Source organism: Sphingomonas sp. DC5200-1, from assembly GCF_049897245.1.
Lineage (GTDB): Bacteria > Pseudomonadota > Alphaproteobacteria > Sphingomonadales > Sphingomonadaceae > Sphingomonas > Sphingomonas aquatilis.
Map to the genome: position 1 here is coordinate 1 of NZ_JAFCVW010000017.1, position 40,810 is coordinate 40,810.

Consider the following 40,810-nt stretch of genomic DNA (forward strand, 5'->3'; position numbering starts at 1 on the left):
ATGCACTGAACCCTCGACATGACACTGGGCGTTTCCATTTTATTGCCCCGACCCGATCGATAATGGGACAATATCCTTATCCCGTCAAAGGGAATGGATCGTCTCAATGGCGACATAATTCTTCTGCGGCAGCATCAAGGCCGACGAGGTGATGGAACTCGCCATCCCGGAACTGCGGATCATCGTTCTCATGGAAGCGCGGGCGAAGCCCCGGCTGCGCAATGTCGACGGGCTCTGGCGGCGTCCCGTGCTCGGTCGTCGTGGAGCAACGCCGCGCCCCGGCAGCATCACCGAGTTCATTCGTGAGCGCGGCTTGCTGCCGCCCGACGAGATCGACCGGATCATTGGCGAAGCACCGACGGACCTCATCGCCTTTCAAGAAGCGCAGGCCGCCCTCCCCGTCGACGAGCGTGTCCCGATCGGCAATTGGCTTGAGGACTTCAATCGTGCCGCCGACGCGCTCCGCGAGCGCTCGCCTCAAGGCGGTTGTCCTGTCCCTAGGAGAGCAACTGGGGCGATCGGGGACGCATCGTGTCTCACTTATGCCGTCGGCCAAGGGTGAGCACTCCCATCAGCCAGGTCGCTTGCGCCGCGCCCTGCGCTGACCGTTACGCATTCATCGGGCGCTCGACCTCGCCTGCGGCATGGCGGATCGTCGCGCTCCAGCCATCGATGATGGACCCCATTGCCGGGTCCTCTACCGCTGACACATCGCCGAACAGCGCGAGCAACCGGCCGAATTCGTCGAGTGCGACGATATCGTTGCGTGCCAATAGGGTGCCGACAATCGTCAAGGCACCGCCCATCGCACGGCGCAGCGCGGATTCACCCGGCATGATCGCTGCGGCAACGGCGATCTGCGTGGGGTCATCCGCTACGTCGACATCGATGCACGCCATCGCGCGCTCAAGATAGACGCTTGCGGATCTCGCTCCGGCTTCGAGCAGAAGCGACTGTGCTTCTTGAAGCAGGTGCTGCACCCTGGCGCGCCGCAGCGCTGTATCGTCCTGTCCGGCCTCGTGACCGTTGGTGTCGTCCAACACACTCTCCGCGTCCCAGCGTTGAGCGCGAGATCGGCGTGTCCGTGAAGCGCGCCAATTCGGCCCAAATACAGGGTCGGGGAAATATCGCGTGCCTGGCAGGCAGACGCACGGCGAGGTCGACGCTCACGCGCCGCCCTGCATGGTCAGCAGACCCTCACTCACGAGGTTTCCACGCCCCGACCTGCGTCTCCACAAGTTACATCAGGCTAAGGGAGATCGTCCGGTAATGCCAGCAGCCGCTACTCCAGCCTCGGGACGTCGGTCGCCGTGCATCTATCGCACGATCCGCAGTGAGGCAGCATCGTTGCGCCCCTGCGACGTTCAGGTAAGCCTTGTGCCCGCCATCGGCCCCGTGGTTCACCGCCGTACCTGCGAGCCGACTTGCAGTGACGGCTCGATCGACGCGCCCAAGTCTTTTCGCTCATTCGCCTCCGCGTCCCAGCGTTCGAACGGACCGCCCTTGGTGCCGCCCGGATCGGGGTTGCGCGCGGTCGCGTAGCGGCCCGATTTGGGAGAGATCACGAGGTCCGCGTAAGCACGAACGGCGCGGGCAACAGGGCTGATCGTCGGCGCACTAGCGGGGCTGTGCCGCGCGCGCCGGCATGCGTCTGCTCTTTTGTCGCGGCTCGCCCTTACGGTCGAAGGGATCTCCCACCGTCGCCACTCGCTGTCGGGTCGGGAGCACGCCGACCGAGGATCTGGCGGGGCGGACCCCGCAGTGATGTGTAGTTCTATCCGCAGCCACTCTCGCTGACGCAGCAGGAGCAAGAGGGCCCAGGCGGCCAGTCACCTCGCTAGGTCGCGACGATGCCGGGGAGATGCTCCTACCGGACGCGACATGGCGCGGCATCGCTGGCCAGTCGTGGCGATGACGTCGAAGGGGATCGTGACGAGCATCCTTTCGCGGACCTTCCGCGTGCGCCCTTTTCGCCGGAGGGATGCGGCACATAGGCCCCCGCGATCCCCCCGCAACCCGCGAAAGCCGGGCCGTGTTGCCGCGTACCGCGGCTGCCCGCGCCACCCCGACTTTCGCGGGTTCCCCGCCGCGAAGCGGCGGTGCGTCGGGCTCTGCTGCGGCGTCCCAGGAGGTGCGCATCCGGCGGAAAAGGCCGCCGGCCTCTGCAATGAAAGGCTGTCGCCATGACTACTTCCCTCGCCGCGGCGCTCGCCGCTCTCGAACTGGGCCACCTCGAGCCGCGCTCCGACGAACTGCCCGGGATGGCACCGCCCCCGAGCGAGGCCCTCGATCAGACCACGACAGCGATCTGGAGCGACCTCTTCGCGACCCTCTTCAACACGTCCCTGGAGCGCGACATCGAGGAATTGGGCTGGGGCCTGGTGAACCTGTTCCACCGCGCGGCCGCGAAGAAGCACGCCACCATCGATCGTCTTACCGACGAGATCAGACTGCTGATCGCCGAGCAGGACGGCTCCGAGATCAACAGCACGAACCTTGAGGAGAAGGTCGAGCTCGCGAAGAAGATCGAGGAGGCGGCCGGCTGCTACGAGCAGATGCGCGACACTGCCGCGGCGCATTACATGCGCGAGACCGGTCGATCCTGGGTGCCCGCCACCGGCAATCGCATCTCACTGGGGGTTACCTCGGCAATCGTCGATGGTCAGGCGTTCTTGCGCGCGCGGCGTGAGCGCGTCCGCGATGCCAACACCGCGGTCGGAACCCCCGTCGTCTTCGCCGGCGGCCGGCTGACGTTCACCTGCGACGGGGACATGAAGACGTTCGGCGACAATCTCCTGCGCACGCTCAACGCCGTCCGCGAGCGGGTCGGGGACATGTACCTCGTCCATGGCGGCGACATGAAGGGGATCGAGCGCATCGCGGCGTCCTGGGCCGAGCAGCACGGCGTCCAGCAGGTTCGATTCGGTCTCGACCGCAAGCTCGGCGATCGCGCCGGTTTTCGTCGCAACGAGCAGATGCTGTCGCTCCGCCCGCGCTATCTCATCGCCTTTCAGGGCAATGGCGTGACCGAGCGCCTCGTCATCGATGCCAAGAAAGCGGGCGTCCGCGTCGTCGACCGCCGGGGACCGCTCGGGACGCCCCCGGCCGCGCTCGATCAGAAGCGCGAGGTCAGTCGCGCCTGATCGACGACGGGACCGCCGGTGCGCCGGCGGTCCTCGCTATGAGGGGGCTGGTCCCCATTTCCTGGCGGTGTCCGGCAGCCTTGGCGTTTCGCTTTTCCGCGATCGACATCGCATCGCACGCAACAGCGGTTATCAGCGGTTATCAGTGGCACGTCGCTGCACCAATGCTATTATCTCTTCCGAGCGCGCTGCGTGATCGTCGCATCCACCCTGTGGTGGACGACGGAAAGGGACAGGATGACCGAGACTGTGAACACGATCGAACTCGCCACCGAAGTGACCGCAGCCTGGCTATCGAACCCGAACACGCGCGCCGATCCGGAGGCCGTGCCCGCCTTTCTGACAGCGATTTACGCGTCGATCACGCAATTGGTCAGCGGCGAAGCCTCAGAGGACGCCGTCGAAGTCACTGCGGTCGATCACGCTCCTGCCGTCACCGTGCGCAAATCCCTGGCCTCACCCGATCGCATCATCTCGATGATCGACGGAAAGCCCTATCGGACCTTGCGCCGGCACCTCTCCACGCACGGCCTGACCCCGGATGAGTATCGCGCACGCTACAAGCTGAAGCCCGACTATCCGATGGTCGCGCCCGCCTACAGCGAGGCGCGGCGTGCCATGGCGAAGAAGATCGGCCTCGGTCGCAAGCCCAAGACACCGGCCGAGACGACCGCGGCGTCGGCCGTGCCGGCGCGCAAGCCCCGCCGCGCGAAGGGCGCCGTCACGCCGGCCTGATTGCGGACGGCGGGCGCGAGCGCGCCATCGGCCGGTTGGTTGTCGCCCCTCGACACGCGCCGACCGGTTCGGCCGCGCGATCGAGCCGTTCATCGGATCAGGGGATCGTCGAGCGGAGGTCGCCTGCCCGACCGCTCGGCGAACCCGGGTCCGGGTATTGAGGTCTGCTCGCAACTGATCGGCGGGGCTCATAGGAGAGACCGGGCTGCCGCCGACGTCGGAGAAGCCGGCGTCGCGTGGGGTCGGCACCAGGCTTCCCACCCCCTGTCGAGAGGAGGTATCAGACGTCCGCGTTCGTTGCTCGATCGCCCCAGGCTGCGCGGAGCGTCGTTGTATAGGGAACATTCTCGACTTCGGGCGCGGTTCGGCCAAGGCGCGTATGCCTGTGGCGTTGGGAGGGTCGGTGTCGCAGCCGCGCCCCCCTGCTCGCCCCTGACGTCCCCTGTCGGCAACGTGCCTCGACATGCATTGGTATGAAGGATGATGGTGCTGCTCCGGTTCGGCCCGCAACCGTTCGATCGCTCCAGCCCTCGATGCGATTGCAGCGCAGGTCAGTGGGGGAACGACGATCGAAGGTGCCGCCCGAATCCGGGGCGGGGGTGGCAGCGAGGTCGCAGGCCGGATGCGGTTTCACGAATATCGTGGTTCCGCTCGACTGCCTGAAGAGGGTCCATCCCCTCTCCTCACTGAACGACCTAAGCCGGCCGTCCATCGGCTCCAACCCGCATGGCTTCGGACCGAGTTGCCGCTTCGCGGCTGCCCGCACCACTCCTCGCCATGGGGTTTCCCTTCGCGTCTGCGCGCTCCGGTGGAGCCACCGGCCTGGCCGTCTTTGACGGTGTTCAGCCGAGGGAACGAACCCTCGAGCAGGACAAAGGAACCTCGACATGCAGAACCTCGTCATCCTCGCCGGCAACGTCGGCGCCGCCCCCGAGACCCGCACCACCCAGGGCGGCACCAAGATCACCAGCTTCAGCCTCGCGACCTCGCGGCCGAAGCGCGACAGTGAGGGCAAGGTCCTCAAGGAAAACGGCCGCCGACTCGAGGATACCGAATGGCACCGGATCACCTGCTTCAACGGTGTCGCCAAGACCGTCGCCGAATATGTCGAGAAGGGCCAGAAGGTGATGGTGCGCGGTCGGATCCACTACACCCGCTGGACCGACCAACAGGACATCGAGCGGTTCGGCGTCGAAATTATCGCCGACGAGGTCACCTTCCTCTCCTACGGCAAGTCCCGCCAGCAGCAGCAGGGCGCCGCGCAGGACAATGAGGACGACGACATCCCCTTCTGATCGGGGCGGGCGGCCCGGGAGCTTCGGCTCCCGGGCTCTTTCGTGCTGCCTCGCGCCAGGCATCCCTTCCTAACCTTTGTCGGTTGAGACACGATGCCCAAGTGGCAGGTCGAAGGACCGTGCTCGCGCCGATGACGTGATCCCGCACTCTACCTTTTTACCGTTTCGAGCGTTATGTTGACCACAAGCGGCCAAGACCCCTCGGCCGGGAGATGATGCAATGCTCGTCACGAACGTCAGGCAGCAGCGCGCGATCGGTCGCGCAGCCGCCGCCGCGGGTGGCTATTTCCAGCTCGCTCGGCGCCTGTCGCAGGCGCAGACCGAACGCACCCGTCGCGAAGGCACCGCAGTCGACGCGCCCCAGGCGGTAACCAATAACGAGACCACGCGACGCTGAACGTCTCGCATTGAGCCTCACCTTTTCCCTTCTTACCGCACTGCTGTGGCTGCTCCCGGGCATCACCGGGCTTATCTTCTGGAACAATCTGGGCCGACGCCACGGCGTACGACGGCCCGATCAACCGCTTACCGCGCTCAACAGCCTCGCGCTGGCGGGTGGCATCAGCCTCGCGGCGCATCTGTTCGGTGCGATCGTATGCGACGGGATCGTCGCAATTCTCAGCGGGCCCGAACGACCTGGGCTGGTCTCGCCTTATCGCGTCGTCGCCGGTTTGATGATCCGCCCGACCTCAGGTCCCAATGCCCGCGACCTCGGCCCGGGCGAGCCGCTCGGCCTGATCGAGTTTGCCTTCATCCTCATCTTTCTGTCCTATCTCGTCGCCGTCATGATCCGGCACAGGGGATTGGCGCTGGTGCTCGACGGGCTCGACAGCCACACCCAGGGCTGGGCATTCCAGCACATCATCGATCCGACGAACCATGGCTATTTCCAGCTCGCCTATGTCCTCACCGACGCGGTCGAAGACGGTCGCGGCCTCGGCTACGCGGGAGGGATCGCCGATATCCGTCTGTCGGACGACGGCGAGATCAAGGCGCTGACCCTGTCGGAGCCCAATCGCTTCATCTACATGATCGGCGGCAAACCCAAGGAGAAGGGTCATCTCAGCTTGCCGCGCAGCTGGGGCTCGATGATGCGGCGCGACGATGCGGGCGCGTCGGTCGCTGCCGGACTGGTGGTGGAGGAGGCAAAGCCGGTTGGCGGCGCCATCTACCTCCCCGCCGCGCGTATCCGAAACATGCTGGTGCTGAACTATTCAGAGCAGGCGCTGACCTCCGTCCTTCCTGACGCAGATCCCGCTCCCGCACCGCCCCCGCCTGTCGGCAAGCGCGAACGTGCCCGCGCTGCCGTGGCACAGGGCTTGTCCTGGCTGCTGCGCTGATGCGTTTCGATCCTGCCTTCCTTGCAGCGCTTCCCGACGATGCGCGGCTCATCGCCATCGGCATCGGCGTGTTGCTGCTGCCCCACCTCATCGCCGGACTATTCTGGTCGGCGATCCTGCGTCTCAAGCTGATGGTGCCGGCGGGGATTGTCGGCCTTCTCGCCGCGCAGGGCCTCGCGGTCACGATGACGAGCGGCCTGGGTTGGTTCGGAGGCGCAACCGGCATGGGCCGGACAGCACTCTGCAGCCTGCTCTGGCTGCTGCTGACGCTCATCATCCTGAACGTGCTCGCCGCTGTCGCCACCCGCTACGCGACGCCGCTTGAGTTCGATGGCCGCGTCATCGCGCCGGCCCGCTTCTGGCCTACCGGTCCGCTCGACTGGGTTTTGCGTCAGGAGGAGACGGTCAAGAATGCCACCTACGTCCCGCCGAGCGCGCAGCCGCCGCGCGAGGGCTTCGACTGATCGATGCTTTGCAGGCGGGTGGGGCACCCATGCCGGCGGTACCCCCTCCCCTTGCCCGGTGCGAAGGATCAGTATCCGACCTCGACCGGCAACGCACCGCAGGTATGACGCTGCTGTTCCAGTCCCCGTAGCAGAACACATCGTCGACGTCTCCCGGCTGTCGCCGGGACCGCCGCTCTATTCCGCTTGACGCTCCACCGAGCCCCTGACGGGTCTCGGCCCATCCGGGTGACGATCAGCTGACGAAGGCAGTGGCGCACAACGGGGCCGATCGCAGGCAACCGGCGCGCTGTGCCTGTCGAGCGCAATAGGATCGCTGGCGCATAGCACTGGTCTTGCCATCGCGGCACGCGGAGTGGGCGCGCGAGGAAAGGGAGCGACCGGATCGCCGACGTGGTGAACGTCGAGGGCGGCCCAGTGCTTCAGCCACGACGCTCCCGGCCGACGAGGTTCACCCCGCTCTTGGAGGCGCAATCCTTGGGCCGGTGCGGGTCCTTGTACGATCAACCCGTGAAGGGTCCGGGCGCTTCGCTACGGCTTTTTGCCGTGCCGGCGAAAAGTGATCGCGGCCCCTCCCCGTCCTGTCGGGCGCCTGTCGAGCGGGGATGAACCCCGTCGGCTTCACAGGAGCCTCGGACATGTTCAACGACATCTGGATCGCCCGCAAATCCGCCCTCAGCCTCGCCCGCAGCCTCATGGTCGCCACCATGGTCATCGCCATCGGCACCCAATACGCCGTCATCACCGCCGAAGATCACGACAGCTCGCACATCATCGTCAACGAATACGACCCTTTTGCCTGACATCCCGGGGGCTGAAAGGCCCCCCTCCCCTCCCCGTCTCGACCAAGGGCCCGGGCGGGCATCGAACCCGCCCGGGCCCGGTGGAGCGGTTCACCGGCTCACCAGATCCGCTGATCCCGGCTATCGTCGCGCGATGGCGCACGAGCTCGATGACATCGCCGCGCAAACCGAATGCCCGGCGTGCGGTCGGACACTCAACATCGCGTTCAAGACGCTTCGCCTCGCGCGGACGATCGATTGTCCGGGATGCGACGAGACGATCCGACCGATCGACGATACCCCCATCGCCCGCGTGCAGAAGCTGATCGACGAGGCCGACGGCTGACCACCTGACGGCCTCAGAGCAGGCCGCCGGTGACCTCGTGAAACGGCCGGATGCTATAGAGATCGGCGGGCTCGGTCGTCAGCAGGTCATCGACCGGCGCCTCCAGATCGAGCCAACGCGCCCAATCCTCCTGCCGCAACACAACCGGCGCGCGGTCATGGAGATCACTCAGCGCGCCCGGCGGCTGCGTCACCATCGTGAAGCTCTCGATCTCGCCCGCGTCCTGCGTCCTCGCCCGATCCCACAGGCCGGCGAAGCAGATCGGTGCGCCGTCCCGCGGAGCGACGTAGAATTTGGGTTTCGGCTTGCCCTCCCCCTTCCACTCGACCCACCCTTCGGCAGCGATGAGGCAGCGGCGTCGCTTGAAGGCATCGCGAAACGACGGCGCCGTCTTCACGCCCTCGGCACGGGCATTGAACGTCGCAGCCTTCCAGCCGCTGACCGGCCCCTTATGGAAGAAGGGGATCAATCCCCAGCGCATCCAGGTCAGCGCAACCCCGTCCTCCTGCGCGCGCAAGACGACCGCGCGATTGGTGGGACGAACCTCGGGCTGCGGCTCCAGATTGGGTGCCTGATGACGCTCGGGAAAGCGTACGGGGATGCGCGTCTCGTAGAACTCCTCGCAGACTTGATCGAAGCCCTTGGTGCGGCGGTAGTTGGTGCACATCGCTGTGGGCCGTCAACCGAGCGCGGTACGGACCGGTGGCAACGTCGCGAAGCTCCCGAGCAACGCCGGATCGCGCAGCAGCGCCGTCCAGGCCTGCCCGTAGGTCCGCGATGCGAGATAGAAGGTCGAGCCCGCACAGCCGACCATTCGGCAGCGCTCCAGCTTGTCGACCAGCGAATAGCCCACGCCATGGCGGGCAACGATGTCGTCGAGGTCGACGCGCAGTATCGTCCCGCAGACCGCGCAGCGTACGCGAACGAGCGCGTTCATCCGACGCATCTCGCCGACGTTTTCCAGCCAGCGGGGCCACAGGGCGATGATGTCGGCGCCGGTCTCCATCGATGAAGGATAGCGGGTCGGCTCCGCTTTCGTCCAGCATGGTGGGGCGGCTTGGCAGGGCGGCCCCCTACTCTCTTCCGGCGATCATCCGGGACTTTCCTGGCGCGCACGTCCTCGCCGAGGCGCAGCCCGGCGCAAGCCCGCTGGCGCGGGCTTCTCCACTGCCGTTTCGACCCTTCGGGTGCGCCGGGCGGCTATGCCCCGGCGGTCCTGCCGCGTGTCGAAAGGCCCCGATCACCGGGGCTCGAGCGTCAAGGAGACCGTCATGTCCGATGCCACCCCCCGGCCTGCAAGTACCGCCGATGCCGCCAGCGCGATCGCGCGCCTCAACGACCGGCTGCGCGATCACATCACCCAGCCCGGCACCGACCGGGTCATGATGACCAGCGGGATCGCCGAACTGATCGGCGACGTTGGCATCTTCCGCAACTTCCGCAAGCGCGCCGAACTCCTCCGAGCGATCCGGGGCTATGACGCCTTCACGCGCGCGAACGACCCTTATGGCGAACACGACCTCGGCACGTTCGACTTTGAAGGCGCAGCCTGCATGTGGAAGATCGACTATTACAACGCCGACCTGTCCGCCGGCTCGGAAGACCCCTCAGACCCATCCGTGACGGTACGCGTCCTGACGATCATGCGCGCCGACGAGCGCTGATCGGTCGGGCTCCGGCGGTCCTGCCGCCGGGGTCCGGTGCTGGCAGCGCGCCCAGTGCGTCCGATCCGGCGAGAGGCGCCAGGCCGAGGATCGCGATGGTCAGGGGAGCTGTCGCCATCGATCATGGTGACCCACGCAGCGATGCCGTGACCGCGCTCGGTCAACCCGGCGAAGCTGCACCTGCACGGCCGCGTCATATCGGGGCCGTCTTGGGCTCGTTACCTCGTTGGGGCATGTCGCTTGCTCGCGGATCGCCGCGTCCAACGGGAAGAAAAGAAGAGGCTGTCGTCGACGTCTCCCCAGTGTGACGGCCGGCCGGGGTCGGCGTCAAGGATGCGCGGTTCCCCCAATTCTCCCGGCCCGTTCCGCTGGCGCTCCAGGGCCGAGACAATCGGCTCCCCCACGCCCCGCTCGCGCGGCTGCTGGCGCAGTCCTGGACCCCGGCCCCAACCGACCGTCCAGCGGCACCTCGTCTTCACTCGAACAGACGGAGGCTTTCCATGCATGACCAATCGGCTCGTATCCAGGCGTGGCGTTCGGACCTGGCGGCAATCAATCGGGAGCTCGATGCGGCATCCCCCCTCCCCCGGCCATCAAAGGCCAAGCGTCGCCGCAATCCCAAGCCGCTCTGGGAGGAGTGAGCCGTCAGACCTTGAGGGGGGATCCTCGCGATTTTCTCTCCCTGTCGTCGGTCTCTAGGCGATCGCGGCGGGCGCTGGCCCAAGGGAGAAGGCTTCTTCAAGAGATACCACAGAATAGCGGGACAATGGCGGGTTGCGCCGCGGTGCAGCCGTTCGGTAAGGATGAGGCGCCTGCGGAGACGCGGGCCGGGGCGTGGAAACCCCGAAGAGTGAGAGCCGGTTCGATTGACCGGGTGGCGGACGCGTATGTCCAGGCCGCCCGGCTAAAGGCGTTCGCGCCAAGCTCACTCTTGGTTTCCAACACCCGGTTCCGAAGCGACGGCGTGCCCCGCGGGGCACGCCGCCGGCTTCCTGGCCGCCGGCTGCACGGAGCAGAGGTGTAGTGGCAAAGCGGCCGCGCGACATCGAGGTCGAAATTGTGCGGCGGCACCTGCCGAGCGTTCGTCAGCTTCTTTCGGCGCATCTTTGGCTCGCAAAGTCGGCGCGCATGACGCGGCATCGCATTTGGGCGACCTCCCCTTGTCAACCCTGCCGAGCTTGGATGGCCTCTGGATCCGGCGCGGCCAAAGCTATCGGCCGTCGTTTCCGGCCGACGCAACGCTGCTGGTGGGCGACGCCATTCTGCGATCGGCGTCGTATGTCTGGCTGGTGTGCGGCTAGATGGTCAGGGCGACCGTTGGTTATTGCCTGGGCGCAGCGACCATTCCGGCCGGCGACGTGGCCGCCACCGAGGCAAGCCGGTGCACCATGCCTCCGACGACCATGTGCGCAAAGTGTACAATGTGCACCGAGTGAGCACATGGCTAACGTTCACGGTGTGAGCATTTTGAAGGTTGGGACGTGTGCACGGCGTGAACATGTCAGCGCGGTGAACGTATAAACCTCGCGACCAAGTAGCCGCGAGCCGGTAGGAATTCGGTCCAGCTTGCTCTCTGCCGCAGGGTCTTCTCGCGGGGCGGTGATACGCACAACGGCGCGCGCAAACGTTCACAGCGTGAACATGGGCGCATTGTCGACAGGTTCAAGGAGGATCGTCGCGGCTGAAGCGCGGTTGCGCCTCTCGCCAGTACAGGAGCCTATTCGTCCCAGGTAGCTGCACTCACCAGCAGAGCGCCGACGACCTGCCCCCCCTCCCCGCGGCAGCGCCGCGCGGTTCGGGTGCGGGCGGTGACAGGATGGCCAATGATGTGGCGAGGCCGTTCCACGGGTATCGAGGTGAACATATTCAGGCGGTGAGCATGTCGCCAAGGTGAACGTCCTAGCTATGTGAACGTGTGACCAGGGTGAACATCAGAGCCATATGTACATGAGTGCGGTGTGAACATGTCGCCGCGGTGAGCTTACGACCACACCAAGGCTGCACTGGGATCGCTGACGTCGCCGGTCGCGAAAGGCGATCGGACAACGCCTCGGCGGTTTGGTTGCGCTGATTGCTCGGTCGGCGAAACTCGGTCAACTCCCATCGCTGGCTGAACGCGGTTGCGTGGAATAGACGCTGGTCGTCCTAAGCAGGCGTGAGGGCAGGGGAGGGCGAGTGCCTCTGCGAGTTTCCTCGTGAGCATGTACTCAATGTGAGCATGCTCACACGTGGCGCTTGAACGTGCCGTCCGATCGCCGAGCGAAGGCGGTCCCCTGGCGCACGGGGCGATGCTGTCGGGAACGCGGCACTGTGGTCGCTTGTCGGACGCGAGTGCAAGCCGCGTCCGGTGCCTGACCCATTGCCAGCCATCCAACGCCCGCAATGCTCACGCGGTGCCCATGTTCACACGGCTTACATGTCAATAAAGTGCGCAAGCGACCATCGCGCACTTGTCACCAATGGGGGCTTGTGCAACTTTGGTCACACGTTCGCGGCGTGGTTGGTGCGTCACATGTGCACATCCGCCGATCAACCTGAGGAGACATCTGTTGCCGGTGATATCGATGCTGTCCCCGAAGGGCGGGGTGGGGAAGACCACTACCTCGCTCATTCTCGCGACGGTTCTCGCTTCGAAAGGGTCGAGCGTCGTGATGATCGACGCCGACCCGAATTTCCCGCTGTCACGCTGGGCGGCGAAGGACGGGAAGCCTGACAATATCGAGGTGGTACCCGAGATCGATGAGGACGAGATCATCAGTACGATCGACGCGGCGCGTAAACGCGCCGACTATGTCATCGTCGACCTGGAAGGGAAGGCCAGCGCGCGGGCGACCAACGCACTGATGATGTCGCATCTCGCCCTTGTCCCGATCCAGGGCTCCGAACTCGACGCCATGGAAGCTGCGCGCGCGTTCAAGGCGATTCGCAATGCCGGTACCGCGCGCCAGCGCCCCTTGCCCTTTGCCGCGGTTCTGACGCGGACGCCTGCTTCGACGAGGCTGTGGCCGCGTGACCTGAAAGCCGTCGTCGGCAATCTGGAAGATGCAGACGTCCCGATGATCTCGACCGCTATCGCCGAGCGCGGTGCATTCCGCGGCCTGTTCAGTATGGGCGGTACGCTGGACGACATGACTGCGGCGGATGTCGGTTCACTCGACAGCGCGAAGGCGAACGCTAACGCCTTCGCGTTCGACGTAGTGACGCTGCTCAAGGAAGGACTGGGCGCATGAGCGAGAAGCCTGCGGCATCGCGTCGATCGATCACCAGCTTCGCCGCTGATGATGACATTCCGGTCCCCACCGCTGAACAGCTGGCCGCAGCCAAATCAGCAGGGGAGGGGCTGGGCTTTCGCTCCGAAAAGCCGGCTCCCGCACCGGCGCAGCGGCCGGCGCCCAAGGTCCGGCAGCCGACCTTTACCGACGCGGTGCACGTCCGGTGCCGTCCCGAGGATCGTGCTCGCTTCGAGGACTTCGTCTGGCGCAACCGCGTTTCAAAGGGTGAGGCAATGACGCTTCTCCTTGACTTGGCCCTGACCGAAGAGGCGCGGAAGGCAAAAGCCGGGAAGTGACGACAAGCTGACCGGGGAGGGGAGGGGGTAAGTCTCCCGGCCATGATCGCGACCGCCCCGTCGATGGCACTCCGCCAGCACAGCCGGCGTCATACACCGGCCGGAAGGGGAGGGGGGCTGACCGCCAGGGACCATCCCCGTCGCTCCTCATGCCGAGCGACGAATCGGTGTGATTGATCGGCCGCAGGGTGACCGTTCCTGTGTCAGGTAGCGTCGCGTTGGGGCTTGCGCGTGCACGCCAAACGCGGGTCAGCGGCCGTTGGGAAGCGGACCAGCGGCAACGGAGCTCGCTATCTGCCGATAGCCTCGATCGGATCGCCTGGTCGTCATGATCTAGGCAACGTCAGCGACTCCGCACGATCGCCCATGTCCCGCCATCGTACCCGTTGCGACCGCGATGGGGCTGGTGAAAGGCGCGAGGCTAGCGGCCGAGGAGCCTTGGTTGCCGGGAGCCGGTGCCGTCCTCGCTGCGACGGACTGGTGCGATCGCGGGAACGGCATCCGCTACGACGGGTGTGCTACCGACGATCCGTCGAGCGACCGTTCACGACAGCTATCCGAGCTCCGGGGACTGGTCGCCGGCAAGCGGAGAGGGGGAGGGGGTCGCGGGAACGCCGCTCTGATGCCCTGTTCCCTTCGCGCGATCGGATCCGCGAACGGCTGCCGCTGACACGCCGTTGGTCGGACATGCGATCCTCCAGAATACGCTCGCCCCGGCCGACCGATCAGCCCGAGAGCGCGGCCAGTCGTTCAGCCACTGCCTTGCCGCCATGGGAGGCGAGCGCCGCTGCGATCGTGCGGGCGTCGGACTTCTCGATGGCAGCGATCTTGACCCGCTCGAGCGCGGCCAGAAGGACAGGACGACCGGCGTCACGGGCCGCTTCCGTCGCTTGCTTCGCCTGCTCGTCGACGCGCGCCAGTTCGGCAAGCAGCGCCTCGCGTCTCGCCGCGATGGCCGCCAGATCACCGGTGTTGGATTTCGCACGAGGCATGTGGCGTTCTCTCTTGTGCTGCAATTCGTGGACAGCACAAACATGGCCGACCCTCTCCAAGATTACTAGGTATCAGGGTATTGATCTTGTCCAGATCGACGGTGTCGATACCGGACCGGCATCAATGACGACTGCCAAGGCCGTTCGACTGTCGAACATATCAGGCGTCCATGTGCTTGCAATAACCTCGGCAATACAGCCCACTCCGCGTCTGGAGTGATTTCACTCCATCTAATTGGTTTTTGTACGAGGGTGGATCAATTATGAGGGATGGCAGGATATGCCATCTGGCACCAATGTAATACATTGGCTCGATGGCACCGCTGCACGGGGCTTTGAAAGTGGTGATCAGTCTTCGGCTCAAGGACGATCTGATCGCGGAGATCGACCGCGTCGCGGCCGCCCATGGCCAGACCCGGAGCGCCTGGATCGCGCAGATCCTCACGCGCACGGTGCTTGCGTCGGAACATGATGACCTGCCCATCGCGGGGGCGGCAGGTAGGCTCGATCACGAGGGTCATTCAGACGAGCAGGTCCGGGTGACGGTCCGCCTCAACCGGCGCGAGATCGAGGCGATCGATATTGTTGGCGCGCCGCTCGGCCTGTCCCGCAACGAGTGGATCAAACGCGCCCTGCGCTGGCAGCTCTGGGACAAGGCCGCGCAGCTCCGGCTATGCCCGGCCATGAAGGAGGAGGTCGGAAAAGTCCGCAAGCAGATCCTTCTGATCGGCCGCAACATCAACCAGGCGGTCCATGCCATGAATGCCGCCAACCAGCCCGAGAGCAGCCTCGACATCGCGCGGATTGCGGAACCCTTTCTGGAGACGTGCGCCGACCTGAAGATCGTTCTGCACGCCACTCGGCGCAGCCTGTCCGCCTATGTCGGGGGCGAAGTCGCGTATTGGACCGGCGCGTTCGGAGCACCGCGCGCGTGAGCCTCAACCTGTCGCCGGGCACGCTCGACACGATGGCGGGGATCTTCGCGCCAGCGAAGAAGCAGAGGCTCGGCAGCGGGGGCGGGTCGCCTCCACCAGCAAAGCAGGGCGGAACAATGCTGAGGCTCGCGGTCGCCTCCATGTTCCCGAAGGCCACGAGCCGACCGGGTGGCGGTCGCCAACCTTATGCGACGAAGCAGGCATTCGGTGCGGGCGCCCAAGGCGCCGTCAGTCGTCGCGCTATCGCGACGATGGACCGAACCGCACGCCGGGTCCCCGAGGTCCTCGTTCGCATCACGGGACGTCAGCATGGCAGCGGGCACGTGCTCGCCAATTTCGCCTACATCAGTCGCCTTGGTCACGGCACCGACAAGCAATTGGCGCTGTATACGAGCGACGAGGAGGTGCTCCGTGACGGACGCGCCATGCAGGAGCTCGCGCAGGATTGGCAGGAATGGGAGATGGGCGACGATGCCCGCCGCAAGGGCGCGACGTCGCTATCGATGATCCTTTCGATGCCATCGGGTACCGATCCCGAACGCCTCAAGGCGGCCGCGCTGGATTTCGCGCGGGAGGAATTCGCGAACCGGTCCTGGGTCGCGTCGCTCCACATTGACCGGGATCATCCGCACGTTCACCTGACCTTCGCACGGCGCGACCATGATGGTCGACGTTTTCACCCCACCCGTGACGACCTCTTCCGCTACCGCCAGCGCTTCGCCCAGAAGCTGCGCGACCGCGGCATAGAGGCGAATGCGACGCCGGCGAAGGCGAGGGGGGTAGACCCCAAGCATGAGCCGATCGCTGCCAGGAAAGTGCGAGCAAACGGCCAGGTACCGCGGCTCGACACGAACCGCCTCGCGCGCGCACAACGCTTCGCGAACGCGACCACAGCCGATCCGGTTCGGGCTATCCTTACCGAGCAACAGGCCGTCGTCAGGGACGCCTATCTGCAGTCGATCGCCGAGCTCAGTGCCACCCCGTCGGTCGTCAACCAGACGGTCGCGAAAAGCCTGCAACGGTTCGTCGAGGTTCTGCCCGACCCCGAACCGAACTCCATCCAGGCCGCCCATACGCTCCGCGTGCTGCGGGCGTTGGACACCCGACTTGGTGGACTCGAAGCGGAGGCAAGCGATGCGCCAGCGGACCCGATCGCCGCCGCGATCGCCCGGTCCAGCGCGATGAGGGACCGGATCGAGGCACGTCGTCTTCGCGATCAGACGGATGCGGTCCGCTCGCCCGAACCCGTCGACCCCGAGCGGCAGAAGGAGGAAACTCGGACACCAATCACCCGCCACGATCCGGCAACCGCACCGACCGATATCGACGAGGTAATGCGTCAGGTTCAGGAGCGAGAACGCGCGCGGATGGCCCGCGAGCGGGAGCGGGATCGAAGCCCTGGTAGGGGAGGGCCGACGCGATGAGCGATGTCAGTCAGACTGCCGCCCTAGCCGCCATTCTTGACGCGCTGACACTGATGCAGGACCAGGTCGAAGAGATCGGCGAACGCAGCAAGCGCCTCGAAGCAAATCAGGCCGACATCCTTGCAAGGCTCGAGACCATCGATGCTGCGCAGGCCATCGCGACGGACCTCCAGCCTAATCTCGAGCATCTCGCGTCCGAAGTCTCCGAGACCCGGGGCGAGATGGGGGAGGGGTTCGCCCGTGTTGCGCAGGTCGCGGGCTGGGCGCATGCCGCGGCCGCTGGCAACGCCGCTCCATTGCCGGCCGATGTCCTCGACGATCCGCTGCTCGAGCTCTTCGTCATCAGCCAACCCGCAGACCGCACTTCAACCCGCCGCGCCATCGTGGATTGGCGGGAGAAGGCGCGGACGGTCGATACTGCGGCGCTGACCGCTCTTCTGATTAGCCAGTACCGCCCGTCACCGACAGACGATCGCGCAGGCCGCCGTCTGCGATACAAGTTGGCTGCGATCACCCGCGACGAACTGGAGCGTCGAGGTGCTGTGATGCCGCCATTGCCGCGCTCGACAATAGCGGCGGACCGATCGGCCGAGGCGCAGCGCGCGCGGTCCGAGGCGCTGGTCGAGGTGTGGCAAGCGGGGGAGGGCGCAATGCTCTACGCTGAGCCGGAGCTCGCTGGTGCGATGGACATCATGGCGGCGGCAAGGCGGGAGGGTGTTGCGCTGCCTGAGCAGAGCCTAGCAAGCGGATTGGCTGCGTTGCATCAGACGATTTCAGATCGCCTGAGTGTCGGCGACAGACCTGAGTTGGCATCTGATCCGAAGAACGTCGGCGCGAGGGAAGAAATACTCCGTGATCGATAGCTTTGAATCACGTACAATCTGAGGAAGAGACGCTGAAGCCGTGCGCCACATGTCAATGAGCGCGTCACATGAAGAAGCGGAACTGAAACGGGGTACTCCCCAAGCGGGGCATTCGTTTAAGAACCCGCGCTAGGACCTTGGCGTAGCTCATGGTCACGGGTAGGGGATCGTAGAGTCCGTCGTTGTTCCAATTCATCTTGGAAAGCGCCAATGCCGCCATAGCCGTGTCATCCCACGAGCCATGTCCGGCGTGGCGCACAAGCCGGATCGGCTTGGGAGTTCCCCGCCCGCCCTGAAGGTGCGGCCGCTTGCCCAAGCCGTCTACCGCGCCGTGTATCCAAAGCAGCGCGTCTCGTGGGCCGAGCTGTACCAGCGTTCCCCGTTTGACCGGATATGCGGCGGCCTGATTGCGGCGTGGATTGTTGGGGTCCTGCTCCCACCAGACACCACGCCACCCGACCTCATCAACGACTTGGATGAGATCGACCGCTTCGCAGACCGGTAGCGCTTCGAAGCAACCAGCGATCTCGTCGCTTTTGAATTCGGTGGTCTTGTGGATCATCACGCGTCGAGGTGAGCGTCCCCCGTGTCGTCGCCTGTAGAGTTCGAGCGACCGCGTGATCACTCGGAACATCTCGGCACGAGACAAAAACGGGTTCTCCCGTTGTACCTGAATTTCATTGGTATCAAACGCGATAAATTCTAATCCGGCGCCGTCCTCATCGAAAACCTGACTGCAGCAGGTTACGAAACGTGGACTACCGCTGTCGTCATTACGAACGGCATAGGAAATGCCGATGAAGGCCGTTTCCGCCTTGGTGTCAGCCAACTTCCAAGGAATGCCGCCAGCCTTGGCATAGATTGCGAGGCCGATACGCCACATCACGCTCGCTCGACATGAATAGGAGAGCGCGCGCCCTTCACGCACGATCTGGATCGGCATCCCGCGAATTGCTGCAAAGGCCTTCAGATAGTCGTGCAGGTCGAAGTCATCGTCGTGGCCGAAGAAGGCGGCCTCCCAGCGATCGGGCAGGTAGACGAACAGAACGTCGAACTCCGTGCGAAACGCCTCCAAGCAGCGAACTGCTTGGATAAGGCGGTCGGCCAGCAGAGTATGCGGCGCCGGGCTCGCGGCGAGATCGGCGTCCAGTGCCGGCTCAAGTTCGACACGGCACTTGGCCGGTGCCGCGGTTACCCGCGTGTTGAACACGGCCGAGAAGCCCGGCCACTCGGGAAGATAATCGGTTCGTTCACGTGGCGAAAACGTCCGGTGGAGCTCTTGCATGAAGCCGAACAGGCGGGTGGACTCTCCGGCCGGCGCAATGGTGGCAACCCGAATGGGACTGGGCACCTGCGAGGCGGAAAAGGGACCAAACCTCTTGAGGCCGCGTAGCGGATGAATATCTCGATCGCCGCTGCGCTCAGGATGGAAGAGGAGTTCCGGCTCCGGATACCAGACGTGGGGCGAAATTTCGCTGCTCATGGCGTCACCCTGAACGAGAACGCGGTTCGTCGCCCGACGGCGAACGAAGCGTCGATCCCATCTCCAATCCCCAGTGCCCGCACATTCTCTCCGGCAAACAGTCCCGTCCAGAAATCGATGAGCTTATCCGCATCCCGGTTGTAGCGGCGCGCTGTTCGCTCGCGCGCAAAGTCGGCCGCCTTGGCCCGGCTTGCGGTTGAGCCATCGTCGTCCGTATCGATCCGGGGCTCAACCAAGAGCCACAAGCGGTCGTCCGCCCAATCCAAGCGGACCGCTACTCCCTCCCGCCATCGTACCTTGCCGCCGTCGATCCGACCTTGGAGCGGTCCCACCAAGCTGCGCAGCGACCCCCAATGCTCATCTGCCGGGTCGTGCGGTGCCAGGATATGGACGTTGCGCCGCCGCTGGGCATCAAGCCCATGTACACTGCACAGCCCACGAACCAGCGCCTCTCGCAGCAGGCCTCGTTCACCGGAATCGTAACGCAGTCGCCGATCCTCAAAGACGGACAGATCAAAGTCCGTGATATCGTAGGGGGCGAAGACGCGGCGAAACTCCTGGTCCGAGCCGAACCCAATGACTCCCCCGCTGGTGCGGGTAGCAATCAGATCAGCCTTCGCCGCGAGTATTGCATCCCGGACGTCTGCCGCCCCACCAATTCCACAAACGACGCGGCGGGCGTTTGTCGGTATGGATTCGACCTCGATCCCATTTAGTCGGACGAGAGGCCAGTTATGTTTGCCGGTCAGCGCCGGGGCGGCTGTCCACCAGCGTTGCTTCTGACCCAGGCTGTCGAGCGCTGTCGAGTCGAGGTCAGGCAACAGACGCACGAGATCGCGAAGCGCTTCGTCCAAATTCTCGATACGGACCAGCCCGCTGTCGACGCCAACCGCCTGGGCGCGTTCGAGCAGCTGGTTGACGCGTTCGAAGGGTGGCTCCTCGCCGCGATGCAGCCAAAACAAGCCTCCCGGGAAGGCGCCGGGGCGTTCGAGTGCTGCCTCGAGCGCATCCATAATGGACGCATCGCGTCCGCTATACCCCCCGACGACCAGACCGGATCGGCGGCAGGAATCGACGAGCACCTCTCTGAGCTGTGCATCCTGCTGCCTGAGCTCGTCGGGTGTGTTCTTGAGCCGGCGGGACCGGAAATCGCCGTGCAGCTTGACCTCGATAGGCCATTGCTGCGCTGCAATCTGCTCGGCTGCCAGATCAGGCGCATCAAGGGCCACGACGCTGAGCGACTTGGTGGTGCCATAGGTTTGTGCGCAGGCATCCGCGACGAGGTGATCGAAGTTGGTGGTCCAGATCAGGTGAGCATGCCCCGCCTTTAGCAGGGCAGCGAGCGCTAGGTGGCCATAAGCAGGCTTTGCGCCGCCGATCATGCCATCGATGAACGTTCGACGGTCCTTCTCGGCGGGATAAGCTGCTTCGAATAGCGCCGCATATTCGTCCGGAGCACCGGGGACTGGTAAGCTGCCCGATCCGCTGACATGGGCGTCGAGCAACGCACGCACACTCGGATTGCCGGTGTCGGCGATGGTCGAAAGCGGCACCCGCCGCTGCGCCGCATAGAGGATCTGCTTGAACTGCCAGATCATGTCCCATGCGGTGGGCACGCCCGCAGAGACAGACGCACCCGCGCCCAGAAACCACATGAGCTGACCAGGTCGCAGCGCGAAGCGCCGTGCGAAGTCATCACTATCTATCTCAGGTGCCAAGCCATTCCCCTCCCGGGCCACGCTAGCCAACTCAGGCCGCCTGTAAAGTAGAGGCAGCCAGCGTTGTGAGATCGGTCGGACTGAACCAAAACACCCGCTTCTCGAAATCTGCCGGTTCTCGTCAGTGCCGCAGGAAGCCGTCAGCTCTAGGCACTGGCCTGGGGCGATCACATATAAGACTGTATGAGCACTTTTCTGCTTCCGTTATCCGAGTTCAACCGCATCCATCAGGTGATCCACGGCACGATCAAGGACGAGGGCAATCCCGGCAAGGCGTGCACGCTCTTTGCCTGCATCGGCGCCTTAATCTTGAACAAGCATTACAAGATACCGGCCAGGGCGGTAGCCGGAGGTTTTGCGCTATGCGTCGAACCCGAGAAGGTCATGTTCTTCGGGCGGGATGGGGGAGGTACCGTAGAGTTCGACGAAGACGGCTTCCACATGTGGGTCCAAACCGAGACCCACGTGATCGACTTCATGTCTCGCTTGTACCAAGAAGCGTTCCAGGACGTGCAGCAGGAAGTGGCCATTCCACGCCGAATGTTGCAGAAGCGGCTATCCGATGAAGCACCCGACCTCAACCAGCTAAAGAAGGCCGGCGACTACTTTACGATGCCCGATCCGGAGCTGAGCGAGCGCTTGATCGATCACGTCCTAGACCGGCCTATCAACACCGATATTATCCACATCGCTGAAACATGGTTCGGCACGCGTCGAGGTAAGCAGAAGCCATCGCTGACGATCGGCAGCAATGACGGGCTGGTTCGTGACCTGCGGCTGCCGGCGACCGTCGCGCGAGGAGCTTGGTAAGCCATGGCAGTTGCACGATGCCGCTCCGGTTCGCCTAGCCCATGGCCCCTGCGATGCCGCTGATCGGCACAATTGATCCTGCATGGAAGGACATGTCCAAATACGTAGTCCACTTCGCCAAGGAGTCTAAGTTCAAATCGGCCTATGATAACGCAATTGCGATCCTGTACGAGCGGCGCATTGTCGCGATGAAGGCGTTCGGTGCCGGACGCCATCTTCCGCACGCCAAGCGCTCGGTCTGTTTTAGTGAGGTGCCGCTTCATCACTTCAAGCGCCTGGCTGACGCGCGAGGTCAGCACGGGATCGGCTTTCGCAAGGAGTTTCTGGTCGAGCGAGGCGGCGGGCCGATCCTCTATGCCTATAAGGATACGCCGCAGGCGCAGGCGATCAATGCCCTGGTCCATAGCGCAGCCGGCGATCCGGCCGCTCCGGTCTGGAATTTGGCGCCCTTTGTGGACTTGCCCGGCACCTATGGTGTCTCGACCTACCTTTTCGAGTGGGAGCGCGAGTGGCGACACGTCGGCGACCTACCGTTTGCAGAGACGGAACCGGCGTTCCTAATTATTCCCGAAACGCTCCACGATGCCGCCAGAGGCTTCTTCGCCTCCGCTAAGCTCGATCATGTCGGCCCGAGCTACGAGTGTCCGTTCATCGATCCCTACTGGAGCGAAGACAGGATCGAGATGGCGTTGTCGGGCTGAGCGCTTGGGTGTTGAAACGGATCTCAATCGGTTGCGCTGTCTGGATGTAAGCGTTGTCGGCACGGCAGGCGAGACTGCACGGAACGACCGACAAGCTTTGCTCACCACGGAGATCAAGCGTGACCTGCATCTACTGTCCTTCCGACGGCCCTTATACTGAAGAGCACGTCGTCCCGGCGGGCATGGGCGGTGACGACGGCAAGTGGTTGCTGAAGGATGTCGTCTGCGGGGTCTGCAATACTGACGTTTTCTCTCCCATGGAAACGAAGGTAATGCGCGCCTCTCCTCTGGCGATCGCCCGCTTGTTCAAGCAGACCCGGTCACGAAAGCGGGGCAAAAGGACTGCCGCGCCCTCTATTTACGCGCCGGTCAGTTACTTTGATGATCCACAGTCCGGTCTGCTTCTTGAACAGGAGCTTGGCAGCGGAGGCCAGTCAATGGTTTGGCCGCAAGTGAACTACGTACCGCCCGAACGGATGACTGTCAGCGCGACCGACGCGGCGTCGGCGAACGAGTTGATTCGCGATCTGGGGCACTCGCCGACCTGCTTACGCTTTGTGAAAAGCTGCGGGACGGTGTCGAGGTGCGTTACCGTCTGACTTTCTTGCGCTGGGACGGCGTCGCTTACCAGCCGGGCGAGGTCGACAGCGCCGCAGCAGCGCCGCGCGGGGCCGTCTGGCTCGAGCCGCTCGAGTACCCAAATACCGAAACAACCGGAACTCTTACCGCGCGTGTCTTTCGTAGGGGCAGGGGGGCGATGACTTGCCGGGCGGAAGATGTCGAGGCTGTCGCCAGCCTGCTAACCCTAATCCGTCAAAACCACCCGAAGCTCGTCGTCCCCGCTGACGCCACCTCAATCAGTACCGACACGCCCGGAATCCATCTTCGCCAGACCATGGATCCCGTTGCCTATGACAGAGTGCTGGTCAAAATAGGCGTAAACGTCTGTGCTCATCTGTTTGGAGACGCAGCTGTTCGGACGCCAGCATTTGCCAGCGCCCGAGACTATGCGCGCTACGGAACTGGCAGCGTCGTTCAGCTTTCGATCGAGGAAGCCAAGAAATTTACCGAAGCTTTCCCGGTGCTCGCACACCATCATCTGCTCCTGGTCGCCACCAAGACACCGGAGGGCGAAAAACCTGGCTGTGTCATGATCACCATGCAGTTCTACGGGGGGCTGACGCATTCCTATTTGCTTGCCGTGGGCGACGTGGTCCCGAACGCCGCAGACCCAATCTTCGTTGTAGTCGACTATGAAGCCAACGTGATCGAGCGTCACACTCCGGAAAGCTTTTCACGGTTCGCGAAGCGAAACGGTGCGACTTGGCGTCCTATCGACCTAGCTGGGGGGAGTAGCTAGGGTCTGGACTCGTTGATCGCAGCCAGGAGATGATGGTGGCCGCGAGGCGACGTCGGAGAAAAAGGCGTTTGGGCACCGATCGTAGCGGGAGCCGACACGGCGCCAGTCCTTCAGACGGCCGAACATGATCTCGATGCGGCTTAGTCGTATCTGAGCGACTCTTTACCCGACCTTCGACGCGGGATGCCGGGTTTAATGCCCTTGGCGTTAAGAGCATTCCTGACCCGACGGCGTCATAGCCGCGATCACTGAGCAGCCACTGCGCCCTTGTGCGGGTCGTCGAGCAGCGCCGCCGCACCGGTGTAATCGCTGACCTGGCCCGCGGTCATGAAGAAGCTCGGGCCGAAGAAAAGTCGTGAATGACCGCGTGTGGGATCGCGTCGCCCATGCTGATCTTTGAGGGTCTAATTATCTGGCCATCGGCGATTGCCGAGAAACTAAGCGACCCGAATGTTGAGTGCGATCAGATGATCGAACAGCTCCTTTGTTCGTGCGCTTGGAGGCACAGCCAAGGCTGCGTCCACGGCGGTACGACTGAGCAAGGTACGCCGTTGATCAGAGCTCCCATGGGTTGAATTCGGCGACGCGAGGCCGGAAGCGGCAATCGCAGCAGCGTCCTCCGCGCCGGACTCGCTTGCCTGAATGACCCTCAAGCTATTGCGGGCCACCGCGGGATCGAGCCGGATCATCGGCATGGCAGGTGGCGCGATCCGTGTGCGTGCCGCGAGCTTCTTCTCGGCATAGTATCGAACCTTCTTGCCATAGGTCGCATACATGCCACGCCGAAAGACAATGAGATCGTCCTCTGGCAACATTTCAACCTCCTGGGGAAGCATCAACGGGCGGCGCTGATCGGACAGCGACGTGGAGCCACCCCCGCCTCCCCAGGTCCCTATCGAGCGCGATCGTGATTTGAACGTGTACGTGCCAAGCTGCTCGGAGATATTCTTCGCATCGGACAGCCCTGCCGGGCGGAGGATGAGCCGCACGGCACAATTGCGTTCGATGTCGGCCGCCACCTTGTCGCCGTAGACGCCTTGGATCTGCTCGATCGATTGGAAGGCCGGAAGCAGCCGGAGACCATAGCCGGCGACGTAGCTGAAGGCGTTCGCCAGGACGGAGCACTTGCCGAGGCTGGCGAATTCGTCGAGCGCGAGAAGCACCTTCACCCGGTGCCGATCTCCCTTTGGCAGTTCGCGCACATTCAGGTCGACGAGCTGCTGGAACAGCAAGCCGTAGATCGGCGCGGCGCGATCGAGGTCGTCGGGCGAGACACCGAGATACAGCGAGATACGCTCATCTCGGAAGTCGCGCAGATCGAAGTCGCTTTCCGAAGTGGCGGCATCGACATAGGGGTTCAGCCACGCATTGACCTTGGCCGTCACCGACTGACGAAGCCCCGTGAACGTGTTCGCCGACGACGACGTGTAATCACGGATGGCAGATTCGCAGCCCCCAGACAGCGGCTTCCCGGTCGCTTTGCGCTGCTCGATGATCTTCGGGAACCGTCGCTGCGCGTCGCCAGCTGCGAACTGCCGGTAGACTTCACCGAACGTGAAGGGGAGCGCGTCTTCGCCATCGTCGGCCGTCGCAGCGATATAGGCCGTGACGCCAAGAAACGCCGTACGTGCCCCCTCGGCCCAGAACTTGTCGCCGGTCAGCGGATCGGGGAACAGCATGACCGCGATTTTCTGCAGTTCGTTGATCACCTCGACCGGATTGCGACGATCGATATAACTGAGCGGATTGTAGCGAGCCGTCCGTCCGGATGGATCAAGCGGGTTGAACAGGACGACACGCTGGCCCAGCTCCTTCAGGCGATAGCCGGCCGTGTTGTCCCAATTCTCCTGCTTAATATCGAGAACTACTAGGGAGTCGGGCCAGTCGAGCAGGTTGGGAATGATGACGCCAACGCCCTTGCCAGCCCTGGTCGGAGCCTCGAGCAGCACGTGCTCGGATCCGTCGAAGCGCATCACCTTTCCGCCGAACTTGCCCAGGACGATGCCTGCCTTGCCGAGCAGCTTGCCCTTGCGAACCTCGCCCGGCCGCGCCCAGCGCGCCTCGCCATGGAGGGTCTGCCGCCGGAAGAGCGAAGACGCGATCAGAAATCCGGTGAGCACCAGTCCGATCCCGAAACCGACGATGAACGGCTTGTAGATGATCGGATAGGCACGCATCGACCACAGGGCCGCCGGGACCTTCAGCCACGGTGTCTTGGCACTGAGAAGATGCGCGCGGCAGAGGACTGCGACGGCTCCGATCGCCGCGCTGAACGCAAGGCCGATCACCGTTAGAAAGATGATTGCGCCGGGTTGCGACCCTTCGCTGCTCCGGACCCACTTGCCGCTCACGCGCGACCCTCCTCAGTCTCGCGGCTTACCCGCCGGATCGAACCACACCTCCGTCATGCGATAGCGCGCAGGCTGCCCGTCTCGCGGGGGCAGCCGGTCCATTTGCACGACGATGTCCACCAGCGACCGCAGCAATGCTCTGATGTCATGGCGGTCGAGGTCGCTTCCGCCGTCCGACTCCTTCACCAGGAGCGTGAGCTGCTCGAGCGCGCCCTCGGCCGTATTGGCGTGGACGGTGGTGATCGATCCGGGATGACCGCTGTTGACGTTCCTTAGGTAGAAGAACGCCGTTCCATCGCGCAGCTCCTGGAGGAGGATGCGATCAGGGCGCATGCGAAGGGCAGACTCCAGCAACTCTTTTGCCCCGACCTTCTGCAGCCCCTTGCCGTCCTTGGCGTACATCATGTGGACGCGGTTGCGCTGCGGCACGACCAGCTCGCGCGTATCCTCGATCGTCAGGATCCGCTCATGGTCGGGGATCAGCTTGATGAGCCCCTTCGAAAAGCTGGTCTTGCCCGATCCTGTGGCGCCGGAAATCAGAATGTTCTTCTTCGCTTCCACGGCCAGTCGGAAGAACGCCTTCCAATCACCGGCCGCGCGCCGCGCGAGCAACGCCGCATCGATCTCCTCGTGAAGCCCTTTGGCACGCACCTCACTGAAAAGACCGGCCCGATCGAAATCGTCGAGGTCCATCGAGACACCGGATGCTTTGCGTACCGTGATCGAGATGAAGCCTTGCTCGACTGCGGGTGGAACGACGACCTGCGCTCGTTCACCGCCTGGAAGGACCGATGATACGATCGGATACTCAGCGCTGACATCCTGTTTGGTGCAGCCGGCGATGAGCCGCGAGAGCGTCATCAAAGACGAACTGTCGAGCGAAGGCTCCTCGTGCCACTCCCAACCCGCGCGAGTTTCCAGTCCAATCAGGCCGGGCTCGTTGATGACGAGTTCTGTGACGTCGGCGCGCTCCAGATGGCGAATGATCGGCGCCGCGTTATGAGCGTAGAGCAGCGAGGCTGAACCCGACGCCATATCAGCGCCTCAGGCGCACTTCGTAGACCGACCGAAAGTCAAAATCCTTCGCGACGAAAATAGCCGCCGTATCGCCTTGGTTCTTCTTCAAGACGGGCCTGATCTGCATCGTCTGTTGAAGAACGGTATTGGCGGTGTTGCCCGGAACCTGCGTCGAATAGGTTCCTTCCCCTTGAACCGCCCGGCTCGCGATGTTGGAGGCGTCCTCCAAGACCGAAATAACGAGGCCAAGGCCGAAGCGGGACCAGAATTGTGTATCAACCCCGCCCGGCAATCCCGCGCGCCCAAGACTGTCAGACGCCGGCGAACCAAGGTTGATCGCGACGCCGCGAGGGGTGAGTGCCCGGGTCCAGAGAACGAAAAGGCGCGCCTGACCTTGCGTGATCCCGCCTGCATACTGGCCGAGCACCTTCGTGCCTTTGTCGAGCAGCACGATGCGGCCGTTTTCCGAGAAGACGTCGTGATTGATGACGCATGACACAAAGCCCGCCTGCGTCGAGTTTATCGCCGTCTGCAGCGTGCAAGGGATGACGGTTCCGGCGCTGAGGAGGAGACTGCGGTCGCCCACCATCGTCGCGCGCACCGTCTGAATGCCGGAATGGCTCAGCTGGTCGCCGAGGTCCGTAGCGCCCTTTGCCGTTGCAGTGCCTTCGCCTTGGTCATTGAAGCCGCTCGCGCCGACATCACGACGAGCGACCATCGACCGCCCGGTCTGGAGGTCGCTGCCATCTTGGACCCCACCGGGATCCTGCGAAGCTCTCGTCGCGTCATTTGCCGATCCGGATGTTTCGGGGGTCGGACCCGTCGCACCGAACGCCATGATCGGCGATCGGCGCGCTGCATCCGCCATGATCCTTGCCTGTTCCGCGCGGCGCTGAGCGGGCGTCTGTTGGCCACTTGCGGTCGGACCCTGGTTCGCCACGACACCCGCCGCAGGATTCGCATTGCCGCTCGCGTCGACCGTCGGTGTCGCCGGCGTGATGGGACGACCGAAGATATCGGTTGCGGGAGCGCCAGGTTGGCCGAGCTGATTGGCGAGCGCGGCGCGCTGGACATTTGGATTGGCCATCACCTCGTCAACGCTGCGATCGCTAGCTTTCGCAGGCGCGGCAGCGTTGGTCGCGTTCACCGGTCGATGAAAGGCACCGTACCCGATGGCTATGCCGCTAATTGCGCCGACAAGCCCTATCCCAGCGCTCAGAAGGGCAATATTCCCCCAGCCGCCGCTACGCGCCACCATGGTGTCCGGCTGTTGCGATGCGATCGGCTCGGGGCCGATCGACCCGCCACGATCGATGATGGTCTCGGCCATGCTATTGGTCCTTCACCTTGCGCTCGACGACGTTGGACACGGTGCCGGTCCGGTCACCCCGGACGTTGCGGGGAGGGGCCTCGTTGAAGATGCACAGTACGGCGGTGCCGCGACGGAGCCGCAACTCCCGATACACCGCATGGATCACGACGAAATCCTCGCGCACGTCGTAGGGAACGATGGTTTCGGTACCATCGACGTCGACCGCGAAGATCGACGGAACGTCGGCATGACCCGGATATCGCAGAACAGTGAACTCACCGTTGTCCGATACCTCGCTAGGCTGCAGTGCCACGTCGCCCTGCACCGTATAGTTCAGGTTCCGCTGACCCTCGATCACGGCATGGTCGAGCGCCGCTGTGGTAATACCAGACTCGATCGCCTTGGCGGCCTGCGCCTCTGCGACCTGAGCCTGCAAAGCGGCGACCGCGCGCTCCTCGCGCAGATAACGAAAGCGGACGCCGTACATCGTGCCGGCCGTCCCCAACGAGAGATTGAAGTGATAGGTGCGAGCCACGCCTGCCGCATTGGTGACGACAATCAAATTGGTGGGCCCGGCGCGTTCCCGGGGCTTCAGGAACACGATGTTGGCGACCGGCGCGATCTGCCACGATACCGTATCCCCGAGCGCCGCCTGCGTGATCGTCTCACCGGGTCCAAATCGGATCTCGATGGCATGGCGGAAACTGCCGACGATCGAGACAACCTGATCGGGATCGTAATTGACGTCTCGCAACCGGGTGTCCTTCGACCCCGGGCGAGGGACCTCAGAGGCGGTCGCGGGACGAGGGATCATCGTCGACGCGATGAGCCCGACCGCTGAGAAGGCGACTAGCCGATGCCATATCCTTCCAATCCCTCGCCAGAACCGGCTCGTCGCGCCCGCTTTCGTCACGGTCAGCTTGCTCATCGAAGGCGACAGCCGCTCCTCGACCCTCCGACGCAGCGCCGGAAGGAACGGGACGACGACACGATCCGGGTTCACCCGGGAGTTCGATGGCTCGTTCATGTCACGCCTCCGGATCAGAGCGATAGTTGACGACCTGGAAGCCGAGCGGATTGATGTTGCGATCTTTCTCATGCTCGGGGGCTGTCGTGAATTTGAAGGTCAGGATGGCGTTCCAATTCTGTGCGATGGGAGCGCTCTGTCCGTAGGTAATGATCTTGGAATAGCGGACCTGCGCGACGGTCTGGCTGAGGAAGCTGATCGACCGGATCGAAATCGATACGAAGCCTTTGTCACCATAAATATTGGACGGTGCATTCCTGTTGCTTGACTGGACGCTGTTCAGATAACGCTGTGCTTCGTTCTGATCGCTCATCAGCATGACGGCATAGGCATTTTCGCGTGCTGCATCGTTGAGCCAGCCCTCCCGTAGCCGGACGTATTGCGCGATGAAGTAGCGATTGACCGCCTCATCGTAGGTGCGGGGCTGCGGTCCCTTCAGGGCCGTGACGATCTGGGTTTCACCCGAGGATCGGTCGACGCGGATCACGAACGGATCAACCGTCTTGAGCGGGGTCAGCATCGCGACGGCGGCCACCGCGACAATCGCCAATACCACCGCGACTGCCGCGATGATCCAAGCGAGCTTCTCGCGTCCTGCGGCAGCGCGGAAGCGATCGTATTCCCAGGTCCGTGACGTCTGAAAATACTCGTCCTTCTTCTCGGCCTTCACCGCCGGCATGGCGTCGTCCCCCTGATCAGCATGGAAGGTAGGATCGAGCGACGATCCGGTTTGACAGGCGGGGCTTGGCCGCCGGACCTAGGATCTCGCGGCCCGACGATGAGGAAGGCGTGCCCGAGCCTCGTAGCGTCGGGATCTCGGGGGCAGACGCAGGCTGTTGCGGTGGCGCGGAGCCGGATGGCGGGGCGATCATTGATCGTGCCGCCGCTTGCGATACAGGCACGGGGATCGGCAGCGTCGGAAGAACGCTGCCGTAGGCGTTCGCTGGCCGTCGATGCTTGCCGTCGCAGACCGCCGGCTTCTTGAGTTGCGCGCCGGCACATCCGCTAAGCGCGATCGTGCCGATCGCCACCAGGGCTAAGCCTCTCATACGATCTCCAATGCTGGTGATGCTGGATCCAGCGGCCTGGATCCGATCTGGACGATGCTCATCGCTATGGTCATGCCGCGCGATTGATCGAACCGCCGCTCGCCGCCCGATTGGCTGGAGTGGCAGCCTGGGTCGCGCGCCGGAACATCAGGCGATTGGCCATCATGTTCGCACCCGTCATCAGAAAGCCATGGCCGCTGGACGAGGCGCCGCCGGCGATCCCCGAGGCGATGGCGGGGGACTGAAAAAAGAAGATCGAGCCGACGATATAGATCGCTGAGCAGGAGATCGTCGCCACGACCATGACCCCGGCGCTGAGTGTCAGATACGTATTCTCGGTGGTGACAAAGATGGTACCGTCGCCAATTGAACCCAGGATGCCGTCCATCGCGGCCTCCTGCAGGCCGGTGATGAATTTCGTCATGATCGCCATGATGACCATCAGGAGAACGAAGTTGGTGGTCTGCTTCAACCAGCCATCGAACAGCCACCGCGAGGAGTTGAACAGTAAGCAGGCAAGAGCAAGTGGCGCGAGCGCAACGCAGATCGAAACGGACAGCTTGGCGAAGATGACGATGCAGAAACCAATCGACGCCGACAGAAACGCAAAGACGTATAGGATTGCGATGCAGATATAGGTGACCAATGAACACGTCAGCTGAATGAGCGGCGTCCGGAAGTCAGTCAGGCCGCGCGAAGCCTGCGCCTGGACCTTTGTATTCGCGTCGACCATTCGCTGACCGAGTTTGCCGGTGTCGGCAACATAGGTATCGAACGTCGTGCCCGGATTGGTGACTGGCGTCCCCGACCCTGCCGCGATGATCTGGGCTGGCAGGTCGGTCGCGATGTTGACGACAAAGGTCGTATAGCCGACCGCGCTGGCCGCCGCGAGCGCGAAGCCGACCTTTCCAGCTTGGAACACGAGCTCCCGGAGTGGCGCCTGGATAGCACCCCGCAGGACAGCGAAGCCGAGCAACAGGAAGTAGATCGTGGCCGCAAGTGCAAGCGGCGCCGCGACGAAGCTCACAAGGCCCGAACCGAAGGTCGCGACGGCACCGGCAATGGCACTCTCCACGTACCCATACATGGTCGTGAACAACGTCATGATGTTGGGAGCGGCCATGCTAAACCCGTCCTGATATTGCGAACCGACACCGCACGAGCATCACTTCCTCAGCGTGTTCGCCTTGAAGAAATCCGAATCCTTCTTGCCCGCCTGCATCTGTGCGACGGAGATGGTGGCCTCCTGCGTGGTCGCGCAGAACTCGGCCTTTCGCGCCGGCGAAAGCTGGCTGTATTCGCCAGTGTCACATTTGCCCTGCCACTCGGTCAGCAGCGATCGATCGGCGATAAGTTGCTTGGCGGTGGGAATGGAGACTTGCTGTTGGCACGCGCAGACGGTCAGTAGCCCACATAATGAAATGAACCGACGCATGTTACCTCCGGATCGTGTTGGCCTCGAAGAACGCTGACTCGTTGCGGCCTGCGGATACCAGCGCAGCACTTGCGGCCAGATTTGCCGCACCGGCTTGGGCCATCTGGACCGCCTGCATCTTGAGCATATCGTTCTGGAGCTGCGCCTGTTCGACCGCGATGCGCGCCTGCAGGTCCATGACATCCTTCGGATCGCGGGCGCTCGCCAATTGCTGGCGGAGCTGATCGAGGCCCTGGGTCCGTGCTTGGGTCACGTTCAGGGTGTTTTCGCCGAGTGCCGCGGTCGTCGCTGCGGCCCCCGTGCCGTTTCGCAACGCCAGATCATAGGCTGCGTCCGCGTCGGACGATCCGGTTCCTGAAAGACGGTACCTTGCCTGGATATTCGAGGCGAGGTTGCCGAGCGGCCCCAGCCTCGAAAGGTTGCCGGATAGCAACGTTGCTGCGTCGGTATTGGCGTCGGGGAGGAGGTTGCGCACCTGAGGCAGGTTCAGGGTCGAGGCGATCTCGCTCATGTTGGTGAGCTTCTGCAGCGACTGTAACTGGTTGGCGGCCGTCTGGATCTGCTGCCTTCCTTGGTCGACGATGGTCAGGGTTTGACGGGCGGTCTGCAACGCTTGGAGATACGTCGTCGTGTCGAACACCGGGATGCCCTGCGCCGCGACGGGCGCGGCGAGTCCGATCACCCCGACCGATGCTGCGAGGCCGAGCAAGGTCCGTTTGATCCGCATGTCAGCTTTTCCTCTCGTTAACGTAGAATAGTGGCAGCCAGTCGTTTGGATGGTCGCCGGCGACGGCGATCGCTTCATCCATGGCGATCAGGGTCTCTGCCCGTCCGGACAGGACTTTCAGCTCATCTGGCATGCCGCCGAGGTCGAGCTTGGCAACGATGGAGGTGTGGCCCTGCTTGACGAGAAAGCAGCGGCTCTCCGGCGTCAGATCCTCGCGGATCAGCCGGAACTCCGCTTCCGTCAGTCCCAGCCCGTCGCAATAATCGGAACGCTTCGCATCCGAGTTGGGCAGGAGGATCTTGGTCGCCGTCTGCTCAATGATCGAATGGGCGATCGGAGAGCGCAGCGCGTCCGCGGGTGACTGCGTGCCGAAGACCATGAACGCGTTGCGCTTGCGGAAGGTCTTCAGTCCGTCCTGCGCGAACGATCGAAAGGCTTCGTCCTGCAGCGCTTTCCAAAACTCGTCGATATCGACGACGACCCGCTGTCCATCGAGCAGCTCGTTCACCCGGTGAAACAGGTAGAGCATAGTAGGCGTGCGGATCTCCGGGTTCTCGAGGAATTGCGTCATGTCGAAGCCGACGAACCGTGCCGACAACGATACCTCGTCGACCAGGCCGTCAAAGGCCCAGCCTAGCGATCCGCCTTGGCACCACCGCTCGAGCCTGGCGCCGATCCCCTCGGCGTCCGCGTAGCCGAGCATCTCGCGCAGCGCGCCCATTGAGCGAGCGGATGAGGGAAGCCGCATGACGGCGTCGATGCCGTCATCGATGAGACGGTCTTCGGCAACCGTGAGTGGCCGGTTCTCACGACGAACTAGCACGCGGACGAATTGACGGAGGAAGGCGATATTCTCCGCAGTAGGTGGCAACCCCTTTAGCGGCGCAAAGCCGGTTGGCTCGCCATTGCGCAACGTCAGGTAGGTGCCTCCACAGGCTCGGACAAAAATTTCGGCGCCGCGGTCCTTGTCGAAGAATATCTGCCGTGCGCCGGTCTTTTCGAGCTGCGCCTGAAGGAAGTTCTGCAGCACGGTCTTCCCCGCACCGGTCGGGCCGATAATCAGCGTGTGCCCGATGTCGGCGCGATGAAAGTTGAACCAGAAGGACGACCCGGCGCGCGTCTTAAGCAGCGTGACCGCCTCACCCCAATGGTTGCCCGATCGGCGTCCTGCAGGAAACGTGTAGAAAGGGCTCAACGCAGCAAAATTGCGACTGTTGATCACCGCTGGACGTGCCCGCATTCGAAAATTGCCCGGCAGCTGTGCCCAGAACGCCGCCTCGAGCGCGACATCTTCGCGCGCCATGACCATCCCGGTATCCGCCGCGGCCGAGCGCGCGATCGATAGCCGCTCGAGCAGCCGTTTCGGATCGTCGTCGATTACCGAGATCGACAGGTGATGCTCACCCATGACGAACCTGTTCGCCATGAGTTCGTCCTGGCCGTCCAGAAGCTCGATCGCTTGGCTGACGCCGGCATCATCCGACGACGTCATCTGCTTGTATTTCTTGGAAAAGCGCTCGCTAGCGGCCTGTTTTACCAGCGGGGCGAAGCTCTGCGTCAGCACAAAGGGGAAATCGAGCTTGAGCAGGCTGTTGAACTGCCCTGTTCGCGTGCTCGCGACATACTCGCGGACGCCGAACATCCCGAGATAATGCGACTTGTGCGGCAGCCGGATCTCGGCCGCTTCCCGGCCGAACACCACGCGGGATTGGTACAGCGCCTGTCCCAGACGGCCATCCAGCAGGGGCACGCGGATGCGGTCGCCCGTCAGAATGAAGTGCAGCACCTCCATGGGCTTCGAGAACAGGATGCCGTCATGTTCATAGAGTGACAGTGGCTCGGGGGCGGCGTCCGCCAGCAGCGTTTCAAAGTCGCGGCACTTGTCCGCCATGATCGCCAACGCGCGCGTGTCGAGTTCGTCGGGGCTACTCCGTCGTCCAAAGAAGCGCGCTACCTGGTCGCCGGCCATGCTCGATGGCCGCACGATGACCGCAACATAGAACTCGTTGTGGTAGAGGACCTTCTCCCTCAACGCCTCAGAGTAGCGATCTTGCAGCCGCCGGGCGAAATCCGAATGGAAGTCACCGCCGAGGACCGGATCGGTCGCTGTTCGAACGAGATGCGTCCACAATGCGACACGATCGTCACCGATCGATCGCCAGGTGATGTTGAGCTTGGTGTGCCAGGTGTTGAGGTCGGCGATATCGCTCGTCTCGAAGGGCCGTCCGTCGACGCGATATAGTCGCATCAGCGAGCCGTCTTCGAGGGCTACGACTGTGTCGTCGACGTGCCGGGTGTAGGGGATGAACTTGACGTCGTCCGTCTCGCGCACGGCAACGCGCTTGTGCTGCAGCCGGGTGTCAGTCATTGCCGAACTGCTTGCGTCTAACGGCCTTCCCGAGGCGGACGGGAGAATAGCTCCCGCCACCCCAGAACTTCCGGTTCTTCGACAGGAAAACCGTCTGGAACCAAAGGCCCCACAACCGAAAGGCATTGTAGTCGTAGTGGACGACCATCCGCGCCGGGAAGTAGAGCGCGCCGAACAATGCCAGGGGATAGAACGGGTTATGCATGATCCCCCACAGGACCATGCAGACCATGATGATCGGCATGATCGCCTCGAGCGGCAGTCCCATGAAGACCGACGGCCTGGTCAAGGCGAGGAAGACCTTATCTTCCGCCAATTTGTCGGCTTCAGCCACCCGAGCTCATCCAGCCGACGATCGTCGTCGCCGAGAAGATGATGCCAATGCCGATCAGCACGGTGACGGCGCGTCCCCAGTCCATGCGGCCCGTTAGTTTCGCATAACCGACTGCCATGACCGCGATCACACCGACGACGCCGGCAACCGTAACCATCCAGTCCTTGATGGTGTTGAGCCCGCCTTCGATTGCGGTTCCGCTACTCTGGGCAAGTGCCGGCTGCGCGATCGCGGCGAGAGCAATCATGCCGGCGACGCCGATCAGTTGCCGGGCACGACGATCGGACATCAGCCTGCCCATGTTCGACGTAAACTTCATAGGGGTCTCCATCGCTAGCTCTACCGCTCCATGTCGGATCGGATCTGGATCGGCTCGACCTGTCGAACCGGGGTCGGCTCACGCACTGAAACCTCGAACCCCCGCCGCAGCACGTCCGAAATCATCTGTCGGCTTTCGAGGTTAGCGGTTGCCATGCGGCCCGCATCACCGCCGAAGACCTCGCCGATATGGAGCTCCATCGCGGCCTGTGCCTCGCGCGCGCCGGCGAGCCGTGGATCGGCCGAGACGCGATCGATGGTCCCGTTCAGAAAGATCTCCGCCAGTTCTTCGCTCTCGCGCTGTCTCGCACTCGCGTCGCGGTCCTGACGTTCCCCGACAGTCGGCTCTCGGTCGATCAGCGTTCCGCTGCCGGCGGCCGAATGCTTCGTGCGGGCGGCGTCTTCTAGTTCATCGGCAATGGCGCTGGTGGCGCGCTGTGGCTCGCTTGCCTCTAGATGAGGGGTTTCGCGGTGCATCCCCGATCGCACGCGAGCGATCGCGTCGGCGATTTCGCCATGGCTTTCGTCGACCATGTCCAGTGAGCGCAACCGGTCCGGCCCGTATCCCACCTGCTCGAACGCCGCAGCCAGCGTTGGGCTCTCGAGGGCGCGCTCCAGAGACGTGTTTACTGCCTCGCGATTATGATCGAGGCGCTCCGATCGAACGTCGCGATCGAAAGCATCCATGCCTGGACGCAGGGGCGCATCGAGACTTTTGCGGTCCTCGATATGCCGGCTGACCGTGAGGAGGAGCTTTCGGTCGCCGCTCGATAACGCGTTTCCGTCATCGTCGCGCAGCGCGCCGCGGCCATCCGCCTCCGGCGGAGTCATCGCTGCCTTGGGATGTGTTTCGCCGACAATGTCAATGCGCGGCGGGGCAGCGGCTCCCTGCTGAGCGTCGCGCTCGCGGCGCTCCTTCGATGCGCGTCTGGCCTGCTCCACGCGCTCTTGCTCGTTGAAGCTGGGATCGTAGCCACTGACCCTAAGTCCTTCGCGGGTCGCGGCCTCCCAAACGGCCTGCCGAAACTCCGGCGACCCGTCGACCGCGATGCGATCCCAGCCGCTATGCTGCGCGATTGTCACGAGGGCGGCCACCGTCTCGGCGTCCTCACTTCGCGCAACGATGCGATCGTTCGTGATCTCGATCGAGGGTCCATCGCGATCAGTGGGCCGGAAGAGACCGATCCGCTGCTCGCCATCGGCACCGTCAACGACACGAACGTCGTATCGCCCGGCCAGGGCCGGTGGTAGCTCGAAGCCGGCCGGCTCGGCTGGAACCACAGGCATTCGGTCGTCCCGGACGATGCTGTTGGCGCCGCTCATTTGAACACCGTGACTGTGGTCGGCGAAAGCGGGCCGACGACCCATTGGTCTTGGGCTGTCAGCGTTGGGTGTGCCGCCGAAGCCGCGCGTGTCGCCGCAGCAGTGTCAACTCCTGGCAGGGCTGGAGCGGTTTCAATGGACCCCAGGTTCACCGCGGCTGACCAGACGCGGCCTGCATAGCCGTTGCGTAGACCACGGGTGAGGGACCCGGTGTTGTACATCGAGTACGTCGCAGAGATCGCGTCCAACCCCGAATAATGCCGGGCGGCGGTGTCGTAGCTGCGCTGCAGGATCACCGAGGCAAGACGAAGATTATTGCATGGCTCAAACACGCTCTCGATCGTCACGCCGAGACGGGTGAAATTTGCTGAGTTGATCTGGGCGAGGCCGACGTCGACCGTGTAGCCCGCCGCGATATAGCGGCGTACCAGCGCCGCTCCCTCCGGAACTGTTCTTGCGCGAACACGGGGACCCTTGTTCACGTTTATCTGCAACGGCTCGCCGCCGCTCTCGGTGAGGACGAGCGGCACGATCGCTTCGGTCGCGATCTCGGGAGCGCAGGCTTTCGCCAAGGCGATGATGGCCGGTACGTCGTAGCTCATTGGGACGTCACCGTCTGGTAGCGCGTGTCGAGCTGGTAGCGTGCCGTCGTTCCATCTGACTTAGAGACGGTGAGGCTGTAGCCATGTTTCGTTTGACGCGTCCGGATGCCGACGCCGATGCAGCTGGGGAACACGCCACCGATCGCGAGATGCTGCCAGAGCTTCGTAATTGGTGGCACACAGGCGGGATAGGTCGTCGGCGAGCCCGGTGTCGCGAGACACAGAACGACCTGACAACCCCAGTCGGACGCGCGTGCCGGCTGTGGCACCGCGATCGCCAACACGCCGGCAAGGGGGATCACGACGCCCGCTGCGCTCTGCGAGATCGTCTTGAGAGTCCGTGCCAGCATCATCCACCTCCTTGAAGCGAACGAGGACCGGTCGTCGCGAAGACGTCCCACGCCGCAGGTCTCGGCTCGGCAACCGACCCCTCGGGGACCGCGTCCAGCTGCCTGGTTCCGGCGGGTTGCTGCCCGCTACCGTTCCGCGCGACGTCCAAGAACCAGTCTTCGCCGTCCTCGATGTGCTGCGTCCGGTCTATGGTCTGTCCCGGGCGGGCGAACGCGACGTGCCAGTGATTGGAATGCCCTTGATCGCCTGGGCCAAGGAGCTCGATGATCCGGATGCCGTGCTGGGCCATCAGTGCCCGGATCCGGCAACGATCGATCGTCCCGACGCCGCCAGCCGGCACGAAGTCGACGGCTTGTCCGACTTTGTGCCAGCTGTAGCGGGCCCCATATGTCGCATTCGCCGGTCGGATCGTATCGGTGACGCGGGCGCCGAACGCCTTGCGAAGCAGGCTGACCACATCTGATACGCTTTCGGTACCGGCGAGCGGCGATCCGCGGCCGCCATCGCCGACACGCGCGAGACTGCATGGATCAAACACCGTCGATGGAGTGACCCCGAAGGTCGTAAAATGGCGCCCCGCGATCTGGAGCGGACCCGCGGTGAAGTCGGCCCTGAGGGCGAGAAGGTCGCGTACCGTCGCTTCCGCATCCGCGAGGTTCTGCGGCTCTCGCAGCAAGGTAGCGCCGCTGATCACGGCAACCGGAAAGGACCCCGCCGAGATTGGCTGAGCGGGTCCAACCATGGCTGCGCAGAGCTGGATTGCCTTCGCTGTGAGTGCCGCTGGAAGCATGATGCTCCGTCCATCTGGTGCAGTCCAAATAAACTCTAAAACGAAAATGACGCAAGATGGAAATTCGGCAGAGTCGCTTTAACGGCCTTCCTGGGTGCCGGCGGTTGCGTGGTCAGGCCGGTCTTCGACGCGCACCGTGTTGCTCGGAGCCTATGGTTGACCTACAGAATTCGCGCCCGGCACACGGTGGCGCTGGCGCCGTTCATCGAGAGGAGGGCAGGGGTGGGAAAAGTCGTCGCGTTCCTCGCGGAATGCCAAGGATCGGCGACGATCGACGATCAGAAGGCCGCCATGAACTCCGAGGCGCTCATCGTCGTTGCGGGCCGTCAGAGCTTCAACAAGCTGGGCGATCTGCTCGCACGCAGCGGTCTCCAACTTGAGGCCGGCGACAGGGTCGTGGTTTATGATCTGTCGTGTATCACACTTTCCACCCCGACGTTGATCCGCCTTATCGACCGGATGCTCCGCCGCGGCATCGCGTTCGAGATCGTAGCGGCGGGCGTTGTCATCGAACCCGCACCTGACGACAAGCTTCACGCGCTGATCCGCGCCCTTGATGGGCACCATCGTTATTTGCACGGGTTAAAAACACATCCCGAGACAGCGTCGCGGGGGCGCAAACGGCTTCTCGACCCAGATGATCTGCCTGCGATCAAATCGAGGCTGGAGTCACCGGGGGCGACGGCAACCGATGTCGCCCAGGAGCTACGCGTGTCGCGCTCCACCTTGTTCAACTTTCTCGAACGGTACGATCCCGACCGGGTCAGAAGGAGCAAGAAGATCAGCGACGGGGGTGATGAGGATATTAGAAAGCAGCGTCATCTCGCGTAACGTCACGCAGTCTGACGTCGCGCCCATGATATCCTTGATGCGCTGCACGGAAAGTGTCGCCCGCGCCGCCAGGACTTCAACAGAGAGCCCGGATCGATCTGCCAGCGCCGCGATCCTCAGACCGAAGCGACGTCGCATCGCTTTACCATCGCTCACGCCGACACTCCATACGATAGACCAGATACCGCTTTGTCCGGTTGCTCGAAGCAGTCGATTGCTACCCAATTGGATTTAGGAGGCCAGCGTAAAAGGAACAACGCCGTGTTTGGATGCAAGAAGCGATTAATTCGGAGTGATTAGGTTCCTAGTCGTTGTTCGGACGAAGCAAATCCCACACATCGGTGTCGAGAACTTCGGCAATCTTCGCCATGAGATCGAGCGTCGGATTGGCCTGTGCGCGCTCGACCTGCGAAATGTAGGCGGCCGTGCTGCCGGTCCGCTCGGCGAGTTGGGCTTGCGTCATGTTGTGAGCAAGGCGACGCTGTTTGAGCCTTCCGCCGAAAAGCTCGGCGAGAGGCAGCCTGACGTTATCGGCGATGATTACCTTTGGCATGATGCAGCGCTACCAAGTTTTTCGTGTAAGTCCCACAGTCTGCATCGAGGCGCGGCGCTCAACGCAGGATCACGGCAAGGCTGGGCCACGCCCGCAGGACGCCACGCTTCGTCAATGCTCTTGCGGCGCACGTTGGGTCCAGTGGGCCGCTAGACCGATGTCGTTGTCCAGCCCGTCCGGTAGTCAAAAAAGCTCCGGTCGGGCTAGGCGAGTGCCGCTCTCGTGTTCGACATAGCGCGCTGCGATCCGGAGGCCATGTGAGGCGGCGAACGCATCCAGCGCGGCGCGAGCGCGGTTGGCGTCCTGTTCAGCGATCGATGCGCGGAGATAGGCCCGGACGAACGTACCTCAGTGCTTGATGAACGGTCTTGTTATGTCCAGTCCTTTTTGAACGTCGTTTGACGGAAACGAGACTGAGCGCGCTCCAGTCTTTCAGAGGTATGCCCAAAAGACTGGCTGGGTCGATTTGCTAAGTTTGGCTTCTTAGGGAACGCCGCGAGGGACTACGCCGGACGAAAGCGCCGTGACACGGTGGGGTTAGCCGAACCGGTGTTGAGCGCGTAGTCGCTCCGGCGTGCTTTTCGGCTAAGTGTATGTGCCGACGGAGTGATCGCAAGCTCAAAGCCCGCTGGGTCGATCCAAACAACCTCATTATCCCGCAGTACGGGTACCACGGCATAGTGCTGATTCCGAGGGAAGCCGCCCCCTCATTCCGAAATGATGCCGCCCCCCTGTTCCGAGAATTACTCGCCCCCTGATTCCGAGATGATGTCGCCCCCTTTGCGGGGATGACGATGAA

43 protein-coding genes and 2 pseudogenes are annotated in these 40,810 nt (G+C 63.5%); 20 read left to right on the forward strand and 25 right to left on the reverse strand.

The annotated features are described in order from the left end of the window. Window positions 1–151: 151 nt before the first annotated feature. Entirely contained in the window at window positions 152–562 is a 411-nt protein-coding gene (locus ACP7A3_RS19855; RefSeq protein ID WP_426256977.1) for a hypothetical protein, read from the forward strand. A 46-nt stretch (window positions 563–608) separates the two neighbouring features. On the opposite strand, the gene ACP7A3_RS19860 is transcribed toward ACP7A3_RS19855, so the two are convergent. Together ACP7A3_RS19860 and ACP7A3_RS19865 are read right to left on the reverse strand one after the other, a co-directional pair. Beyond that, entirely contained in the window at window positions 609–1,040 is a 432-nt protein-coding gene (locus ACP7A3_RS19860) for a hypothetical protein (RefSeq protein ID WP_043061325.1), read from the reverse strand. A gap of 360 nt (window positions 1,041–1,400) precedes the next feature. Continuing rightward, window positions 1,401–1,565, reverse strand: coding sequence for a hypothetical protein (locus ACP7A3_RS19865; protein WP_157846251.1), 165 nt, complete (start codon window positions 1,563–1,565; stop codon window positions 1,401–1,403). A gap of 618 nt (window positions 1,566–2,183) precedes the next feature. Between ACP7A3_RS19865 and ACP7A3_RS19870 the strand changes: the two genes are divergently transcribed. From ACP7A3_RS19870 to ACP7A3_RS19905, 8 genes are all read left to right on the forward strand, one after another. Next, window positions 2,184–3,143 carry a DUF2493 domain-containing protein gene (locus ACP7A3_RS19870; protein WP_052814255.1) on the forward strand — a complete coding sequence of 320 codons (960 nt, stop codon included), beginning with the start codon at window positions 2,184–2,186 and terminating at the stop codon, window positions 3,141–3,143. A 237-nt stretch (window positions 3,144–3,380) separates the two neighbouring features. After that, on the forward strand, window positions 3,381–3,878 hold the full coding sequence (locus ACP7A3_RS19875) for a MucR family transcriptional regulator (protein ID WP_043061324.1): 498 nt from the start codon (window positions 3,381–3,383) through the stop codon (window positions 3,876–3,878). An 887-nt stretch (window positions 3,879–4,765) separates the two neighbouring features. Beyond that, on the forward strand, window positions 4,766–5,173 hold the full coding sequence (locus ACP7A3_RS19880; RefSeq protein ID WP_043061323.1) for a single-stranded DNA-binding protein: 408 nt from the start codon (window positions 4,766–4,768) through the stop codon (window positions 5,171–5,173). Window positions 5,174–5,393: 220 nt separating this feature from the next. After that, the gene (locus ACP7A3_RS19885; RefSeq protein WP_156477747.1) at window positions 5,394–5,570 is read left to right on the forward strand and encodes a hypothetical protein; all 177 of its coding nucleotides are present in this window, start codon (window positions 5,394–5,396) and stop codon (window positions 5,568–5,570) included. 10 nt (window positions 5,571–5,580) lie between these two features. Next, window positions 5,581–6,513: a hypothetical protein gene (locus ACP7A3_RS19890; RefSeq protein WP_043061322.1), complete on the forward strand. Its 933-nt coding sequence runs from the start codon at window positions 5,581–5,583 to the stop codon at window positions 6,511–6,513. After that, entirely contained in the window at window positions 6,513–6,977 is a 465-nt protein-coding gene (locus ACP7A3_RS19895) for a hypothetical protein (protein ID WP_043061321.1), read from the forward strand. Before ACP7A3_RS19890 ends, ACP7A3_RS19895 begins: the two co-directional genes overlap by 1 nt. 638 nt (window positions 6,978–7,615) lie before the next feature. Next, window positions 7,616–7,780, forward strand: a complete 165-nt coding sequence (locus tag ACP7A3_RS19900; protein WP_165800937.1) for a hypothetical protein — start codon at window positions 7,616–7,618, stop codon at window positions 7,778–7,780. 133 nt (window positions 7,781–7,913) lie between these two features. Then, window positions 7,914–8,105 (forward strand): hypothetical protein, encoded by a 192-nt coding sequence (locus tag ACP7A3_RS19905; protein ID WP_043061320.1) that lies wholly within the window; start codon window positions 7,914–7,916, stop codon window positions 8,103–8,105. A 13-nt stretch (window positions 8,106–8,118) separates the two neighbouring features. Here the strand turns inward: ACP7A3_RS19905 and ACP7A3_RS19910 are convergent, their stop codons facing one another. Both ACP7A3_RS19910 and ACP7A3_RS19915 read right to left on the reverse strand, forming a co-directional pair. Next, entirely contained in the window at window positions 8,119–8,772 is a 654-nt protein-coding gene (locus ACP7A3_RS19910) for an SOS response-associated peptidase (RefSeq protein ID WP_052814254.1), read from the reverse strand. A gap of 12 nt (window positions 8,773–8,784) precedes the next feature. After that, a complete protein-coding gene (locus ACP7A3_RS19915) occupies window positions 8,785–9,111 on the reverse strand; it encodes a hypothetical protein (RefSeq protein ID WP_043061319.1) in 327 nt (108 codons plus the stop codon). Between the two features lie 265 nt (window positions 9,112–9,376). Between ACP7A3_RS19915 and ACP7A3_RS19920 the strand changes: the two genes are divergently transcribed. The 3 genes from ACP7A3_RS19920 (at window position 9,377) to ACP7A3_RS19930 (ending at window position 13,337) form a co-directional block, all read left to right on the forward strand. Then, on the forward strand, window positions 9,377–9,769 hold the full coding sequence (locus tag ACP7A3_RS19920; protein ID WP_061780325.1) for a DUF3768 domain-containing protein: 393 nt from the start codon (window positions 9,377–9,379) through the stop codon (window positions 9,767–9,769). Window positions 9,770–12,324: 2,555 nt separating this feature from the next. Next, window positions 12,325–12,999, forward strand: a complete 675-nt coding sequence (locus ACP7A3_RS19925; protein ID WP_244885654.1) for a ParA family protein — start codon at window positions 12,325–12,327, stop codon at window positions 12,997–12,999. Next, window positions 12,996–13,337: a hypothetical protein gene (locus tag ACP7A3_RS19930; RefSeq protein ID WP_043061317.1), complete on the forward strand. Its 342-nt coding sequence runs from the start codon at window positions 12,996–12,998 to the stop codon at window positions 13,335–13,337. Before ACP7A3_RS19925 ends, ACP7A3_RS19930 begins: the two co-directional genes overlap by 4 nt. 725 nt (window positions 13,338–14,062) lie before the next feature. On the opposite strand, the gene ACP7A3_RS19935 is transcribed toward ACP7A3_RS19930, so the two are convergent. Further along, complete coding sequence (locus tag ACP7A3_RS19935; RefSeq protein ID WP_043061316.1) at window positions 14,063–14,329, reverse strand: hypothetical protein; 267 nt, start codon at window positions 14,327–14,329, stop codon at window positions 14,063–14,065. A gap of 314 nt (window positions 14,330–14,643) precedes the next feature. Here ACP7A3_RS19935 and ACP7A3_RS19940 point away from each other — a divergent pair, with 314 nt between their 5' ends. The 3 genes from ACP7A3_RS19940 to ACP7A3_RS19950 are packed head-to-tail and all read left to right on the forward strand — an operon-like array spanning window position 14,644 to window position 17,551. Then, on the forward strand, window positions 14,644–15,264 hold the full coding sequence (locus ACP7A3_RS19940) for a ribbon-helix-helix domain-containing protein (RefSeq protein ID WP_217498064.1): 621 nt from the start codon (window positions 14,644–14,646) through the stop codon (window positions 15,262–15,264). After that, a complete protein-coding gene (locus ACP7A3_RS19945) occupies window positions 15,261–16,688 on the forward strand; it encodes a relaxase/mobilization nuclease domain-containing protein (protein WP_241769347.1) in 1,428 nt (475 codons plus the stop codon). The genes ACP7A3_RS19940 and ACP7A3_RS19945 overlap by 4 nt, the downstream gene beginning before the upstream one ends. After that, window positions 16,685–17,551: a hypothetical protein gene (locus ACP7A3_RS19950; protein WP_116462766.1), complete on the forward strand. Its 867-nt coding sequence runs from the start codon at window positions 16,685–16,687 to the stop codon at window positions 17,549–17,551. Before ACP7A3_RS19945 ends, ACP7A3_RS19950 begins: the two co-directional genes overlap by 4 nt. A 64-nt stretch (window positions 17,552–17,615) precedes the next feature. On the opposite strand, the gene ACP7A3_RS19955 is transcribed toward ACP7A3_RS19950, so the two are convergent. Continuing rightward, window positions 17,616–19,034, reverse strand: a complete 1,419-nt coding sequence (locus ACP7A3_RS19955; RefSeq protein WP_043061314.1) for an argonaute/piwi family protein — start codon at window positions 19,032–19,034, stop codon at window positions 17,616–17,618. Beyond that, on the reverse strand, window positions 19,031–20,752 hold the full coding sequence (locus ACP7A3_RS19960) for an SIR2 family protein (protein ID WP_221235832.1): 1,722 nt from the start codon (window positions 20,750–20,752) through the stop codon (window positions 19,031–19,033). The genes ACP7A3_RS19955 and ACP7A3_RS19960 overlap by 4 nt, the downstream gene beginning before the upstream one ends. Before the next feature lie 183 nt (window positions 20,753–20,935). Between ACP7A3_RS19960 and ACP7A3_RS19965 the strand changes: the two genes are divergently transcribed. From ACP7A3_RS19965 to ACP7A3_RS19980, 4 genes are all read left to right on the forward strand, one after another. After that, a complete protein-coding gene (locus ACP7A3_RS19965) occupies window positions 20,936–21,562 on the forward strand; it encodes a DUF2026 family protein (RefSeq protein ID WP_426256976.1) in 627 nt (208 codons plus the stop codon). 53 nt (window positions 21,563–21,615) lie between these two features. Then, the gene (locus ACP7A3_RS19970) at window positions 21,616–22,263 is read left to right on the forward strand and encodes an abortive infection system antitoxin AbiGi family protein (protein WP_043061332.1); all 648 of its coding nucleotides are present in this window, start codon (window positions 21,616–21,618) and stop codon (window positions 22,261–22,263) included. 119 nt (window positions 22,264–22,382) lie between these two features. Next, entirely contained in the window at window positions 22,383–22,862 is a 480-nt protein-coding gene (locus ACP7A3_RS19975; protein WP_043061312.1) for a hypothetical protein, read from the forward strand. Beyond that, the gene (locus ACP7A3_RS19980) at window positions 22,847–23,623 is read left to right on the forward strand and encodes a hypothetical protein (protein ID WP_043061311.1); all 777 of its coding nucleotides are present in this window, start codon (window positions 22,847–22,849) and stop codon (window positions 23,621–23,623) included. The genes ACP7A3_RS19975 and ACP7A3_RS19980 overlap by 16 nt, the downstream gene beginning before the upstream one ends. Here ACP7A3_RS19980 and ACP7A3_RS19985 read toward each other — a convergent pair. The 16 genes and pseudogenes from ACP7A3_RS19985 to ACP7A3_RS20060 form a co-directional block, all read right to left on the reverse strand. Continuing rightward, window positions 23,595–23,958 (reverse strand): annotated as a pseudogene (locus tag ACP7A3_RS19985) (transposase); the annotation flags it as partial. The gene ACP7A3_RS19980 and the pseudogene ACP7A3_RS19985 overlap by 29 nt on opposite strands. A 102-nt stretch (window positions 23,959–24,060) precedes the next feature. Then, window positions 24,061–25,974, reverse strand: coding sequence for a type IV secretory system conjugative DNA transfer family protein (locus ACP7A3_RS19990; protein WP_061780304.1), 1,914 nt, complete (start codon window positions 25,972–25,974; stop codon window positions 24,061–24,063). A gap of 12 nt (window positions 25,975–25,986) precedes the next feature. Beyond that, window positions 25,987–27,009, reverse strand: coding sequence for a P-type DNA transfer ATPase VirB11 (virB11, locus tag ACP7A3_RS19995; protein ID WP_043061310.1), 1,023 nt, complete (start codon window positions 27,007–27,009; stop codon window positions 25,987–25,989). Between the two features lies 1 nt (window position 27,010). After that, window positions 27,011–28,321, reverse strand: a complete 1,311-nt coding sequence (gene virB10 / locus ACP7A3_RS20000) for a type IV secretion system protein VirB10 (protein WP_061780303.1) — start codon at window positions 28,319–28,321, stop codon at window positions 27,011–27,013. Between the two features lies 1 nt (window position 28,322). After that, window positions 28,323–29,402 (reverse strand): TrbG/VirB9 family P-type conjugative transfer protein, encoded by a 1,080-nt coding sequence (locus ACP7A3_RS20005; RefSeq protein WP_243403070.1) that lies wholly within the window; start codon window positions 29,400–29,402, stop codon window positions 28,323–28,325. Then, window positions 29,332–30,009, reverse strand: a complete 678-nt coding sequence (locus ACP7A3_RS20010) for a virB8 family protein (RefSeq protein WP_043061486.1) — start codon at window positions 30,007–30,009, stop codon at window positions 29,332–29,334. The genes ACP7A3_RS20005 and ACP7A3_RS20010 overlap by 71 nt, the downstream gene beginning before the upstream one ends. A gap of 440 nt (window positions 30,010–30,449) precedes the next feature. Next, window positions 30,450–31,502, reverse strand: a complete 1,053-nt coding sequence (locus tag ACP7A3_RS20015; protein ID WP_241769379.1) for a type IV secretion system protein — start codon at window positions 31,500–31,502, stop codon at window positions 30,450–30,452. Between the two features lie 42 nt (window positions 31,503–31,544). Further along, window positions 31,545–31,814, reverse strand: coding sequence for a hypothetical protein (locus ACP7A3_RS20020; RefSeq protein WP_043061485.1), 270 nt, complete (start codon window positions 31,812–31,814; stop codon window positions 31,545–31,547). Window position 31,815: 1 nt separating this feature from the next. Next, window positions 31,816–32,541, reverse strand: coding sequence for a type IV secretion system protein (locus ACP7A3_RS20025; protein ID WP_426256975.1), 726 nt, complete (start codon window positions 32,539–32,541; stop codon window positions 31,816–31,818). A 1-nt stretch (window position 32,542) separates the two neighbouring features. Beyond that, window positions 32,543–34,909, reverse strand: a complete 2,367-nt coding sequence (locus tag ACP7A3_RS20030) for a VirB4 family type IV secretion/conjugal transfer ATPase (protein ID WP_043061483.1) — start codon at window positions 34,907–34,909, stop codon at window positions 32,543–32,545. Continuing rightward, complete coding sequence (locus tag ACP7A3_RS20035) at window positions 34,902–35,243, reverse strand: type IV secretion system protein VirB3 (RefSeq protein WP_082049400.1); 342 nt, start codon at window positions 35,241–35,243, stop codon at window positions 34,902–34,904. Before ACP7A3_RS20035 ends, ACP7A3_RS20030 begins: the two co-directional genes overlap by 8 nt. Continuing rightward, window positions 35,236–35,562 (reverse strand): TrbC/VirB2 family protein, encoded by a 327-nt coding sequence (locus tag ACP7A3_RS20040; RefSeq protein WP_052814291.1) that lies wholly within the window; start codon window positions 35,560–35,562, stop codon window positions 35,236–35,238. The genes ACP7A3_RS20035 and ACP7A3_RS20040 overlap by 8 nt, the downstream gene beginning before the upstream one ends. 20 nt (window positions 35,563–35,582) lie before the next feature. After that, window positions 35,583–36,884, reverse strand: coding sequence for an LPD7 domain-containing protein (locus tag ACP7A3_RS20045; protein ID WP_061780302.1), 1,302 nt, complete (start codon window positions 36,882–36,884; stop codon window positions 35,583–35,585). Further along, on the reverse strand, window positions 36,881–37,486 hold the full coding sequence (locus ACP7A3_RS20050; RefSeq protein WP_043061480.1) for a lytic transglycosylase domain-containing protein: 606 nt from the start codon (window positions 37,484–37,486) through the stop codon (window positions 36,881–36,883). The genes ACP7A3_RS20045 and ACP7A3_RS20050 overlap by 4 nt, the downstream gene beginning before the upstream one ends. Continuing rightward, on the reverse strand, window positions 37,483–37,836 hold the full coding sequence (locus ACP7A3_RS20055) for a hypothetical protein (protein ID WP_043061496.1): 354 nt from the start codon (window positions 37,834–37,836) through the stop codon (window positions 37,483–37,485). The genes ACP7A3_RS20050 and ACP7A3_RS20055 overlap by 4 nt, the downstream gene beginning before the upstream one ends. Next, window positions 37,836–38,627 carry a hypothetical protein gene (locus ACP7A3_RS20060; RefSeq protein WP_061780301.1) on the reverse strand — a complete coding sequence of 264 codons (792 nt, stop codon included), beginning with the start codon at window positions 38,625–38,627 and terminating at the stop codon, window positions 37,836–37,838. The genes ACP7A3_RS20055 and ACP7A3_RS20060 overlap by 1 nt, the downstream gene beginning before the upstream one ends. A 156-nt stretch (window positions 38,628–38,783) precedes the next feature. Between ACP7A3_RS20060 and ACP7A3_RS20065 the strand changes: the two genes are divergently transcribed. Beyond that, window positions 38,784–39,458: a Hin recombinase gene (locus ACP7A3_RS20065; RefSeq protein WP_240456340.1), complete on the forward strand. Its 675-nt coding sequence runs from the start codon at window positions 38,784–38,786 to the stop codon at window positions 39,456–39,458. Window positions 39,459–39,762: 304 nt separating this feature from the next. Here the strand turns inward: ACP7A3_RS20065 and ACP7A3_RS20070 are convergent, their stop codons facing one another. Further along, entirely contained in the window at window positions 39,763–40,011 is a 249-nt protein-coding gene (locus ACP7A3_RS20070) for a helix-turn-helix domain-containing protein (protein WP_043061479.1), read from the reverse strand. Between the two features lie 183 nt (window positions 40,012–40,194). Continuing rightward, window positions 40,195–40,332 (reverse strand): annotated as a pseudogene (locus ACP7A3_RS20075) (recombinase family protein); the annotation flags it as partial. Window positions 40,333–40,810 lie beyond the last annotated feature (478 nt).

Coding starts and splice junctions, on each gene's coding strand:
- ACP7A3_RS20070 (WP_043061479.1), bottom strand. CDS start 40,011: ATGCCAAAGGTAATCATCGCCGATAACGTCAGGCTGCCTCTCGCCGAG.
- ACP7A3_RS20055 (WP_043061496.1), bottom strand. CDS start 37,836: ATGCTGGCACGGACTCTCAAGACGATCTCGCAGAGCGCAGCGGGCGTC.
- ACP7A3_RS19895 (WP_043061321.1), top strand. CDS start 6,513: ATGCGTTTCGATCCTGCCTTCCTTGCAGCGCTTCCCGACGATGCGCGG.
- ACP7A3_RS19855 (WP_426256977.1), top strand. CDS start 152: ATGGAACTCGCCATCCCGGAACTGCGGATCATCGTTCTCATGGAAGCG.
- ACP7A3_RS20045 (WP_061780302.1), bottom strand. CDS start 36,884: ATGAGCGGCGCCAACAGCATCGTCCGGGACGACCGAATGCCTGTGGTT.
- ACP7A3_RS20005 (WP_243403070.1), bottom strand. CDS start 29,402: ATGAGAAAGATCGCAACATCAATCCGCTCGGCTTCCAGGTCGTCAACT.
- ACP7A3_RS19935 (WP_043061316.1), bottom strand. CDS start 14,329: ATGCCTCGTGCGAAATCCAACACCGGTGATCTGGCGGCCATCGCGGCG.
- ACP7A3_RS19930 (WP_043061317.1), top strand. CDS start 12,996: ATGAGCGAGAAGCCTGCGGCATCGCGTCGATCGATCACCAGCTTCGCC.
- ACP7A3_RS20020 (WP_043061485.1), bottom strand. CDS start 31,814: ATGCGTCGGTTCATTTCATTATGTGGGCTACTGACCGTCTGCGCGTGC.
- ACP7A3_RS20040 (WP_052814291.1), bottom strand. CDS start 35,562: ATGAAGTTTACGTCGAACATGGGCAGGCTGATGTCCGATCGTCGTGCC.
- ACP7A3_RS20050 (WP_043061480.1), bottom strand. CDS start 37,486: ATGAGCTACGACGTACCGGCCATCATCGCCTTGGCGAAAGCCTGCGCT.
- ACP7A3_RS19880 (WP_043061323.1), top strand. CDS start 4,766: ATGCAGAACCTCGTCATCCTCGCCGGCAACGTCGGCGCCGCCCCCGAG.
- ACP7A3_RS20015 (WP_241769379.1), bottom strand. CDS start 31,502: ATGGCCGCTCCCAACATCATGACGTTGTTCACGACCATGTATGGGTAC.
- ACP7A3_RS19965 (WP_426256976.1), top strand. CDS start 20,936: ATGAGCACTTTTCTGCTTCCGTTATCCGAGTTCAACCGCATCCATCAG.
- ACP7A3_RS19875 (WP_043061324.1), top strand. CDS start 3,381: ATGACCGAGACTGTGAACACGATCGAACTCGCCACCGAAGTGACCGCA.
- ACP7A3_RS20060 (WP_061780301.1), bottom strand. CDS start 38,627: ATGCTTCCAGCGGCACTCACAGCGAAGGCAATCCAGCTCTGCGCAGCC.
- ACP7A3_RS19920 (WP_061780325.1), top strand. CDS start 9,377: ATGTCCGATGCCACCCCCCGGCCTGCAAGTACCGCCGATGCCGCCAGC.
- ACP7A3_RS19915 (WP_043061319.1), bottom strand. CDS start 9,111: ATGGAGACCGGCGCCGACATCATCGCCCTGTGGCCCCGCTGGCTGGAA.
- ACP7A3_RS19955 (WP_043061314.1), bottom strand. CDS start 19,034: ATGAGCAGCGAAATTTCGCCCCACGTCTGGTATCCGGAGCCGGAACTC.
- virB11 (WP_043061310.1), bottom strand. CDS start 27,009: ATGGCGTCGGGTTCAGCCTCGCTGCTCTACGCTCATAACGCGGCGCCG.
- ACP7A3_RS19885 (WP_156477747.1), top strand. CDS start 5,394: ATGCTCGTCACGAACGTCAGGCAGCAGCGCGCGATCGGTCGCGCAGCC.
- ACP7A3_RS20030 (WP_043061483.1), bottom strand. CDS start 34,909: ATGACTGACACCCGGCTGCAGCACAAGCGCGTTGCCGTGCGCGAGACG.
- ACP7A3_RS20010 (WP_043061486.1), bottom strand. CDS start 30,009: ATGCCGGCGGTGAAGGCCGAGAAGAAGGACGAGTATTTTCAGACGTCA.
- ACP7A3_RS19950 (WP_116462766.1), top strand. CDS start 16,685: ATGAGCGATGTCAGTCAGACTGCCGCCCTAGCCGCCATTCTTGACGCG.
- ACP7A3_RS19910 (WP_052814254.1), bottom strand. CDS start 8,772: ATGTGCACCAACTACCGCCGCACCAAGGGCTTCGATCAAGTCTGCGAG.
- ACP7A3_RS19870 (WP_052814255.1), top strand. CDS start 2,184: ATGACTACTTCCCTCGCCGCGGCGCTCGCCGCTCTCGAACTGGGCCAC.
- ACP7A3_RS19970 (WP_043061332.1), top strand. CDS start 21,616: ATGCCGCTGATCGGCACAATTGATCCTGCATGGAAGGACATGTCCAAA.
- ACP7A3_RS19905 (WP_043061320.1), top strand. CDS start 7,914: ATGGCGCACGAGCTCGATGACATCGCCGCGCAAACCGAATGCCCGGCG.
- virB10 (WP_061780303.1), bottom strand. CDS start 28,321: ATGGCCGAGACCATCATCGATCGTGGCGGGTCGATCGGCCCCGAGCCG.
- ACP7A3_RS20025 (WP_426256975.1), bottom strand. CDS start 32,541: ATGCGGATCAAACGGACCTTGCTCGGCCTCGCAGCATCGGTCGGGGTG.
- ACP7A3_RS19940 (WP_217498064.1), top strand. CDS start 14,644: ATGGCACCGCTGCACGGGGCTTTGAAAGTGGTGATCAGTCTTCGGCTC.
- ACP7A3_RS19900 (WP_165800937.1), top strand. CDS start 7,616: ATGTTCAACGACATCTGGATCGCCCGCAAATCCGCCCTCAGCCTCGCC.